Source organism: Pseudomonas sp. R5(2019) (assembly GCF_009905435.1).
Lineage (GTDB): Bacteria > Pseudomonadota > Gammaproteobacteria > Pseudomonadales > Pseudomonadaceae > Aquipseudomonas.
In genome coordinates this window covers 1-48880 of record NZ_JAAAMT010000045.1, presented here as the reverse complement: position 1 = coordinate 48880, position 48880 = coordinate 1, and the positions used below count along the sequence as shown (strand labels likewise).

The window sequence follows — 48880 nt, the reverse complement described above, 5'->3', positions numbered from 1 at the left end:
ATTTATCCGCGAATGAAGGCACCGCGGTTTTTCATGCATTGCGCGTCGTCTTCATTCGCGGATAAATCCGCTCCCACATGGATCTCGCCTTAACTGACTGGAATTGGGGCTTGCCCGCGAATGAGGACACCGCGTTTTTCAGGCATTGCTCGTCATCGTTCATTCGCGGATAAATCCGCTCCCACATGTACTGCGCCTTAACTGACTGGCATTGGGGAAAGTCAGACTAGAAACTTATTTCGGAGACAGGACACTAGCGTGGATGGTAGGTTGATTCCGTATGATAACGAGCGACTCTCCACTCATCACCCCATCCTCTGACCATATACTGATATGTATAAGTCTGTGCAACCGGACGTTTATCCCACCCGGGAAAATTATCAGGCCGATCAGGATTTAGAATCATTGCTCTTTTTTTTGCTTGTTCGAGGTGACTGGTATACGAGTCAAGATACTTAGCTTGCAGCCTTGAATACTTAGGATCTCCTTCTAAGTATTCGCGCCTAGGATACAGATCTGCGATTTTATCCCGCCAAAATTTAACATCTGGATTATTCCCATCCACAATAAATTTATCCTGTGCCCTCGTTTCAAGCGTTCGATTATCGCCATCCTTCACCTCGACCGTATGTATCGTTTTGCGCACTCGATCTTCCATTGTTTTTTCCGACCGCGCTTCGCCCCCCCATTTTTTCGTCCCCTTCCTGTTAGAGGTCAACCTCATGAAGAGTCGGCGAAAGATATTTTTATGTCCCGAAGGATCCACCCTATTGACAGGATCACCACCGCAATATGCATAGCAATTAATCCCCCCCTTCCCAAACGGGCTCCAACTATCGGGACCTCCAAACCTCATCAACACCGGATTAAACGCCCGATACCCATTCCCCAACAAATAACTACCCGTATGGATTTCAAGCCACTCACCCGTAAATGCCAAACCACCCGACGATGATTGAAAACCATAAGGAGTATAGCCTCCCCTCCTACGCAACACCGACCGCTCCTGATCAGTCGCCAGCAACATCACCGCACTGCTTTTACCCTGTCTTGAATCCATTGAGATGACTCCCGATCCACGTTGACGGAACGGCTCAAGAATCCTCCAGAACAACCCGCTTGCCTACCTAGCAGAACTGCTAGGTAGGCCCTCAAATTCTTGTAAATAGCGCTCAAAAGCTTCTAAGTTCCATGCCCAGCTTCCGTGCCTTGCGCAGCAAGGCGCGGAGTTGACGCTCTTGGCTTCTGGCTTCAAAAGCTTCCATGCCCTGTTCAACATAAGCCTGGCCTTTGGTCAGCATCGCGTAGATCAGGCGGGCCAGTTGATGGGCGGTGGCTTTGATCGCGCAACTGGTATCCATCCGTGACAACCGTGCCCGATGGCTGGCGCCGACGAAGCCTTTTTCATTGCGCGCATTTGAAGCGGCCTGTTTCAGTGCCTGGGCTGCGCGGTTGATGATTTTGGGGCCCCTCCTACAGGTTCCGGACCTTAACTGACTAGCGTAAGGATTCCCGCGATGGTACCGACGCGGTTCCAGCATCTACTGTCAAAAACTGCGTCTACCTCGGGCAGATTTCGGGGGCCTGCTCTGACGCCATCGCGACGGCCCAGCGTCCCAATAGCCTCTGCTCTACTGGACAAGCGATATTCCTACAAACATCAGCACCTTTTCCACCCAGTTACTGACATCAATCTCTAGCAACAACCAAGATCCAGGAAATACCCTACACACCCTGTCGGCACCCGCGAACTTGTCCCCTGGAAGTCATGCCCTTACGCTTTTTCGGTCGCTGAATGTTCAGTGATCGGGTTTGGTAGCCCGAAGATTTTCCAGGCGCGCAAGCGGTCATTTCCCATCGGCAGGCAGTCATTTTGTGCCCTTTGATGAGCGTCATGGCAGCTGTACGCAGGGCGCCCTCGGGTGCGCTGGGTTCCTGGAGTCCCGGTCTACCAACCTGCGTATAGCCGCCACCCTTTTCGTTTGGTAGCGATAGGTGGCCGCTTCATCACTTCGGGAGTTTCATCATGATGAAGATTGTTCCAGACCCGCCACCGCTTCGCCCCAGCACCATCATTCAAACCGCCCTAACCCCCTTTTGTTCCTGTAACGATGCTCATGAAGCTCTCTTCAATGTGTCAGCCGGGATACCCGCCGAAGATGCATTACGACATGTCGCTCAACATTTGCAATCCGCCTATCAAGCATCTCATCACATCTATGTGAACATCACCTGCGGTGATAACGGCCTGCATTGGGCGACCTTGTGGGCACTGGATGCGGCGAAAGTGCTCGTTGAAGCGCTGCGCGATGGCATAGACGATGCCGTGGTCAAGCCAACACCAGAAGGCGATGTGTTCGTACCCGGCACTGTGCGCAAAACGGCCAGCGCCCCTTTCTGTTTACTTGGCAGTGGTGACAAGCATCTCTTTAGCGTCCGAAGCCATGTACCGGCGGAAGATGTCTTGGTACATGTTTCGTTGTATCTGCAATCCGCCCATGCGACCGCCAACGAACTATGCCGACAGACGCCCAAGTCTGAAAAAGGCATGCACTGGGCTGCACTGCATGCCATTGAAGTCGCTCAGGCCTTGGTCGAAGCACTTTTGGATGGGTCGGATTCAGTGTAGAAACCAGCGGCCAGGCTGGCCTCAAAAGCTTCGCGGGCAAGCCCGTTCCCACAGAAGCCCTTACTTATCTTGAGAGTGGGCTTTTAATTGGAAACGGGCTTGCCCGCGAAAAATCTCATGGCCCCGTACAATCTCGACATCTTCCCGCTTCGAGGTGACCACGGTGGATGTACAAAAGGGCTTCGTCCTGACCCGCCACTGGCACAACACTCCCGAGGGTTCATATGACGGAGCCTTTTTCAACAGATTGCGAACAGCATAACGGCAACTGCGCTGTTCTAAATCGCAATAGAATCTTGCTACGCTGCAAACACCTTCTCTTTCAGGTTCGAGCCCAGACATGCGCCTGCGTATTCTTTCCGACCTCCACCACGAGCATTACAACGGTCGGCGGCCGCTGCCCAAGGTCGACACCGACGTGGTGGTGTTGGCGGGTGATATCCATACCCAACTTGAAGGCCTGCACTGGGCCCGCGACGAGTTTGCCGACACACCCATCATTTATGTGGCGGGCAACCATGAGTTCTACGACGGCGATCTGCCGGAGTTGACCCAGGCGATGCGCGAGACTGCGCAAGCGCTGGGGATTCACTTTTTGGAAAACGATGCGCTGGTGCTTGGCGAGGTACGTTTTCTGGGCGCCACCTTGTGGACTGACTTCGGCCTTTATGGCGAGGAAGGCATCGAGCCGGCACTCTCCAAGGCCTTGCGCCTTATGCCGGATTTTCACTGTGTGACTTATGGCGATGAGCCCTATAGCCCAGCGCTCAGCCAGCAGTTGTTCAAAGCTTCCAAAGAATGGCTCGCACGGCAACTGACCGCCCCCTTTACAGGGCCAACGGTGGTCATCACCCACCACGCACCCAGTACCCGGTCGATACCTGAGCAGTTTGAGGGCGATGCCCTGTCGCCGGCCTTTGCATCGAACCTGGAAGCGCTGGTGGCGCAGGCGGATTTATGGATTCATGGGCATGTGCATGAGCGCATGGACTACCGGATCGGCAGGTGCCGGGTGGTGGCTAATCCTGGGGCTTATCCCGGAGAGGACAGCGGGTTTGATGCAAGTTGGGTCATCGACGTGTAAGGCTTGAGGGCCCTATCCGCGGGCTTGCCCGCGAAATATCTCAAGGCCCTGTACAATCCTCGACATCTTCCCGCTTCGAGGCCACCACGGTGGATGTACAACAGGGCTTCGTCCTGACCCGCCACTGGCACGATACTCCCGAGGGTACGCACGTCAGCTTCTGGCTCGCGACCGACGACGGCCCGCGGCATGTGCGTGTGCCCCTGCAACCTTCCGTTGCCTTCATTCCCGCCGAACAGCGCCCGCAGGGCGAGGCCGTGCTGCGTGGCGAGCGCGGTGCAGAGCTGCGCCCGCTGGGCCTGCGCGATTTTCAGCGACGGCCGGTGCTGGGGCTGTATTGCCAGCAGCACCGCCAGTTGATGAACCTGGAAAAGCGCCTGAAGGCCGCCGGCGTCGAGGTCTACGAAGCCGATATCCGCCCGCCCGAACGCTACCTGATGGAGCGTTTTATCACTGCACCGGTCTGCTTTGGCGGCACGCCCCAGGCCGATGGCAGCCTGACGAATGCCCAGCTCAAGCCTGCAGAAGGTTATCGCCCGCCGCTCAAGCTGGTGTCGCTGGACATCGAAACCACCGCCCAGGGCGATTTGTATTCCATCGCTCTGGAGGGCTGTGGCCAGCGCCAGGTGTACATGCTCGGTCCGGCCAACGGCGATGCCAGCGGCGTCGACTTTGACCTCGAATACTGCGACACCCGTGGGCAACTGCTCGAACGCCTGAACCAATGGCTGGCCCGTCATGACCCGGACGCGATCATCGGCTGGAACCTGGTGCAGTTCGACCTGCGCATCCTCCACGAACATGCCCAACGTCTTAACGTGCCACTGGTGCTGGGCCGGGGTGGCGATGTGATGGGCTGGCGCGAACATGGCAGCCGCACCCACTACTTCGCCGCAGCGGCCGGACGATTGATCATTGACGGGATCGAAGGGCTGCGCTCGGCGACCTGGAACTTCCCCTCCTTCAGCCTGGAAAATGTCGCGCAGACGCTGCTGGGCGAAGGCAAGTCGATCGACACGCCCTACCAGCGCATGGACGAAATCAACCGCATGTTCGCCGAGGACAAGCCGGCGCTCGCGCGCTACAACCTCAAGGACTGCGAGCTGGTCACGCGGATTTTCGCCAAGACCCAGCTACTGACCTTCCTGCTCGAACGCGCCAGTGTCACTGGCCTGCCGGCGGACCGCAGCGGCGGTTCGGTGGCCGCCTTCTGCCATTTGTACATGCCGCTGATGCACCGCCAGGGTTTTGTGGCACCGAATCTCGGCACCTTGCAACCCGAGGCGAGCCCCGGCGGGTTCGTGATGGATTCTCGACCCGGCCTGTATGAGTCGGTGCTGGTGCTGGATTACAAGAGCCTCTATCCGTCGATCATCCGTACCTTCCTGATCGACCCGCTGGGGTTGGTGGAAGGTTTGCAGCACCCCTCGGCCGAAGAGTCGGTGCCGGGCTTTCGCGGTGCACGTTTTTCGCGCAGCAAGCATTGCCTGCCGGCGATTGTCGAGCGGGTCTGGCAGGGCCGCGAGACGGCCAAGCGCGAGCACAATCAGCCGTTGTCCCAGGCGCTGAAGATCATCATGAACGCCTTCTACGGGGTGCTCGGCTCCAGCGGCTGCCGCTTCTTCGACCCGCGCCTGGCCTCCTCCATCACCCTGCGCGGCCACGAGATCATGCGCAAGACTCGTGAGCTGATCGAAGCCCAGGGCTACTCGGTGATCTATGGCGACACTGACTCCACCTTCGTCTGGCTCAAAGGCCCGCACACCGAAACCGAAGCCGACGCGATCGGCCGGTCGCTGGTGCAACACGTCAACCAGTGGTGGCGCGAGCACCTGCGCGAAACGCTGGACCTGGACTGCGCCCTGGAACTGCAGTACGAAACCCATTACAGCCGCTTTCTGATGCCAACCATTCGCGGCGCCGAAGAGGGCAGCAAGAAGCGCTATGCAGGCCTGGTCACCCGCGCCGATGGCCAGCAGGAAATGGTCTTCAAGGGCCTTGAAACTGTGCGCACCGACTGGTCGCCGCTGGCCCGCGAGTTTCAGCAGGAACTCTATCAGCGCATCTTCCTGCGCCAGCCCTACCAGGACTATATCCGCGACTACGTGCGCCGCACCCTGGCCGGCGAACTGGACGAGGCCCTGATCTACCGCAAACGCCTGCGCCGGCGGCTCGACGATTACCAGCGCAACGTACCCCCGCATGTACGCGCCGCGCGCATGGCCGACGATTTCAACGACCGCCAGGGCCGCCCGCGGCAGTATCAGAACGGCGGCTGGATCAGCTACGTGATCACCGTGGCCGGCCCCGAACCGCTGGAGACCCGGCACTCGGCGATTGATTATGAACATTATCTGACCCGGCAACTGCAGCCGGTGGCGGATGCGATTCTGCCGTTTGTGGGGGATGATTTTGGTCGGTTGATTGATCGGCAGATGGGGTTGTTCTAGACCGGCACGGCCTCGGCGACCGCGCCAGTATTTTGAGAACTTTCAGGACAACAATATGGAGGGGGAAAGCGTTGTCCAGACAGTTAAGAATGAACCGACCGCTTGGTTCTGGAGTTCAAGCGAACGGCTGGACATTCTAGCAATGCATTACCATTGACGATGTCCCGGTGAATCATAAGGGGCTCAATTTATAACATTCGGCTCCCTGACTTTACTAACATCCGGCACCCATGTATCCCTACCACCAAGTGCGTACTGTTCAGGGGTTGGTGGCACCCACCGACCCGGACCTTGAGCAGATCGCCTAACGGGTATAGACATCATCGAGTTAGTAAACTCAGCTGAGGTACCCGTATAATTTTTCTTCATCAGTCGTGCGGCCTTGACCGCTGCTGGGTCCCTTAAATACGGCGCCTCCAATACAGAAGTTTTAATTGGTAGTAAACGCGGCGCCTCATCAGGAACGAGGGAAGACCGGACAGGTTTCGGAAATACAGTCCTGAAAATACGCGCCAAAGCACTAAAAAAAGAATGCCCCGAAGGGTCGATATTATTTATAGGATCTCCTCCACAATAGGCATAGCAACTCAATCCTCCATTCCCAAACGGGCTCCAACTGTCCGGACTATTAAACCTCATCAACACCGGATTAAACGTCCGATAACCGTTACCCAACAGATAACTCTCGGTCCTCGCTTCAGGTAAATGACCGTTAAACCCCAGCCCACTCCCCGACGCACGAAACCCATACGCCGTATAAACCGTGCGCGGGCGCCCTTGTGCCTGCAACACCGACCGCTGCTGATCGGTCGCCAGCAACGTCACCGCACTGCTTTTACTCTGCCTTGCATCCATTGAGATCACTCCCGATCCACGTTGACGGAACGGCTCAAGAATCCCCCAGAACAACCCGCTTGCCTACCTAGCAGAACTGCTAGGTAGGCGCTCAAAAGCTTCGCGGGCAAGCCCGGCTCCTACCGAGTTTGCGCGAATCCTAGATGTGGGAGCGAGGCTTGCCCGCGATTGGGGTCACACCAAACGCTGGGCCAGCGCCTTGGCCTGTAGCGCCACATCGGTCACGGCCGTGCTTTCCCACCACTGGCCGCGCAACGGCGGGCCAAGGCTGAACAGATAATCCGAGCGCTCACCGTCAGCGCCCAGCACCGCGCCATCGGGCGCGGCCGCGATGCCCAGTGCCAACGGCCCGGCTTGTACCAGCCCGCGTTCGAACAGCTTTTGCGGCAAGGATTTGTCCACTTTGCGCCAGTCGTACTGAATCCCGGTCGAGTTGATCAGCGCCGCCGCCTCCAGCCGCGTCGAATGCGCCTGCCCGCGAAAGCGCACGCGAATGCTCACCATGCCCTCGCCCACGGCCTCAAGCCCTTGCAGCGTGGCGGCACGAATGCGCAGACGGCCTTCGTCCAGCAAACGCTCGATCAACACCGCGCCCTGGGGTGGCGAGCGGTGATGATGGCTTTCCCACCAGGGCCGAAGATGGCGCACAAACTGGCGGCGTTGGACCTCGCTGGCCTGGCTCCAGAGCCTGCCGATATGCACCCGGACGGTGTCCAGCGGCGCCTGCCAGTCGATGCCCCGCTCGGCGGCCTTGCGGCATTCGGCGCGCAAGGCCCGCGACAGTTGCAGGGGGCTGCGCAGGCCAGTATCGGCCGCCAGAAAATCCGGCCAGCCCGGGGGTTGGCGGCGCACGTGAGGCAGCAGGCCATGGCGTGAGAGCACGTCGATTGGCCCCCGGTGCCCGGCCAGTTGCAACGACACCAGCGCATCGACCATGGTCAGGCCGGCGCCGATGATCAGCACCCGGCCGTGCGGGTCGAGCGCGCGCATCGCCGTCACATCCCAGGGGTCGACGGCCGCGGCATTCAGCTCGCCCGTCTCGCGCTGGGCGGTGCGCGACGCCGCGTACACACCGGTGGCCAGCACCACGAACCGGCCGCTGAGCAGGCGCCCGTCGCTGAGCAGCACCTGGGCGCCGGCATCGCCTGGCTGTACATCCACGGCCTCAGCTTGCACATGGGTCACGCTTGAGCCCGGGTTCAACGCCTGGGCTTCGGCCAGCCGCTGCTGCACATACAGGCCGAAGATGCCACGCGGGGGGAACAGTTCGGCCACCGGCAGATGCAGGCGGTCGGCCTCGGGCCAGCCACCAGCGGCCAGATAGGCCTGCAGCCACAGGGTCAGATCATCGGGGTTGTCGGGGTCGACGCTCATGCGCGCCGCGTTGGCATTGAGGGTGTGCTTGCGCTCGGTGGCGCTGTAGGCCTCGCCGCGGCCAAGCTCGCTGCGCGGCTCGATCACCAGCACGCGCCGCTTTCCCGGCAGCCGCAGCAGCTGCATGGCCAACAGCGTGCCGCTCAGGCCGCCACCGATGATAAGGATGTCTGCGTCGGGCATGGAAGGCTCTCGTGTCGGGAACGGAAGTGATGATAGACGCAAGCCGGTCACCCGATTAACTGACCGACACTAAAGTAGGAGTGCTCAAATCATCAGGTTGCGCACAAAGCGTGTCGCCACATCGCCGTCGTTTCGGTAGCCGTGCGCGCAGTTGCTGGCGTACATGTAAAACTCCCCCGGCCCCAGGCGATGCTGCTGATCGGTGATCAGCAAGGTCAGGCAGCCTTCGATGACGTAGACCTGTTCGCTCCAGCCATCGGCATCGGCTTCCGATTGGTAGACCTCGCCCGGTTCCAGGCGCCACTCCCACAGTTCCACTTCGCGGGTCGCCGTGGCGCTGGCCAACAAGATGCCCTTGCTGCCAGGGTGTTCGCCCGTCCATACCAGTTCGTTGATACGGCCAGAGCCACGGCTGTCGGGGGCGCGGATCAGATCGCTGAAGGCCACGCCCAGCGCTTCGGCCACCCGGTCCAGGGTGGTCAGGCTGACGTTCTTTTCACCGGCTTCGATGGCCACCAGCATGCGCCGGCTGACGCTGGATTTTTCCGACAGTGCGCTCTGGCTCAATTCGGCGGCCTGGCGGAGGCGACGGACATTCTGGCTGACGTGTTGCAGCACCGAAGCTCTTGGATTGGAATCTTTGTGCACTATATTGCTCACATAATGGGTTTGCGCAGTATACTGCCCACTTTGTCGCATTGTGCGTCGCCCCTCTTCCGTGTGCAAGGTCATGATTTCCGAGAACTCCCGGCGCCTGTCGCCCTCCTTCCGCTTGAGCAAAGCCGAGCTGGTATTGGTGCTGATCACCATCCTCTGGGGCGGCACCTTTCTGCTGGTGCATAACGTCATGACCGTCAGCGGCCCGATGTTTTTCGTCGGCCTGCGTTTCGGCGCCGCGGCCTTGTTTGTCGGCCTGGTCTTCATGCGCTCATTGCCGGGGCTGACCCTGACCGAACTCAAGGCGGGCGTTTTGATCGGCGCTTCGATCATGCTCGGCTACGGCTTGCAGACCATGGGCCTGCAGACCATCAGCAGCAGCCAGTCGGCCTTTATCACCGCCCTTTACGTGCCCTTTGTGCCGCTGTTGCAGTGGCTGGTGCTGGGTCGTCGGCCGGGGTTGATGCCGAGCCTCGGCATTGCGCTGGCCTTTGCCGGCTTGATGCTGCTGGCCGGCCCTGAAGGGACTTCCATTCACCTGAGTTCCGGTGAAATCGCCACCGTCGTCAGTGCCGTGGCGATCGCCGCCGAGATCATTCTGATCAGCCGGTATGCCGGCCAGGTCGATGTGCGCCGCGTCACCGTGGTGCAACTGGCCACCGCCTCGGTGCTGGCGTTCATGATGGTGGTGCCGACCCAGGAGGCGCTGCCAGACTTTTCCTGGCTGCTGGTGTCCAGTGCCATTGGCCTGGGCGCCATGAGCGCGGTGATTCAGGTGGCGATGAATTGGGCGCAGAAATCGGTCTCGCCGACCCGTGCCACCTTGATCTATGCCGGTGAACCCGTTTGGGCCGGTATCTTCGGGCGCATGGCCGGCGAGCGGCTACCGGGGATTGCGCTGTTGGGTGGCGCGTTGATCGTGGCGGCGGTGATTGTCAGCGAGCTTAAACTCAAGGCAAAACCTGGCGCCATCGAGGCGAACGACGACACGTTGCGCGAGCAGGAACCCAGCGCGTAAGCCATGGCCGGAACTGTGGGGGCCTTTGACAGTCGCAGTAGTAGGTACCGCGTCTTCAAGGAACGACCGTGTCTTTCGACCCGCTGGACGAAGCTGTCAAACCGCCCCCCTTCACCGCTCAACCCGCCGTGCAGCGCCTGCGAGTGCTGACCGTCAATACTCACAAAGGCTTCACCGCCTTCAACCGGCGCTTCATCTTGCCGGAGCTGCGCGAGGCGGTGCGCAGTACCCGCGCCGACCTGGTGTTTCTGCAGGAGGTGCTGGGCGATCATGAACGCCACGCCTCAAAATTCAGCAACTGGCCGCCCACCTCGCAGTACGAATTTCTCGCCGACAGCATGTGGAGCGACTTCGCGTACGGACGCAACGCCGTATACCCCAAAGGGCATCATGGCAATGCGTTGCTCTCCAAATACCCCATCGTGCGCCATCGCAACCTCGATGTGTCCATTACCGGCCCCGAACGCCGTGGCCTGCTGCACTGTGTACTGCAGGTGCCCGGGCACCACGAGGTGCATGCGATCTGCGTGCACCTGTCGCTGCTTGAAAGCCACCGTCAGTTGCAGTTGGGTTTGTTGCGGCGCTTGCTGGAGTCTCTGCCGGACACCGCGCCGGTAATCATCGCCGGTGACTTCAACGATTGGCAGCTGCGCGGCAATGCGCAAATGGCCAAGTGTTCAGACCTTCATGAAGCCTTTGAACATCACCACGGCCTTCTGGCCAAAACTTACCCGGCCCGCTTCCCATTGCTGCGCCTGGATCGCATTTACCTGCGCAATGCCCGCAGCCACGAGCCGCAAATCCTCGGCAGCAAACCCTGGACGCACCTCTCCGATCATCTGCCGTTGGCGGTAGAAGTGCATCTTTAGCAATGATTCGGCATAGCTAGCAGGGTTTAAATTCTGATGGGGGCTATCTCGCGTTTTTTATTCAAGATATTCAACGGTTTGTGACCCATGAATAGCCAGCTAACGGCAGGATTCATATTCTTGACGCAACCCCCGGCGTCTCCTTAGCTACAAGGTGCACAACCACTCGAAAGAGAACTTGCCAGGCCTCTAGCTCGCGCTTCTTGCGCGGGCCTGGGTTTGGCTTGCTGGCTTCGGCCGCCCCCTGTTTTTTTCAGATTGCAGCCGGCGTGACTCTTGGCCAGACCTTTGGTAGTCAAGAGAGGAGATCCGCCATGAGAAAACCATCGAACCCAATGGGCCTGGATTATGTTTTCTTAGCGATTTCCACGTCGGTGCTGCTCGCGACCCCTGTGGAATCCCGCGCATTCAGTCTTGAGGACGACGACTCGTACTTTGCCAGCACGCAGGCCATGCCCTTGCTCACCTTGCAGCCGCCCACCGCGGCCGGCCTGGCAGTCAATACCCTGGGTTCGTTGCAGGAACGGTTGGCCGATCGAAATCTGGAGCGTCATAACGATGATATCGCCAGCACCTGGAGCCAGTACTTCCCCGGAATCGGCCAGGCCCGGACCGCCACACCCTTGGAAACACGCTTCACCAACACCAACGCCAACGTGCAGATCAGCCCTGACCTGATCGTGCGTGAAAGCACCGATGGCAACACCCACCGCGCCGGCTTCTTCGTCGGTCATAACCGCATGCAGAGCGGCCTGGATGGCATGAGCCCACGGGGCAACGACAACAAGGGCGCGGTGAGCCTTGAAGGCCAGAGCCTTGGGGTGTATTGGACCATGGCCCATACCCAGGGCTGGCACCTGGATGCGGTGGCCATGGGTACCCGTTTTGACAGCATTGGCCGCGCCGACGACGGCAGCCGCCTCGACGGCAATGGCCATGCCCTGACCTTGTCGTTGGAGGGCGGCTATCCGATCACGCTGTCGAAAAACTGGGTGATTGAACCGCAAGCGCAAGTGATCAACCAGCAGTTCTTCCCCGGTGCCCAGGACCAGGCCGCGACCCTGCAGGCCTACGATTCGATGCCGACCTGGACTGGCCGGATCGGTGCACGCCTGTCCGGGCGCTATAGGGTCAGCGGCATGCCGTTGGAACCCTATGTACGGACCAACGTCTGGCACGACTTTTCCGGTGGCGACACCCTGAGCCTGGGCCAGGTCGACAAAATCAGCAGCGGCCGCAACGCCACCACCGTGGAGTTGGGTTTGGGGTTGGTGGCGCGGGTGAATCAGAAGGTGAGCGTGTTCGTCAGTGCCGATTACAGCAGTAACATCGATGACGATGACTTGAATGGGATGATCGGCAATATCGGGATGCGGGTCAGGTGGTAGGTGCTTCGCGGCTGACAATCCCAAATCTACCTGCTGGATTCGACTGTAGGGGCAAGGCTTGCCTGCGATGCAGGCGCCGCGTTGTGTCAGGAACACAGTGGCGCCTGCATCGCAGGCAAGCCTTGCTCCTACAGGGGGTTTGTCATCAATCTTAGGCCTGCACAGCAGGCCCGTTACTGCGGCTTGAGAATCAACACCCCCAATGGCGGCAGGCGCAACGACAGCGACAGCGGCTGCCCATGGCTCGGAATCGCTTCAGTCTCCACGCTGCCCAGGTTGCCGAAGTTACTGCCGGCATACACCTGCGCATCGCTGTTGAGCACCTCGCTCCAACGCTCGGCGAATGGCACGCCAATGCGGTAGGCCTCGCGCGGCACCGGGGTGAAGTTGGCCACCACCAGCAGCGGCTCGCCGCTCGAACTCCAGCGCAGCCAGGCGAAGACGCTGTTGTGGGCATCGTCGCCGATCAGCCACTGGAAGCCCTGGGGCACGCAGTCCTGCTCATGCAGGGCCGGCAGGTCGCGGTAGACGCGGTTCAGGTCGCCAACCAGCTTTTGCACCCCAAGGTGTTCAGGGTATTGCAGCAGGTACCAGTCCAGCTCGCTGTCGTGGTTCCACTCTCGCCATTGGCCGAACTCGCAGCCCATGAACAACAACTTCTTGCCCGGGTGCGCCCACATAAAGGTCAGGTAGGCGCGCAGGTTGGCAAACTTCTGCCAGCGGTCACCGGGCATCTTGTCGATCAGCGAATGCTTGCCGTGCACCACTTCATCGTGGGAAATCGGCAGGATGAAATGCTCGGAATAGGCGTAGATCAGCCCGAAGCTCATCTCGTTGTGATGGTGGGCACGGTGGATCGGGTCGTGCTGGATGTAATGCAGGGTGTCGTGCATCCAGCCCATGTTCCATTTGTACGAGAAGCCCAGGCCGCCCTGCTGAGTCGGCTGGCTGACGCCGGGCCAGGCGGTCGACTCCTCGGCAATCACCATCGCACCCGGCGCTTCGAGCGCTACCACATCGTTCAAGTGGCGCAGAAAATCGATGGCCTCAAGGTTCTCGCGGCCGCCATGGCGGTTCGGTACCCACTCGCCGGCCTTGCGCGAGTAGTCGCGATAGAGCATCGAGGCAACCGCGTCGACACGCAGCCCGTCGACATGGAAATGCTTGAGCCAGTGCAGCCCCGAGGCCAGCATGAAACCGTGCACTTCAGTGCGGCCCAGGTTGTAAATCAGGGTGTCCCAGTCCTGGTGGAAGCCTTCCTGCGGGTTGCCGTATTCGTAGAGCGAGGTACCGTCGAACTGGGCCAGGCCATGGGTGTCGCTGGGGAAGTGAGCCGGTACCCAGTCCAGGATCACGCCGATGCCGCCCAAGTGGCAGGCATTGACGAAGAAGGCAAAATCCTCGGCCGAACCGTAACGCGCGCTGGGGGCGAACTGCGACAACGGCTGATAGCCCCAGGAGCCACCAAACGGGTGCTCCATGATCGGCATCAATTCGACGTGGGTGAAGCCCAGCTGCTGCACATAGGGGACCAGGCGTTCGGCCAGTTCACGCCAGTTGAACGAGCGCACCACCTCGCCCACATCGTCAGTCTCGCAGTGCCATGAGCCCACATGCAGCTCGTAAATCGACAGCGGCGCATTGCCCCGGTGACGATCGCCACGGGTTTGCAGCCAGTCCTGATCCTGCCAGTCGAACTGCAAGGGCTTGGCCACCACCGACGCGGTTTCCGGCGGCATCTGCGTGGCCAGGGCGATCGGGTCGGCCTTGAGCGGCAGGATCTCATGGCTGCCCAGGATTTCGTATTTGTAGGCCTCGCCGGGCGCAAGCCGTGGGATGAAGATTTCCCACACACCCGAGGCGTGACGCAAGCGCATGGGGTGGCGGCGTCCGTCCCAGGCGTTGAAGTCGCCGACCACCGACACCCGCCGGGCATTCGGCGCCCAGACCGCAAAGCGCACGCCGTCGACGCCGTCCACCTGCATCACCTGGGCGCCAAAGGCTGCGCTCAGGTCACGGTGATTGCCTTCGGAAAACAGGTAAAGGTCCATGTCGCCCAACAACTTGCCAAAGCTGTAAGGGTCTTCGCTGATCTGCTCGCCACCGGCCCACTGGGTCTTCAACAAATACGGCTGGGCGTGGTCGAATTGGCCAATGAACAAGCCAGGCACTTCGCCCTGTTCCAGGGCGCCAAGCGGCTGGCCATCGCGGGCAAGCACCTGCACACTCAGGGCATTGGGCAAGAATGCCCGGATATATTGCCCATCGGCCCCATCACTGTGCGGGCCGAGTATTGAAAACGGGTCATGATGTTCCGCTCGCACCAGCGCGTCGATATCACGCTGATGAGGTACTGCCCAGCTACGACTCATGCCTTGTTCCTTGTGCGCGTTCATCTACTGCTCTCCCCACGTACTCAACAACCCATAAAGGCCATGCAAAGGCACGGCCAGCCAGCTCGGCCGATTCTCGGCTTCGTAAATTATTTCGTAGGCAGCCTTTTCCAGGCTGAACAATTCAAGGGCGGCACTCTCGCCATCGACATCGGCCCAGGCGTGCCCGAGGCTCGCCGTGGCCAGCCCGTAGGCCTCGATAAAGGCATGCCGCGAAACATGCAGGTAACGCCGGGTAATGCGTTGGCGCGCCTGCCTGGCTTCGACGGTCGGGTCGACGCTCTGGGCGTTGCGCAGCGCCATCGCGGCGGCGTAATCGAACGAGCGCAGCACCCCGCTGACGTCTTTGTACGGGCTGTATTTGCCGCGCCGCTCCTCGAGCGGGCGGGCCGGCTCGCCCTCGAAATCGATCAGGTAAGCATCGCCCTGGACCACCAGAACCTGGCCCAGGTGCAGGTCGCCATGGACCCGCATGATCAAGCCACCCATCGAGCGCCGGCACAGGTCTTCGATATGGCTGAGCAGCTCATCGCGCTGACGCAGCAGGTCATCGACCAGCCCTTGTTCGTCCTCTTCCAGTGCATTGCGGTGCGCGGCGAGCAATTGCAGTGCTCGCTCGACTTGCGCATTGATGCTCGCGCTCCATTGTTGTGCATCCTCGGCCGTGCTGTGCCGCGGGCTGAAATCCGGGTTGTCACTGCCGACCGCCAGCAGCAGGTGCATTTCGCCCAGGCGCTGGCCCAGCAGACCGGCGAAACTGGCCAGTTCCGCCAGGGCGTTGGAGTGTTGCTCCTGGGCCGAGTGCGCCGGTTCCAATTCGTCACGGGTGGCGCGTTCAAGGCTGTTCTGGGTCCAGTCCCAGGCATCGCCCTGATTGCTCAAGTAGCCTTGGGCGATCATCAGCAAGTGCGGCTGGCCCTGTGGGTCGACCCGGCTGACGAACCCCAGCAGCGGTGAAATATTGGCAAAGCCGGCAGCGGTCAGGTACGCCCCCATTTCGAGCTCGGGGTGAATGCCGCCACTGACGCGCCGGATCATCTTCAGCACCAGATTTTTACCGACCACCACCGAACTGTTGGATTGCTCGGCCGACAGATAACGCACCTCGGCGTCGTCTCCAAGACCCAGGCGCGCCAGCCATTCACTGCCTTCAAAGCGCAGCTCGCCCTCGCCATCGAGCGGCAGGCGGATGCCTTGGTTGAGGCCTGCCAACACAGCGCGAATAAAGGTTTCCAGGGTAAACGCATCGGTGATCAGGCCAACCTGCCCGCCGCGTCGCACTCGCGAAAGCGCCAGCTGCTGGGGCAGCGCGCTGTTGATCTGGTCTTCGGCCAGCAGCCCGAACGGCAATTGATAGCGGCTGGTCTGGCTGCCGCTATCCACTTCGATTTCGCTGAACAGTACGGGGGCCGCCTGTGTGCCAAAACGCACGCCATAGGCCAGCCGAACCGCTTCGATCCCGGCGTCCTTGCCCCCGAACCAGCGGCGTTTGGGCAGGTACTGCGGCAAGACCTGGGTTTCCAGCACATCGCGGGCAGGCGACTCGAGCAGCTCTTCCATGCGTTTTTTCACCACCAGGGTGGTGAACTCCGGCAGGCTTTGCGCGGGCACCACATGCCAACTGGGCATCTGCGTGGCCGAGGCCAGCAGGAACCAATAAAAGCCGTAAGGTGGCAGGGTCAGCAGGAACGGTAAATGGCCGATCGGCGGAAACGCACTGCCGCCCAGCATCTCCACCGGCACTCGGCCGGCGTATTGCGACAGGTCCAGCTCGGCCGCCTGGGCGGCGCGCGAGACGTTGGCCACGCAGAGCACGGTCTCCACCGAGCCGTCGGCCGCCGCGTGTTCGCGCAGGTAGGCCAGGATTCGCCGGTTGGCCGGCGAGAGCATCTTCAGGCTACCGCGCCCGAATGCCTGTTGCTGTTTGCGCACCGCCAGCAAGCGGCGGGTCCAGTTGAGCAACGAGTGGGGGTCGCTGGCCTGGGTTTCGACATTGACCGATTGATAGCCGTATTGCGGGTCCATGATCGGCGGCAACACCAGGCTCGCCGGGTCTGCCCGGGAGAACCCGCCATTGCGGTCAATGGACCACTGCATGGGCGTGCGCACCCCGTCGCGATCGCCCAGGTAGATGTTGTCACCCATGCCGATTTCATCGCCGTAATACAGGGTCGGCGTACCGGGCATCGATAACAGCAGGCTGTTGAGCAACTCGATGCGCCGCCGGTCGCGCTCCAGCAGCGGCGCCAGGCGACGACGGATGCCCAGGTTGATGCGTGCCCGCCGGTCCGCCGCGTAGTGATTCCACAGGTAGTCGCGCTCGCGGTCGGTGACCATTTCCAGCGTCAGCTCATCGTGGTTGCGCAAAAAAATCGCCCATTGGCAGTTGGGCGGGATCTCTGGGGTCTGGCGCAGAATATCGGTGATCGGAAAGCGGTCTTCCTGGGCCAGCGCCATGTACATGCGCGGCATCAGCGGGAAGTGAAAGGCCATGTGGCACTCATCACCGGCCAAGCCGTTGCCATCGCCAAAATACAGCTGGGTGTCCTCCGGCCATTGGTTGGCCTCGGCCAGCAACATGCGGTCGGGGTAGTTCGCGTCGATCTCGGCGCGAATCTGCTTGAGCACCTGGTGGGTCTGGGGGAGGTTTTCATTGTGGGTGCCATCGCGCTCGATCAGGTACGGGATGGCATCCAGGCGCAAGCCGTCGATGCCCATGTCGAGCCAATAGCGCATGACGCCGATCACCGCCTTCATGACTTGCGGGTTGTCGAAGTTCAGGTCCGGTTGATGGGAGTAAAACCGGTGCCAGAAATACTGACCGGCCACCGGGTCCCAGGTCCAATTGGACTTTTCGGTATCCAGGAAGATGATCCGGGTGCCGCTGTATTTCTGGTCGTCATCGGACCAGACATAAAAGTCCCGGGCCCTGGAGCCCGGCTTGGCGTGTCGGGCGCGCTGGAACCAGGAGTGTTGATCTGAGGTGTGGTTAATCACCAGCTCCGTGATGACCCGTAACCCGCGCTGGTGCGCCTCGTTAATAAAGCGCTTTACATCGGCCAGGGTGCCGTAATCCGGGCTGACGGCCTTGTATTCAGCGATGTCATAGCCGTCATCGCGCCGTGGCGAGGGGTAGAACGGCAGTAGCCAGACGGTGTTCACACCCAGGTCGGCGATGTAGTCGAGCTTGGCGATCAGGCCGGGAAAGTCGCCGATACCATCGTTGTTGGAATCAAAAAACGACTTCACATGCACCTGGTAAATGATTGCGTCCTTGTACCAGAGTGGGTCATCGATAAACGCCGCCGGACGGTTTTTCCTGGCCATGTCCATTCCCTCCTGAAGGCTTCCTAGAGGGCTTTCTCGATGCGCCAGATACCGAACGGCAGGAGCCAGGGTTCGAGGCGCATCCATTGAGTCTTGCCATGCCAGGTCCAGCGGTGGCCGGTCATCAGGTCTTCCCCAGTGGTGTCGGCGTCGTCGTCCAGCCCCAGCTCCCAGAGCGGCAGTTCGAAATGCGCCTCCTGGGCGTTGTGCGGGTCGAGGCTGACCGCCACCAGAATGAAATTGCCGCGATCTGCGGTGCGTTTGCCGAAATACAGGATGTTGTCGTTCCAGCAGTGATAGAACGCCAGCCCCAGATGGGTTTGCAGCGCCGGGTTGAGGCGGCGGATGCGGTTGAGCTGGGCGATCTCGGCGATGATGTTGCCCGATTGCGTGAAGTCCCGCGGGCGGATCTCGTATTTTTCCGAGTCCAGGTACTCCTCTTTGCCCGGCACCGCCGCCGATTCACACAACTCAAAGCCCGAATACATGCCCCACAACCCCGAGCCCATGGTCGCCAGTGCCGCACGGATCAAAAAGCCCGGCCTTCCGGATTCATGCAGGAAGAACGGGTTGATGTCCGGGGTGTTGACGAAAAAGTTCGGCCGGTAACAGTGCGACCACGGCGGCTGGTTCAACTCTGTGAAATAGCTTTGCAGCTCGGCCTTGGTGTTGCGCCAGGTGAAATAGGTGTAGCTCTGGGAATAGCCGACCTTGCCCAGCCGCGCCATCATCGCCGGCTTGGTAAAGGCTTCGGCGAGGAAGATGACATCGGGGTACTGGTTGCGAATGTCTTCGATCAGCCATTGCCAGAACGGCAGCGGCTTGGTGTGCGGGTTATCGACGCGAAAGGTCTTCACGCCCTCCTCGACCCAGCCACGGACGATGTCGCGCAGCGCCAGCCAGAGGCTGGGAACCGCGTCGGCGGCGTAGAAGTCGACGCTGACGATGTCCTGGTATTTTTTCGGTGGATTTTCCGCATAGCGAATGGTGCCGTCAGGGCGCCAGGAGAACCAACCCGGATGCTCTTTCAGCCAAGGGTGGTCCTGGGAGCACTGGATGGCGAAATCCAGGGCGATTTCCAGCCCGTGTTCGGCGGCCGCGGCCACCAGCCGGCGAAAGTCCTCGAGGCTGCCCAGCTGCGGGTGGATGGCGTCGTGGCCACCTTCGGCACCGCCAATGGCGTACGGGCTGCCGGGGTCGTCGGGACCGGCCTGCAAGGCATTGTTCGGCCCTTTACGGTACGCCAGGCCGATGGGGTGGATAGGGGTGAAATACAGTACGTCAAAGCCCATGTCACGGATCATCGCCAGGCGGCTATGGACGTTGTCGAAGGTGCCATGGACGGACGCGTCATCGGTGATCGAGCGCGGGAACAGCTCATACCAACTGGCGAACTGGGCGCGCTCGCGTTCCACTTCCAGCGGGAATTCGTGGCTGCGGCTTAAATAGGCGCGGTGGTCGGCCAACCCCATCAGCTGCGCTGTGTCGGGACTGAGCAATAGACCAACCTGATCGTCCTGCTCCAGGGTCAACAGTTCGTCGTGCAGGTGCTGCAGTTGCCGCTGAAGACCGGCGTTGCTGCGCTTGGCACTTTGCAACAGATGACGACGCCCCTCCTCGAGTTCGAGACCGACCGGCACGCCGGCCATATGCTTTTTTTCGAGCTCATAACGGTAGGTCGCATACGGGTCGATCCAGGCTTCAATGCAGAACACATAGCGGCCCACGGTCGGGGCGCAAAACTGTGCCTGCCAACTGTCGTTGCCCAGATCGACCATCGGCACGCTTTGCCAGTGCTCGCTGTGCACCGGGCGCCAGCGCAGGATCGCGGCCAGTTTGTCGTGGCCATCGGCAAAAATCTTGCTGTCCACCGTGATCGGTTGACCGATGATCGCCTTGGCGGCAAACAGCCCGCCTTCAAGCACCGGCATGGTGTTTTCGATCACCAGGCGCGGCATCAACAAGGCCTGGGAGATACCCAGCACCTGGGTTGCGCTGTCGTTGGCGTGGGCCGTCTGGCCCGCTTCGAAAGGCTCATCTACCGTCATCGAGCATCGCTCCTTACGCCCCGTGGACGCTGGTTTGGCTGGATTTGGCCAGGTTCGATCAGCACCGTTAAAGCCGGCGCCCCTGCTTAAGTTCCGAGCCAGTGGCAGCGGCAAAAGTTCAGATGGATTTAGCCCCAACACAGGTCCCTGGAAAAAAAGCGGAGTCATTCGATCCGCCCAGCGACGATCCCCCGGTAAAGACGCGAATGGAACAAATGAGCATAGAAGGTATATCGAAAAAGTGTGACGGGGTGCTCACACTTTTATGCAGCCGGGCGGCTAAGGGATGATCCGCCGAAATCCATGTAGGAGCGGACCTGGCCGCGATGGGCCGCGCAGCGGCCCCTGAGGCCATTGGCATCTGCGATTCAGCCAGCGAGTGCAGGTGATTTCAGAATCGCCGGGGCCGCTTCGCAGCCCATCGCGGCCAGGCCGGGACGCCGGACCGCCGCTCCTACATAAGCTGCGGAGTTCAGTTCCTTAAGCGACTGGCATTAGGGCGAGCCCGGCTCCTACAGAAGCCATTTAGCGATTCTCGAACTTGGCCTCGCGCTTGGCGATAAACGCCGCCATGCCTTCCTTCTGGTCTTGCATGGCAAACGCGGCATGGAACACCCGACGTTCAAAACGCACACCTTCCGACAGGCTGACTTCAAATGCGCGATTGACGCTTTCCTTGACCATCATGGCCACCGGCAGGGATTTGCTGGCGATTTTGTCGGCTACCTTCAGCGCCTCTTCCAGCAGATCGGCCTGCGGCACGATGCGGGCCACCACGCCAGCGCGTTCGGCTTCTTCGGCGTCCATCAACCGGCCGGTCAGGCACAGTTCCATGGCCTTGGCCTTGCCCACCGCGCGGGTCAGGCGCTGGGTGCCGCCCATGCCTGGCAGCACGCCCAGGTTGATTTCAGGCTGGCCGAACCTGGCGTTGTCGGCCGCCAGGATGAAGTCGCACATCAGTGCCAGCTCGCAGCCGCCACCCAAGGCAAAACCGGACACTGCCGCGATGATCGGCTTGCGACGGTTGGCGACCCGGTCGCTGTCGGTAAACAGGTCGTCCAGGTAGATTTGCGGGTAGGTCAGTTCGGCCATTTCCTTGATATCGGCACCGGCGGCAAACGCCTTGGCGGAACCGGTCAGGACGATGCAGCCAATAGTGCTGTCGGCTTCCAGAGTATCGAGGGCCTGGTTCAGCTCGCTAATGATCTGCGCGTTGAGGGCGTTGAGCGCCTGCGGCCGGTTGAGGGTGATCAGCCCCACGCGGCCACGAACCTCAAGCAAAATCGTTTCATACGACATCGAAGCTTTCTCCCTTCAAAGATTGCGCGCAATGACCATGCGCTGAATATCGCTGGTGCCCTCGTAAATCTGGCAAACCCGGACGTCGCGGTAGATCCGCTCCAGCGGAAAGTCGTTGAGATAGCCATATCCGCCCAGCGTCTGCAAGGCCTGGGAACAGACTTTCTCCGCCATTTCCGAGGCGAACAGCTTGGCCATCGAGGCTTCCACCAGTGCCGGGCGGCCGGCATCCCGCAGGCTGGCCGCATAGTGCACCATTTGTCGGGCTACCGCGATCTGGGTGGCCATGTCGGCCAGCCTGAAGGCGACAGCCTGGTGATCGACCAGTGCCTTGCCGAAGCTTTCGCGCTCGCGCGCATAGTCGCGGGCGGCTTCGAACGCAGCGCGGGCCATGCCCACCGATTGCGCGGCGATGCCGATGCGCCCGCCTTCGAGGTTGGCCAGGGCGATCTTGTAACCCTCGCCCTCCTCACCCAGCCGGTTGGCGACCGGAATGCGCAGCTCCTCAAAGAGTATCTGGCAGGTGTCGGAGGCATGTTGGCCGAGCTTGTCTTCGATGCGCGCAACCTTGTAGCCGGGGCTCTCGGTGGGCACCAGAAAGGCTGAAATACCGCGTTTTCCGGCGGCCGGGTCAGTGACCGCAAAGACGATCACCAGGCCCGCGTTCTGACCGGAGGTGATGAACTGCTTGCAGCCGTTCAGCACGTAGTGGTCACCGTCGCGCCGGGCCCGGGTTTTCAGGCTGCTGGCATCGGAACCGGCCTGGGGCTCGGTCAGGGCGAAAGCGCCGAGCATGCTGCCGCTGGCCAGCGGTTCGAGAAACTGGCGTTTCTGTTCATCGTTGCCGAACTTCAGAATCGGCACGCAGCCGACCGAGTTGTGCACGCTCATGATGGTCGAGCAGGCACCGTCGCCCGCGGCGATTTCTTCCAGGGCCATGGCGTAAGCCAGATAACCGGTGTCGCAACCGCCCCACTGCTCCGGCACCAGCATGCCGAAAAAGCCCAGTTCGGCCATCTCGGTGATCGCCTCGCGGGGGAAGCGGTGCTCCCGATCCCACTCGGCGGCAAACGGGCGCAAGCGCTCCTGGCTGAATTGGCGCGCCGCGTCGGCGATCTGTTGTTGCTCATCGTTGACTAACATGGCTCACCTCACTCCAGGCATTCGATGGCCATCGCCGTGGCTTCGCCGCCGCCGATGCAGATCGCTGCCACGCCGCGCTTGAGGCCTTTCTGGCGCAAGGCCGAGAGCAGCGTGACCAGAATCCGCGCGCCCGAGGCACCGATCGGGTGGCCCAGGGCGCAGGCGCCACCGTGGATATTGACCTTCTGGTGTGGCAGTTCCAGCTTGGCCATGGTCACCAGCGTCACCACCGCAAAAGCCTCGTTGATTTCGAACAGGTCGACTTCATCCAGTCGCCAGCCGGTGCGCTTCATGAGTTTTTCGATGGCGCCCACCGGTGCCACCGGGAACAGGCCCGGCGTGTCGGCAAAGGCCGCATGGCCATGAATCACCGCCAGTGGCTTGAGCCCGCGCTTCTGCGCTTCGGAGCGGCGCATCAGCACCAGTGCCGCGGCGCCGTCGGAGATCGAGCTTGAGTTGGCCGCCGTCACCGTGCCGCCATCGCGAAACGCTGGCTTGAGCTGGGTGATCTTGTCCAGGCGGGCCTTCGGCGGTTGTTCGTCGTCGCTGATCAGGCGCAGTTCCTTGCCAACGGTCACCGGCACCGGAACGATTTCGGCCTTGAAGCTGCCGTCCTTGATCGCTTGCTGGGCACGGGTCAGCGATTCGATGGCAAAAGCGTCCTGCACTTCGCGGGAAAAGCCGTGGTCCTGGGCGCAATCTTCGGCGAAGGTGCCCATCAGACGACCCTTGTCATAGGCGTCTTCCAGGCCGTCGAAGAACATATGGTCGGTGATCTTGCCGTGGCCCATGCGATAGCCACTGCGGGCCCGCTCCAGCAGGTACGGGGCGTTGGACATGCTTTCCATGCCGCCGGCCACCACCACCTCGGCACTGCCGGCCAGCAGCAGGTCATGGCCCATGATCGCCGCCTGCATGCCGGAGCCGCACATCTTGTTCAAGGTGGTGCAGGTGGTGGCCTTGTCCAGGCCGGCGCCGAGCGCGGCCTGGCGGGCGGGAGCCTGGCCGATGCCGGCCGACAGCACGCAGCCGAACAGCACCTGGTCGACGCTGCCCGCCGCCACACCGGCGCGCTCGACGGCCGCCTTGATGGCCGCGGCGCCCAGTTGCGGCGCGCTGAGGCTTTTGAAGTCGCCCTGCAAACCGCCCATGGGCGTACGCACGGCGCTGACGATTACGATCGGATCATTGGCGAGTGTCATGACGTGACTCCTTGATTATTTGGCAGCCATGCGCAAGGCGCCGTCGAGACGGATCACCTCGCCGTTGAGCATGCTGTTTTCAATGATGTGACGGGCCAGCGCGGCAAATTCAGTGGGCGAGCCCAGGCGCGGCGGGAACGGCACGCCGGCGGCCAGCGAGTCGCGGACTTCCTGGGTCATGCCGGCCATCATCGGTGTTTCGAAAATGCCGGGGGCGATGGTCATCACCCGAATACCGAAGCGCGCCAGTTCCCGTGCGGCGGGCAGGGTCAGGCTGGCAATCGCGCCCTTGGAGGCGGCGTAAGCGGCCTGGCCGATCTGGCCGTCATACGCAGCGATCGAGGCGGTGTTGATGATTACCCCGCGCTCGCCGCCCTCGCCCGCCGGGCCCTCGGCAATCGCTGCCGAAGCCAGGCGCAGCATATTGAAACTGCCGATCAGGTTGATGTTAATGACCCGACTGAAGCTGTCCAGCGCGTGCGGGCCGTTCTTGCCAAGAATCTTCTCGGCGCCCACAACGCCCGCGCAGTTGACCAGCCCATGCAGGCCGCCGAACGCCTCGACAGTGGCAGCCACGGCGGCCTGGGCGGCCGCTTCCTGGCTGATGTCGGCGACCGCATGACGAGCGTTGGCACCCAGGGCCACGGCCTTGTCGGCGACCGCCTGGGCATTGAGGTCGACCAGCATCACCCGGGCGCCGGCCTCGATCAGCATCTGCGCCGTGGCAGCGCCCAGGCCCGAGGCCGCGCCGGTGACGATAAAGACCTTATTGGCTATGTGCATTGCAGTTTTCCTTGGGTTCAGGCGCTGGCGGTGGGTGTGCCTGCAGCCTGTAGTTTGGCGATTTCCTGGTTGCGCAAAATGAACCGTTGCAGCTTGCCGCTCGGGGTCTTGGGCAACTCGGTGACAAATTCGATTTCTCGAGGATAAGCATGCGCCGCCAGGCGCTGGCGCACATGCAGGCGCAGGGTTTCGGCCAGCTGCGGGCTGGCGTCAAAGCCCTGGGCGAGGACCACGAAGGCCTTCACCAGCTCGGTGCGCTCGGGGTCGGGCTTGCCGATCACCGCCGCCTCGACCACGGCCGGGTGCTCGATCAGCGCGCTCTCTACGTCAAACGGCCCGACCCGGTAGCCGGAGGTGGTGATCACGTCATCGGAGCGGCCGACAAAACTGATGCTGCCATCGGCGTTCAGCTCCACGGTGTCGCCGCTCAAGTAGTACTTGCCGACGAAGGCCTTGGTGGCAAAGCCGTGGTAGCCCTTGAACCAGCACATCGGCGATTGCTCGCGGTCGACCGCCAGAATGCCGGGTTGCCCGGCGGGCAACTCGTTGTTGTGTTCATCGAGCACCACGATCCGGTGCCCCGGCGAGGCAAAGCCGGCGGCGCCCAGGTGCACCGGATGCGCCAGGCCATGGTGATTGCACAGCAGCATGCCGGTTTCGGTCTGGCCGTAGTGGTCGTGGATGGTCACGTCCAGCTCGCGGGCGAACCAGCGGATCACTTCAGGGTTGAGCGGCTCACCCGCGCTGCTGACGGCCCTCAGTTGCCCCTTGAGGCCAGCGCTGAAGGCATCGCCGGCAGCAATCAGCATCCGATAGGCCGTGGGAGAACCGGCAAGATTGGTGATGGCGTACTTCTGGATGATCCGCCGGGTGCTGTCGACGCTGAACGGGCCGTCGAAAAACGTGGTGGCGTGGCCGAGCGCCAGCGGCCCGGTGACCGCGTAGTACAGGCCGTAGGCCCAGCCCGGGTCGGCGAGGTTCCAAAAGTTGTCTTCAGGGCGCAGGTCGATGGCATCGCGCATATAGCCTTCAAAGGCGGCGATGGCGCGCAACGGCACTTCCAGCGGCTTGGCCGGGCCCGTGGTGCCAGAGGTAAACATCAGCAGGAACGGTGATTCGCCCTCGAGCAGGACCGGGTCGCAGTCAGGGCTGCACTGTTGAAGGGTTTTCCAGAAGTCGGCATCGGTCGACGCAGGGTCGGCAGCGACAGTGAGGATGGCCGGGCAGCCTTGAACCTCGTCGAGCTTGGGTCGGTTCGCGCTATCGGTGACCACCAGTCTGGCCCCCGAGGCACCGACTCGGTGCTCGATGGCCTTGGGCCCGAAGGCCGTGAACAGGGGCTGATAGACCGCCCCGACGCGCCAGGTGCCGAGCACGGCAATCAGCAATTCGACCGTGCGCGGCAGCAAGCCGGCCACCCGGTCCCCCGGGCCGATGCCACGCGCCTTGAGCAGGTTGCCAAAACGTGCGGCCTCGGTTTGCAATTGGCTGAAACTGTAGCGCGCACTGCTGCCATCGCGGCCCTCCCAGTACAGCGCCGTGCGGTCACTGCCGGCGTGCCGGTCGCAACACTCGACACAGGCATTGAGGGCAGAAAGCGTACCGCTGAGCGTGGCCTGGAGGGTTTTCGCGTAGTCGTACTCAGCCATCACCGTCGCGTAATCGCGCATCGTCAGAATCCTCGTTTTGTTATTGTCTGGAGGCAACGAAAGTTCTGAAGATAGTCGCGCTAGAGGGGCGCGTGGGCAATGGTCAAAGCTGTCAATGTGAGTGACTGGTTTGGCCATGGGGATCGGCGTCGTGCCGATGCGATTGAGTGTGGGGCCAGTGTGGCAACTGCGGTGCCTTCATCGCGAGCAAGCTCGGCTCCTACAAAAGCCCCCGCTCAATATCGGTGTGAATGGAGATGGGTGTGGAGCAAGGCTTGCCCGCGATCAAGGCGACTCGGTTGGTCTGGAATACCGCGGTGCCTTCATCGCGAGCAAGCTCGGCTCCTACAAAAGCCCCGCTCAATATCGGTGTGAATGGAGATGGGTGTGGGAGCAAGGCTTGCCCGCGATCAAGGCGACTCGGTCGGTCTGGAATACCGCGGTGCCTTCATCGCGAGCAAGCTCGGCTCCTACTGGGGGATTGATCTGAAGCCAAGGCCGGGCGCTCGCCGGCTCAGCCAACAGCCGCGCTCAAGGCCTTGTGCGTCAAGCGCAGGATCAGCGCCTCGCGCGCTGCGCGCCGATGATCGGCGATGGCATTCATTTGGGCCTGGTAGTCGCTATCGGCCAATGTCGTCTGATTTTCCATCAGCATCGCTGCTTGATCGTGAAACGGCGCATCGGTGGCCTCGAAGGTCTCCCGATGGCGGGCCTGCAGGTAGTCGACCCAGAAATCTCGCTGGCTGATGGATGTCATCAGTTGGTCGGTGCGCTCAGCCGCGATGACTTGCCGTCGGGCATTGCTCAGTTGCTCTGCAGACACCCCGGCAATCTCGTTGAAGAGCATGCTGAGCGGCTGACCAGGCAAATCCAGCGGCTCGCGAAGCCCGATTCGATAGGCCAGGCTGACCTCGATCTCATCGGGAGAAAGGCCCACCTCCTGTCGCGCCAACACATCCGCCGCCGCTATGCGTTCGACCTCATCCAGACGAAACAAGCGCCTGGCCAGCTGCAACAGCGCCACCCCTTGCCCGCCCTGCTCGGCTGACGCCTGCGCCAGCCAGACCTGGCGCCGGACCTCCAGGCCGCTGAAGATCAACGCCACACTGTCGTGGCAGGTGCGCGGCGCCGCCGCTTGTTCGAACATTTCGCTGCGCAGGCCGGCATTCAGCCGCATCGCTTCGAGCAAGCCGAAGACACGCCGGGTCAGGTCAGTACGGTGACGCGTGAAATCCGCAGCGCCCTGCAACTCGATCAACAGGGAGAAAAACGCAGTCGACCCGCTTTCAGCCTGGAGCAGGTCCCAAGTCAGCTTACGCTCGGCCAACTCTTGCGAATCGCTGCGCGCCAGCCAACCAAGGCGGGCGTTGGAGAGTTCGGTGGAGCTTTGCGCAATCACCATGGAAATAAGCGGCTCCTCCATCAGATCATTCATACGCTGCTCGATGGTGGCCTCCAGCGGATTGTTGTCCAGCACGATTGCGCGGCGAACCCATCGGGGGGCAAGAAAGTAACGCTCGGGTAACTGCGTGATCTGGTTATCACGCAGATCCGCCAGTACCAGCAATGGCTGCTCAAGCAGCCCTGTGGGCAGTCGGTCGATCAGGGTGCGGCGCAGGTACAGGTCGTTCAGCCGTGTCAGGGGGCGCAGGTCAAGGGAAGGACCAATGGGATTACCCGACAGATCCAGCGTCTCCAGGGAGGTCAATCGGCCGAGCATTGCACTTTGCTGCAAATCGAGAGTGATGAAGTTGTCATGCAGATCCAGCGTGGTCAGCGCAGAGCAACGGTCAAGGTGAGCAGGCAGTCGACGCAATCGATTTCCGGGGAGTTCCAGCATGCGCAGTTGGGTGAAGCTGCGGATAAAGCTGTCAGGTATTTCCGCCAGCCCCATATTGGATATCAGCAGCTCACAGATGTGCGTAAAGGTGATGGACATCGGCAGTGACGGCAAGCCGCCTGGCTCAACGTTTGAAATGTTCAGGCGGTAACCCAGCAATCCCCCCGTTACATCGAATACCCGCGTGCTCCGGCGGCGCCATGCATCTTCGATGGTGCGGGCTACCTGCCGTCGCAGTTGTCGTTGCAACACCTGAGATCCAGACACTTCAAGAACCCACCCGTGCAATGCGCCATCCAGCAGCCGAAAGTGTTCGCGCAAGGTCGCAAGCCTCGCGTCCAGGCCCTCCTCATCCAGGGACTGTGAAACCCACACATCAACCTCATCGTCACTCAGGCCGGGGTAGATCTCCCGGACGCGGTTGGCCAAGGAGCGCGGCATGCCTTCACCTCGACCGCTGAGCGGGTAGCCCCACCTGCCACTGGGCAAGCGCGTTGGCCACCTGACCCGCAGTTCGGTGTTGGGTAACCCCAGTAATGCCGGCACTTGATCGCGATCGATGGCACTGGCGGCGGGAAGCATGCCGGTAAAGCGGGTGTGCAGATAACGCCCTTCCAGCGCTCGGGTGATCCTGGTTTCACGAATGTGAGCGCGGGCCAATTCTGCCATCCGCAGCGGGATCCGCCCCTGCGCTGACATCTGTGCAGACTCCGCAGCATGGGCAGCAATAAGCTCTCGGCAAGCGGCCAGCGTCAGCGAGGCGAAATCCCGGCGTAACAACAGGACGCGTGCATCGTCGCTGACCTGGGTTTGCTGGTAACCGGTCTCGAACAAGGCAGGGCGTTGCGCGCGGATGGCCTGGGCAAGCTCCTGGGCGGACGCGTCCGGCAGCGCATCCATCAGTGGCTCGAACAGTTCGTCGCTGCCACGGGCCGGAAGATCTCCCGCTTCCAGGCGCCGCACAAAACGCTCGATGCGGGCATCGAGCGCGAAGCGCGTGCAGGTATCTTGCAGATTGGCATCGGCGGGCACGCTTTCTACATGCCATTGACGCAGCCGCGCCGTGTCGATACCGGTCACTTCCAGGATTCGGTCGATACTGAGCCCGTCGAAGTGCGCATAGGCTTCACCCAGTCGGCGGAACAGGTAGTGGGGATTGCTCCATTGCAACGGATCCTCGGCCAGAATTCGCCAGGCACCCGCGCCGTTATGGGCCAACATGGGCGCCAAGCCATTGGCCGGCGGCAGTTGCCAGCGGTCGGAGCCCAGGATTGCCCGCACCGGGTAGAAACCACCGTCGATGTTCACCCAACGCAGCGCCCCGACCCGGTACATGCCCGTGGCGTCCGCCATCAGAGGGCCTGGCAGCGCCTGCTGCCAAGGTGTCAGATCCAGGTTCCAGAGTTTGGTCCGGCCATCTTCCATGTCCGCGGGCAACAGACTGTCGACATAGGTCGAACGCGCGAACGCCGTCCGAATGGCGACCACTCCCGCCACCGTGGCACCCATCAGCGCGACGTTGGCCGCCACGTTGAACAAATGCCCCAGAGCCTCATCGATATCGCCGTCGTGCCAATCCTTGACGCCGTGGTACACCTCCCCCATCAGCTGAAAAACGGCGACGCCGAGCATGACCTCACCCAGCCCCGGCACAAACAAGCCCGCCAGATTGAGCAGGGTCAAGCCTTCTGCCTTCATGCACCGGGCGTGCTCAAGGGCGGCCTTGCGGTCGAGGGTGGCGGTGGGCACCGCCACCACGGCTGCATCCTCAAGAATCCGGTTGATTCGCTCGCGGGCCAAGCTGTCGAACAGAGGGCTGTCCAGGGTCAGCAAGCGCTCATCCAGGCCAACGTTGGCCAATGCCGTGGTCGTGTCAAAACGCCCCCGCAGGGTGCCAAAAAACCGGGAATACCCCGTACGGGGGACGTATCGGCTGAAAAACCCTTGGTATTGCGGATCGCGAAGGCGGTGCTCCAGGGCATTGGCAAACCCGCGCAGCGAAGCGAAGGCTTGCACCGCCCTGCCAGGATTTCCCGGCAAACAGGCAATAACGCGGCCATCGGCCAGATCAAACACGACGATATCGCTCATCTGGACCCCAAGCAGCTTCAATCGATGTGCCTGGACCGCGGTACCTGACGGTTCTTTCAGGGGTTTAAACGTGCAGGCCTGCTCCACTACATGAAAATCGTGACCGCTCAGGTCACCCTTCAGGAGCGCGAGCTGTGCATCGACGTACATCGCCTCGCACGCACTCGAGGCAAAGGTCGATATCACGCGCTGTGCCGCTCGGCCATCTGTATCGCCGATTTCATCGGCAGGCTTGAGCACCGACTTCAGATGAACCTGGTAGGCGCCCCCCAGATCCGTGGCCCGGCAGCAGGCAATAAAATCGAGGGCTGTCGGCGGATCGACGCGGGAGGTCATGAGCCGCGTGCCTGCGATCAAGCCTTCGGAAGTGGTTTGATCCGGGCTGAAGTTGTGCAATGCGGCTTCGAACAGACTCATCCGCGTTTCGACGATATCCGTCACTGGCACGCCGATCGGGACCGAGGTCAGCACCGGCTCTTTGCGGGTAGCGATGAACCTGTCCGTATCGCTGTCCAGTCCATCACCCAGACGGGTAAACAAGGCCTCCTGGAGCAACGGCGCACAAAACGAGTCCATCGGTTTGAGGTTTGCCAACAGCGTGCGAAGCGCTCGCTGGGCGTTGAGGCTGGCCTGCATGCTCTGGCGCAAGGTGTCGACCTGCGCGGGCGTGGCTTTGCTCAGCCAGGCCGGCAGGGCCTGTTCGATCATGCGGTCGTGGAAGCGTTCGTGTGCGGTCTGCGTGGGTTTTGTGTTGTCCTGTCTCATTGCGGGCACTCATCCTTGGAGAAAACCCGAGGATGAAGTGCCCCTGCAACGCCTGGCCCTTACAAGGTTATGACCCGTCCTGGGACAGAATCAGGCTGCGGTAATGGCCAGGATTGGTGCCCGTCCACTTGCGAAACGCCTTATAGAACGAACTGGTGTCGGCAAAGCCCAGGCGCGTGGCGATCTCGGCAAAACTGATGTGCGCCTCGGCCAGCCAATGCACGGCCAACTCCTTGCGCACGGCATCCTTGAGGCCCTGATAGGTCTGGCCCTCATCGGCCAGGCGCCGACGCAGGGTGGACGCCGAAATGCACAGATCGCGAGCCAGGGCTTCGGTTTCCGGCCACTCGCTGGCAGGCAGTTGCCGCAGGTCGTTCCTGATCCGCCAGGCGAGGCTGTCCTGATCGCGGTACTTGACCAGGATATTGGCGGGCGCCTGGGCCAGAAAGCGCTGCAACTCCTGCTCGCTGCGACGAATGGGCAAGTCCAGACAGTCCGCGGCGAAGATCATCCGGGTACGGGCACGGCCAAAGCGCAGGTTTTCGGAAAACATCACCCGGTAATCGTCGCAGAAGGCCGGTTCGGCGCAACGCAGCTCGATGGCCAGAATCGGTATACGCCGACCGGCCAGCCAGCAGGTAACGCCATGCACCAGCATCCAGTAAGTGAAATAGCAGAACGCCCGCCGGGGCGGCCGCTCCTGCTCGCGCAGCACCACTTCGGCCAGGCTTTGCTGGCGCCCGAGGTCAGCCTGCAGGTGCTCGAACATCAACGACAGAAACTCCAGCACCATGGCCAACCCCGCGGCCAGGCTGGGCTGGGCCATCGCCGCGCGGCAGAGGAAGGCCAGGCTGCCGGACTTCAGGCGGCGCGGGTCCATGCCGAAAAACTCATCATCGAGCTGGCGCGCCAGCAACCGCCACAGCCGCGCATAGGCCAGCGCCGGCACCCGCGCCTGGGGCTGCTCGAGCAGCGCCGGGTCGATGCCCACTTGCACCAGCGCTTCGGTGGTCGCCGCGCCCGGTGGGCAACTTTGCAGCAAGGCTTCGCGAACCAGTTGAATGGAAATCGTGTCTTTTTCCGCCATGGCGTGGCATGCATCCTGTTCGGTGTTTCGTGTCGGCCATCTTAGGTTGCTGTCGATAAAACGCCAGCCCCATGCCCGAGCACGACATCCCGCGCCGGGGGGCGTATCGGCGCCCGCTGATCCTGTCCTATGCTCAGAGCGTCATCCGGACCTGGAGCCAGCATGATTGTCGGCATCGACCTCGGTACCACTCACAGCCTGATTGCCGCTTGGCGCGAGGGTGCCCCGCAGCTGGTCGCCAATGCCTTGGGTGACTTCCTGACGCCCAGCGTGGTGGGGCTGGACGATGAAGGCCGAGTGATGGTCGGGCGGGCTGCCCGCGAGCGCCTGCAAACCCATCCTCAGCTGACCGCGGCGCTGTTCAAGCGCGCCATGGGCAGCGCTCGCGCGATACGCCTGGGCGAGCAGGCATGGCGCGCCGAGGAGCTGTCGGCGCTGGTGTTGCGCAGCTTGCGCGAGGACGCCGAGCGCCAGTTCGGCGAGCCGGTCAGTGCCGCAGTCATCAGCGTACCGGCCTATTTCAGCGATGCCCAGCGCAAGGCTACGCGGATCGCAGGCGAGCTGGCGGGGCTCAAGGTGCTGCGGCTGGTCAACGAGCCGACCGCCGCCGCCCTCGCCCATGGCCTGCAACCGCAAGCGGGCGACGCCTGCTTTCTGGTGTTTGACCTCGGTGGCGGCACCTTTGATGTGTCGGTGCTTGAGCTGTTCGACGGGGTGATGGAAGTGCGCGCCAGCGCCGGTGACAACTTTCTCGGCGGCGAGGATTTCGACACGCTGCTGGTCCAGGCTTTTATCGCCGCTCAGAACGCCGACCCACCGCTGCCGGATTTGGCCGAACCGCGGGTGGCAGCCCGCCTGCGCCGCGAGGCTGAACGGGTACGTCACGCCCTGGGGCAGCAGGTGTGCGTGACCTTCAGCCTCTGTCATGACGATCAGCAGTGGCGCAGGGATTTCCATCAGGAGGAATTGCCAGCCCTCTATGCCCCCCTGCTCGCGCGCCTGCGCACCCCTATCGAGACGGCGCTTGCGGATGCGCGCATTCGCCCGGCCGAACTCGACGATGTGTTGCTGGTCGGCGGCGCGACGCGCATGCCACAAGTGCGCAAACTGGTGGCCGGGCTGTTCAGTCGCCTCCCCTCGCTGCGCCTCGACCCGGATCACGCCGTGGCCCTCGGCGCCGCCGTGCAAGCGGCGCTGGCCAGCCATGACGCTGCGCTGGACGAAGTGGTGATGACCGATGTCTGCCCGTACTCCCTGGGCATTGAAACCTCGATCAACCTCGGCACCCGGGTCGAGCCCGGGCATTTTCTGCCGATCATCGAGCGCAACAGTGTCGTGCCGGTCAGCAGGGTCCGGCGGGTGATGACCCTGCACGATCAACAGACCGAGGTTTTACTCAAGGTCTATCAGGGCGAAAGCCGCTGGGTGTGCGAGAACATTTACCTGGGCGAAGTGTGCATCGAGGTCCCCCCGCGCCCGGCCGGAGAAATCAGCCTGCAAGTGCGCTTCAGCTACGACCACAACGGTTTGCTGGAGGCCGAAGTCGACTGCCCGCTGTTGGGCGAAAAGCGTCGCCTGGTGATCCAGAACAACCCCGGCGTACTCACCGCTGACGAAGTTGAACAACGCCTTGAAGCCCTCGCCGCGCTGAAAATCCACCCGCGCGAGCAACAGGCCAACACCCTACTGATCGCCCGCCTGGAGCACCTTTACCAGGCAAGCCTTGGCACACTGCGCGAACGCATTGATTTGATGACCTCGCACTTCGAGCAGGTGCTCGACAGCCAGGATGAACAGCAGATCAAGGACCTGCGTCAGCAACTCAATGCCCGCCTGGAAGCGCTGGAGCAAGGGGGCTGGCCTTGAGTAATCCGCCATGAGTTGCTGGACGCTGCTGGGCTTGCCGACCGATGCCGACCCGCGCACGATCAAGCGTCGCTACGCCAGCCTGCTCAAAGGCTGCCGCCCGGACACCGACCCGCAGGGTTTCCAGTCGTTGCGCCAGGCCTATGAAGAGGCCTTGGCGCTGAGCGACCGGCGCACACCGCTCGACCCGTCACTGCCCGCCACCAGCGATCCGGCCCCTGAACAGCCCTCCCCGGCCCAGCTGCTGGCCGCCCGTCTGCTGGAAGACGCCACCGCCGAGGACCTCGACCAACGCTTGAGCCAGGCACAGGCTCGCTACTGCGAAGCTGAATTCGAAGCGGCGTTGCTGCGCACCTGCCTGGCCCCTACCCACCACGCCCATCGCCTGGCCGAATGGGGCTTGATTCGTTTCAGTTGGCTGACCCCGTGGCAGCGCACTGACCTGCCAGTGCCGGACCTTGAGCGCTTGCTCAGCCACCTTCAAGCACACAGCGAACGCGCACTGGAAAACGCCTTGTGCCACAACCAGCCCCAGGCTTTTCTGCAGGTCTACCACCAACTGGATCAAGCACTCTGGCTGCAATCGCGAAGCCGCCGCGAGTGGTTCGATGCCAGCCTGGCAAAGGTGCTGCTGCACAGCGAATTCTGGTCTCGGGAGCTGTTCGACGCCATCAGCCGCCTGCAAGGCTGGAACGACCCTCAAAGCCGCCCGCCGCCACACTGGAACGGCTTGCTGGAACGCAGCCAGAGCCAGGCCTTTCTTGACGAGCAACGACGCCTGGGCCGACTGGCGGCCGACACCCCGGCCGGGCGCGCAGCGCGCTTGCTGTTCGAGCCGATGAACGATGAACAGCGCGCGCTGCTGACCCGCTACTTCGGCAGTGAAGACTGGGCCGCCTGCCACCAACTCGCTGACCGCCTGCAATTTCGCTACCCGCTGCTGCACAAGGAAGTGGTCGAAGGTGATCCGTACTACTGGTGCGTCCTGCAGCGCCGGCCGCCGCGCTGGCAGCAGCCAGTGGCACTGCTGGCTGCGAGTGCGGGGGCTTATGCGATTGGGGGGTTGTCGGGGGTGGGGGTGTTTCTGTTGACGCTGCTAGGCTTGCGCGCCCTGTCGCGCTGGCGCTGATGTGGGAGATTCTATGGCTGACTGCAATTTTTTTATGTAGGAGCCGAGCTTGCTCGCGATAAGGACGCCGCGGTTTTACAGGTATTGCGCGTCATCGTTCATCGCGAGCAAGCTCGGCTCCTACATCTAGATCAAAAGTACCACGCGCAATTTCGGCAGGACTGGAGATGGGCGTGGGAGCAGAGCTTGCTAGCGATGAGGCCCGCACAAGCGACAAAAAACTTGCTGGAGTTCTCACTCTGGTCACGCTGCCAGCGCGTGAAATTGACACTGCTTCATCGCGCGCTAGGCTCGTCTGGCGAGCTGCTGAACGGATCCGGCAGCTGCCACTCAGGACGAGGAGCGAAGTACCAGAAGCAACACTGATGACGTAGGGATGCACCGTTCTGGAAGGCATTGTGGATCCTGTGTTCAGGACCTCGAAACCACCGACCAAACTGATAAAAAGGACGTTGAATCATGTCACGAGTCATTGATGTGTCTGTCTGCATGGATACCGAAACCATCCTGCAAAAATACCCGAACCCCAGCAAGAACCCCGACGCACCGACCCTGATTGACTGGAAGCACGTTTACATGATCACCAATCAGGACAACGTCGTGTCCGGTCAGGCAGGCGGCGAGTTGGACCTCAAGGCCCAGGTGGGGGATTTGATTCGCTGGCGGGAAACCAGCCTGTCCTTTGGCTTCGAGAAGTCCGTCATTTTCTACCGATTCATCGGCAATGTGGGCAATGAACTGATCTCCACCCCCACCCCACGCAAGGCCACGGCCTCCTACGCCCTTCCCAACCCCAGTAACCCTTCGGTGCCTACCTGCCAGAAAGTCGATAACTACTATTGGTCGTCGGAAACACTGTCCGTCGGCCGAGTCACCTACCACTTCAATTTCATGATCGTGGATCGCGATTGCAAGCCTTGCGGTTTCTTCTCATGGGACCCGTTCATTTCGATCCACAACTAAGGCATCACTGTTGAACAAGCGCCCCTTGAAACAAGGGGCGTTTTAAACTGCTGACAAACCTCTTGCAGGAGCGGCTTCAGTCGCGAAGGCCTGCACAGCAGGCCCAAAGCAAGGAGACCCATCGTGTCCGCAAAAGCCCTCGACAGACACATCCTTTTCATCATCGATGCCGAACGCATCATCAGTGATCACACAAACCCTAGCCTCTCGGAAGAGGCCCCGACCTCGCTCGATGCTGACTATCTGTTCCTGCAGGCGACCCGCCCGGAACAGTGGCAGGGCCCCGCCCAACAGCCCTTCGCGCTGGCGGCCCAGCCAGGTGACCAGATCTACCTACGCGCGGCGCCGGTAGCATTGCGCGGTGAACACATCGTTTGCCTGAACGCCATCCATTTCGACGACCCAGAGGTCGTGAGCGCGCCTCGACCCACGCTACGCAGCGGGGTCAAGCTTGCCACACCCTCTTTTGAGGACCTGCTGAAGCTGCAGATTCAGGTCGTCGATGACCACTGCTGGAGCAGTGAGGTGCAGGCGCCAGGTACCACAGGGTGCGAAATCCACTTCCTGCTGCTGAACCAGGACTGCACGCCACAGGGGCATTACCTTCTGCACCTGACGTTGCAATTCATGTCTTGATTCCGCCAAACAAGAGCGGGTATTGCGCGGATGTAGATTAGCTCACCCATCAACTCGACCAGCGTTTGGGTGATCACCGCGGCGGCCGCAAGCCCTCGAACTTCTTCAGGCAAAGCCAGAGCCAGCGGGAGAACCACCAGAGAATTACGCGTTGATGAGCTGAACGTGACCGCCCTGGCAGTCGACGACGGCAGCTTGAAAGCTCTCGAAGCCAACGCCCCCATCAGCGGAGCCAAAAGCATGAAGCCGATGTACACAGGGATGACCGGAGCAAGCTTGTCGATGTCACGAACCACCGAGGAGATTTGAGAACCAACCACCGCGATCAGAACCGCTGCCATTGCCGGGACAGGCAGCCAGGCCCAGGCGGCATTCCAACCGCCGACGACGTTCGACTTTTTGGCCAGAGCTGCTGTCACCACGGCCAACAACAAAGGCGCGACAATCAGCACGAGAAAAGCTTCGACAAAAGGGCCTACCGAGATGACGACTTCGGACTGTCCACCCAGCATAAAGGCCAGGTACACGGGTAGCAGCACAAGCTGAAGCAGCAACAGAATCGGTGTTGCCGCAAGAATCCCGCGAGAATCGCCCCTGCCAATGTGCGTAAAGACCACGACGTAATCGATACACGGAGTCAGCAGTACCAGGAGAGCACCGACAAGGATTGCCGGGTGATCCGTGAGACCTCTGGTGAGCCCCCATACCAACAGTGGAATCAGTACGAAGTTGGCGATAAGCAGGGCTGACATGAAGCGTTTGTTGCTGAGGCCTTCGCGCAGGTCGAGAAAGGGAATTTGTAGGAACATCGCGTACATCAGCACGGCAATAGTCGGGGTCACCAGCGCATTCAGGCCCTGCGCGGCAGAAGGAACCATCAACCCACCGATTGCAGCGCCTATGACCGCGACGAAATAGATCGGTATCTGGTTCTGTTCAAGTGCATCCCTATCCACAGTACTCCCCTCGTGTATCTAAAAGGCCGTCAGCCCCGGAACCAACTCCTGGTGTTCTGCAACCAGCTGCGCACTCATGTGCTCAGTGGTCACCACGTTGCCAGCGGTGGGCGCACCCTCAGGCCGACACCCGCTCGGCCTGACGAATCCGCTCCATGAAACTCCCCGCCGGCAACGGATGCCCCAGCAAATACCCCTGCAAGGAATCACACCCAAGCTCGGTCAGGAAACATTGCTGCCGGTCCGTCTCGACCCCTTCGGCGACGATGCGCAAGCCCAGTGCCTGCCCCAGCGCGACAATGGCCGTCCACAAATGGACAGCGCGGCCGCCGGCGGTGGCGATGCGCCCACTGAGATCGAGGGCTGTGTACGAGGCCAGGATGGCCACGCACAAGGAGATGAAAACCAGGGAGGGAGAGTAGCTGCCAATGAGCATGTGACGTACCACGACGATTACATCGAACGGCATTCCATGCCCGAGTTAAAAACCGGTGATTGTACTCAAGCCTTCAGGAAACGCACGTAAATCTCATTTGGCGATTATGGGTGGTACGGCCCTCTCCTCACCGCCAATCACTCTTGTTGCGCAAACGCCGCCTCAGCGTCCCAACCGCCCCCCAGCGCCGCGATCAGCTGCACGCTGGCAATCAACCGCCCCTGCAGCAAATTCAACACAGTGCGCTCGTTCGACAGCGCTGTGGTCTGCACATTGACCACGTCCAGGTAGGCAATCAATCCGGCCTTGTACTGGTTGTTGGTCAGGCGCAGGGATTCACGGGCCGAGTCCAGGGCTTCCTGGCGCACACCGGCTTCTTGCTCATAGACCTTGAGCTGCACCAGGTAGTCCTCGACTTCACGGAACCCATCCAGGACGGTCTGGCGGTACTGGGCGACGGTCTGGTCATAGGCCGCCTCGGTGCGCTCGACCTCGGCCGAGCGCTGGCCGCCGTCGAACAGGGTCATTGCCAGTTGGGGGCCGACCGACCAGAAGCGGTTCGGCAGGCTGATCAGGTTCTGGAAGGTGCTGCTGCTGTAGCCACCGCTCAGGCTCAGGCTCAGGTCCGGGAAGTAGGCCGTCCTGGCCACGCCGATGTCGGCGTTGGCCGCCATCACCGAACGCTCGGCGGCGGCAATGTCCGGTCGCCGCTCCAGCAAGTGCGAAGGCAGCGACAGCGGGATCTGCGGCAAGACCGGGATGTCGTCGCGCACCGCCAGGCTGAAGTCGGCGGGGGCCTTGCCGAGCAACACCGCGATGGCGTTTTCCAGTTGCGCCCTCTGCCAGACCAGATCAATCAGGTCGCCCTGGGTGCTCTTGAGTTGGGTTTGCGCCTGGGCGACCGCGTCCTTGCCGGAAACACCGGCGCGGTACTGGTTCTGGGTCATGGTCAGGGAGCGCTGGTAGGCCTCGACGGTGGCTTCGAGCAGGCGCTTCTGCTCGTCGATCACCCGCAGTTGCAGGTAGTTCTGCACCAGTTCCGACTGCAGGCTCAAGCGCACCGCGGCCAGGTCAGCGAGGCTGGCCTGGGCACTGGCCTTGTCGGCCTCGAGTCCACGGCGCAGCTTGCCCCATATATCGGCTTCCCAGCTGACGCCCAACTGGGTGCTGTAGGTGTTGCGGATGCCGCTGCTGGAGCTGGTCAGGCTTGAACTGCTGCTGCCGGTGCCTTGGCTGGAGCGGGTTTTACCGGCGCTCAGGTCCACGGTCGGCCAGAACGCCGCACGAGCGCTGCGCACCAGCGCCTGGGCCTGGCGGTACTGCGCTTCGGATTGGGCGACGGTCTGGTTGGACCGGTTGAGTTGCTCGACCAGGTCATTGAGCTGTGCATCACCGTACAACTCCCACCAGGCGCCACGGGCCAGGGCATCGGCGGGCTGTGCCTGGCGCCAGCCATCGGCCTGCTTGAACTGAGCCGGCGTCGAGACTTCGGGCCGCTGATAATCCGGGCCGATGGCGCAGGCGCTGAGCATCAACAGGCTGAGGCTCAGGCTCAACAGGCGCGAGCCTGGGGCGCAGATCAGGCGCTGCAGGGGCTGGCTGGCAACAGAAGGCAGACGTTCGGTCATAGCGGGGTATCCAGGGAAGCATCGGTACGCACGCCGCGCCAGTGGTTGAAGCGATGGCGCAGGCGGTCGAGGTAGAGGTACACAACGGGGGTGGTGTAAAGGGTCAGGACCTGGCTGAAGACCAGCCCGCCGATAATGGTCAGGCCCAGCGGCTTGCGCATCTCGGCCCCTTCGGCGCTGCTGAGCAACAGCGGCAAGGCACCCAGGATTGCCGCCAGCGTGGTCATCAGGATCGGCCGCAGGCGCAGCAGGCACGCCTGGCGGATCGATTCCAGCGGCGTCAGGCCATTATGGCGTTCCAGTTGCAGCGCCAGGTCGATCATCAGAATCGCGTTCTTCTTGACCACCCCGATCAGCAGGAACAGGCCCAGCAACGAAATCAGGCTGAACTCGCCGCCCAGCGCATAAATGGTCAGCAAGGCGCCAACGCCTGCGGACGGCAAGGTCGACAGGATAGTCAGCGGGTGAATATAGCTTTCATAGAGAATGCCCAGCACCAGGTACACCACCAGCAATGCACCGAGAATCATGAACGGCTGACTCTTCTGGCTGGCGGCGAAGGCATCGCTGGTGCCGGCGACCTTGGCAATCACCTCCTCCGGCAAGCCGACCTGGGCGACGGCCCGCTCCACCGCGACCATGGCCTTGTCCAGGCTGGCGCCTTCGGCCAGGTCGAAGAAGATACTTTCCGAGGCGAACTGGCCTTCGTGGCTGACGCGGTCGTTGGCCAGGCTGTTCTCGTAGTGGGCAAAGCTGGACAACGGCACCCGTGCGCCATCGGCGGTGATCACCTGCACTTGCTCCAGGGTTTGCGGGTCCCTGGCGTATTTGGGGTTGATCTCCATGACCACCCGGTACTGGTTGAGGCTGTCATAGATGGTCGAGATCTGCCGCTGGCTGTAGGCATTGTTGAGCACGGTAGTGACCATGTTCATGTCGATGCCCAGGCGCTTGGCCTGATCGCGGTCCACCACCAGGGTCACTTGCTGGGTGCCGCCGCCTTCACGGGCATCGATGGCCGTCAGTTCGGGCAGGGCCTTGAGCGCGGCGACCACTTTCGGGTACCAGAGCCTGAGCGCGGACAAGTCGCCGCTTTGCAGGATGTACTGGAACTGCGCGGTGCTCTGCTCACGCCCGCCGCCGAACTGCAGGTCCTGGTCGGCCATCAGGAACAGGCGCCCGCCCGGCACCTTGGGCATCGACTTGCGCAGGCGCTCGATCACCTTCTGCGCCGAGTCCTTGCGCTCCTTGATGGGCTTGAGGCGCACCAGGATCAGCGCGTTGTTGATGCCGCTGTTGCCACCAATGAATCCGGCCACGCTTTCGACCGCCGGATCCTCGAGGATCGCGCGGCGGTAGATTTCCATTTTCGGTTGCATCACCGAGAACGACAGGCCGTCGTCCCCCCGGGCAAAGCCCATCAACTGGCCGGTGTCCTGCTGCGGCAGGAAGGTCTTGGGCACCACCACATACAGGGCAATGTTGACCGCGATGGTGATCAACAGGCTGGCCAGGGTCAGGCGCGGGTGCTTCAAGACCCAACCGAGGCTGCGGTCATACACCGCCATCATTCGCTCGTTGAGGCCACGGCTCCAGCGTTGCAGACGATTCTCGGTGCCGGGCACATGGGGCTTGAGCCAGCGCGCGCAGAGCATCGGGGTCAACGTCAGGGACACCACCAGCGAGACGATGATCGCCACCGTCAGGGTGATGGAGAACTCGCGAAACAGGATTTCGACGATGCCGCCCATGAACAGGATCGAAATAAACACCGCCACCAGCGAGACGTTCATCGACAGCAGCGTGAAGCCGACTTCCCTGGCCCCCAGGTAGGCAGCTCGCATCGGCTCGACGCCCTCGTCGATATGCCGGGTGATATTCTCCAGCACCACGATGGCATCGTCGACCACAAGGCCCGTGGCCAGGATCAGGGCCATCAGCGACAGGTTGTTCAGGGAAAACCCGCACAGGTACATCACTGCGAAGGTGCCGACCAGCGACACCGGAACCGCCAGGGTCGGAATCAACGAAGCGCGGAAGTTACCCAGAAACAGAAACACGACGAGAATCACCAGCGCCACGGCAATCAGCAGGGTCTGTTCGGCCTCGTGCAGCGTGGCCTTGATCACCGGCGAGCGATCCATGGCCACGTCCAGCTTGACGCTGGCCGGCAGCACCGCCTCAAGGGCCGGCAGCTGCGCCTTGATTTGCGCCACCGTCTCGATGATGTTGGCGCCGGTCTGGCGGTTGACCACCAGCAACACCGCTTCCTGATCATTGAAGAATCCGGCGTTGTAGCGGTCTTCCACGGCGTCGGTGACCTTGGCCACATGGCTCAGGCGCAACACCGAACCGTCTGTGTAGCGAATCACCAGCGGTTCGTAGTCCTTGGCCTTTTCCAGCTGGTCGTTGGCCTGCACCTGCCAGCTGCGCCCGGCGTCTTCGACAAAGCCTTTGGGCCGGCGCACGTTGGCATTGGCGATGGTCGTGCGCACTTCATCGAGCGACACGCCGTACTGGTTCAACAGCTGGGGTTCCAGTTCGATGCGCACCGCCGGCAGCGAACTGCCGCCGATCTGCACTTCGCCGACACCCGGCACCTGCGACAGGCTCTGGGACAGGATGGTCGACGCCAGGTCATAGAGCTGGCCCTTCTGCAACACATCGGAGGTCAGCGACAGCACCATGATCGGTGCCTGGGACGGGTTGATCCTTTTGTAGGTGGGCATGCTGCGCATACCGCTGGGCAGCAGATTGCGCGAGGCGTTGATGGCGGCCTGGACCTCGCGGGCGGCGCCATTGATGTCCCGGTCCAGGTCGAACTGCAGGATCACCCGCGTCGAGCCCTGGCTGGAGCGGCTGCTCATGGTGTTGATCCCGGCAATGCTGCCGAACGAGCGCTCCAGCGGCGTGGCCACGCTGGAGGCCATGACCTCGGGGCTGGCGCCGGGCAGGTTGGCCGAGACCACGATCACCGGGAAGTCCATCTGCGGCAGAGGCGCCACCGGCAGCAGGTTGAAGCTCATCCCGCCCAGCAACAGAATCGCCAGGCTCAGCAGCATGGTCGCCACCGGGCGACGGATAAACGGGCCGGAGAGGTTCATGCCGACGCCTGTTCGTTGCTCTGGGGACCACGCCGCCAGCGCCGCCCGAGCCGGTCAAAGTACAGGTAGATGACTGGCGTGGTGAACAGCGTCAGCACCTGGCTGAGCAGCAGCCCGCCGACCATCACCAGGCCCAGAGGCTGACGCAGTTCGGCGCCGGAGCCGGTGGCGAGCATCAATGGCACGGCCCCGAACAACGCCGCCAGGGTGGTCATCAGGATCGGCCGGAAGCGCAGCAGCGCCGCTTCATAGATGGCGGTTTGCGGGTCCAGCCCACGGTTGCGCTCCGCCTCCAGGGCAAAGTCGATCATCATGATGGCGTTTTTCTTGACGATACCGATCAGCAGGATGATGCCGATGATCGCGATCATGCCCAGGTCGTTGCCACTGATCAGCAAGGCCAGCAAGGCGCCGACGGCAGCCGAAGGCAAGGTCGAGAGAATGGTGATCGGGTGGATATAGCTCTCGTAGAGCACGCCCAGCACGATGTACATGGTCACCACCGCCGCCAGGATCAGCAGCAAGGTGCTCGACAGCGAGGCCTGGAAGGCTTCGGCGGCGCCCTGGAAGCGGGTCTGTACGCCGACCGGCATGCCGATGTCCTGCTGGACCTGCTCGATGACCTCGACCGCCTGCCCCAGCGCAACGCCGGGCGCCAGGTTGAAGGACATCATCACCGCCGGGAACTGGCCGATATGGGCGATCGCCAATTGCGCCTGGCGTTGCTCGATGCGTGCCAGGCTCGACAACCGCACCTGCGCGCCGTCGGTGGTCTTGACGTGGATCTGCTCCAGCGCCTGCGGGCCGATATCGGCTGCCGCCGCGGCCTGCAGCACCACGCGGTACTGGCTGGCCTGGGTGTAGATGGTGGAAATCTGCCGCTGGCCGAAGGCGTCATACAAGGCGTTGGTAATGTCCGCCACGTTGACGCCCAGCCGGCTGGCGGCGTCGCGGTCAATCGCCAGGTACACCTGCAGGCCCTTGTCCTGCAGGTCGCTGGCAACGTCGGTGAGTTCCGGGCGCTGGGCCAGGGCATCGGCCAGCTTGCCGCTCCATTGGGCGAGCAGGTCGGCGTCCGGCGAAGACAGGCTGAACTGGTACTGGGTGCGGCTGACCCGGTCTTCGATGGTCAGGTCCTGCACCGGTTGCATGAACAGCCGCACACCGACCAGCGTGTCGACCTGCGGCTGCAGGCGGGCAATCACCTGGGCGGCCGTCAGGTCACGCTCGGCATGGGGCTTGAGGTTGATCAACAGGCGCCCGCTGTTCAGCGTGGCGTTGTCGCCGTCCACACCGATATAGGACGACAGGCTGACCACAGCCGGGTCCTGGAGAATGACCCTGGCCAGTTCCTGTTGGCGCTCGCTCATGGCCGCGAACGACACCGATTGCGGCGCCTCGGAGATGCCCTGGATCACCCCGGTGTCCTGCACCGGGAAGAAACCCTTGGGCACCGCCATATAAAGGAAGACGGTCAGCCCCAGGGTCGCAACCGCCACCAGCAGGGTCAACGGCTGGTGCTTGAGCACCCACTGCAACTTGCGCCCGTAGGCCTCGATCATCCAGTCGATCCAGGCGCCGCTGGCCCGGTAGAAACGGCCCTGCTCGTGTACCTTGGGTTCGCGCTTGAGCAGGCGCGCGCACATCATTGGCGTCAGGGTCAGCGAGACCACCAGGGAAATCAGGATCGCCACCGCCAGGGTAATGGCGAATTCGCGGAACAGCCGGCCGACCACGTCAGCCATGAACAGCAGCGGGATCAACACCGCGATCAGCGAGAAGGTCAGCGAGATCAGGGTGAAGCCGATCTGCCGGGCGCCCTTGAGGGCCGCCTGCATCGGCGTTTCGCCCTCTTCGATATGGCGGGAAATGTTCTCCAGCATCACGATGGCATCATCGACCACGAAGCCGGTGGCAATGGTCAGCGCCATCAATGTCAGGTTGTTGAGCGAGAAGCCGGCCAGGTACATCACCCCGAAGGTGCCGATCAACGACAGCGGCACGGCAATGGACGGGATGAGGGTTGCACTGACCCGGCGCAAGAACAGGAAGGTGACCATCACCACCAGGGCGATGGCGATCAGCAGCTCGTGCTGCACGTCCTTGATCGAGGCGCGAATGGTCTGGGTGCGGTCAGTCAGGACCATCACATCCAGCCCGGCAGGCAGGTTGTCGGTGATCGACGGCAGCAGCGCCTGGATGCGGTCGACCACTTCGATGACGTTGGCCCCGGGCTGACGCTGAATATTGAGCAGCACCGCCTGATTCTGGTTGGCCCAGGCCGCCAGACGCTCGTTTTCCGCGCCATCGACGATTTCGGCGACGTCCTTGAGGCGCAGCGGCGCGCCATTGTTGTAGGCCAGGATCAGGTTGGCGTATTCCTCGGGGGAACGCAGCTGGTCGTTGGCATCGAGCATCGAGACCCGGGTCGGGCCGTCGAAGTTACCCTTGGGCTGATTGACGTTGGACGCGCCGATCAGCGTGCGCACATCGGCCAGATTGAGGCCATTGGCCGCCAGCGCGTCAGGGTTGACCTTGATCCGCACGGCCTGGCGTTGGCCGCCGGCAATGCTGACCATGCCGACGCCGCTGATCTGGGCGATCTTCTGCGCCATGCGCGTGTCGACCAGATCGTTGAGCTTGGGCAGCGGCATGGTTTTGGAGCTGATGGCAACAGTGAGCACCGGGGTATCGGCCGGGTTGACCTTGTTGTACACCGGAGGCGCCGGCAAATCGCTGGGCAACAGGTTGGTGGCGGCGTTGATGGCGGCCTGCACCTGCTGCTCGGCCACGTCCATATTGATGTCGAGGTTGAAGCGCAGGGTCAGCACCGAGGCGCCACCGGAACTGGTGGACGCCATCTGGGTCAGGCCGGGCATCTGCCCGAACTGGCGCTCAAGCGGTGCCGTGACGGCGCTGGTCATCACTTCCGGGCTGGCGCCGGGATAAAGGGTCATGACCCGGATGGTCGGATAGTCGACCTGGGGCAAGGCCGATACCGGCAACAGGCGGTAGGCAATCAGGCCGGCCAGGACAATGGCCAGCATGCTGAGTGTGGTCGCTACCGGACGGAGGATGAACAGCCGCGAGAGATTCATGCGCCCGCCTTGTCCTTCTTGCTCACCGCTGCCGAATCACCCTGCCCCTGCAGGTGCTGGCCGGGGGTGGTGGGCACTTCGGAACTGTCTTTGACGACTTCCACTTCACTGCCGTCGCGTAACCGGTCAGTGCCCTCCAGCACCACCCGGTCCCCCGCAGCCAGGCCTTCGGTCACGACGGTGTTGGTGCCATTGCTGGCACCCACTTTCAGGGTGCGGATCTTGACCTTCTTGTCACCGTCCAAGACGTAAGCGAAGGTGCCATTGGTGCCAAACTGAATGGCCGCCGACGGTGCCAGCACCACACCCTTGAGGGTGTCGGCCAGCAGCTTGACGTTGACGAACTGGTTGGGGAACAGCGCTTCGTCCTTGTTCTCGAAGCGTGCCTTGAATTTCAGCGTACCGGTGGTGATATCGATCTGGTTGTCGATGCTGCGCAGTACGCCGCTGGCCTGCTGCTTCAGGTCGCTGCGATCCCAGGCCTCCACCGGCAGGCTCGCGCCGCTGCGAAAGCGCGCCAGCACCGGGGTCAGGCTGGCTTCAGGCAAGGTAAAGCTGACCGTAATCGGCTGGACCTGAGTGATCACCGCCAGTGCGGTAGCGTCGTTGGCGGCCACCAGGTTGCCGACGTCCAGTTGACGCAGGCCGACACGGCCGGTGATCGGTGCGCGGATCCTGGTGAACTCCAGGTTCAGCCTGGCATCCCCTACCGCGGCCTGGTTGGTCTTGATCGTGCCTTGATACTGGCTGACCAGGGCCGCCTGGGTGTCGAGGGTCTGCTTGGCGATGCTGTCTTCGGCGTACAGACCGCGATAGCGCTCCAGGTCCAGCTGGGCGTTTTTCAGCTGCGCCTGATTTTGCAGCAGCGTGCCTTCGGCCTGTTGCAGGGCGATCTGATAGCTGCGCGGGTCGATCTCGACCAGAAGGTCCCCAGCCTTGACCATCTGCCCTTCCTGGAAGGCGACCTTGACCAACTCCCCCGCTACCCGGCTGCGCACGTTCACGGTGTTGGTGGCCGTCACCGTGCCGAGCGCCTTGTAGTAGACCGGGAAATCCCCCAGGGTCGCCGGTGCTACGCGCACCGGAACAGCACCGGCAAAGGCGCCGAAGCCCGGGCGACCACCGCCGCCCGCGCCGCCTCTTCCTGGCCCGCTCAGCCCGCCTTGCCCGCTTTGCCCGTTTGGCCCGCCGGCCTTGTGCGCCGTGGACGCAGGCCACAGCCACCAGCACAGGGCGGCAACGATCAGCAGGATCAGCAGGCCGAACAGCCAGCGAGGAAATGTGCGGGAACCGGACGAATGCATGGAGTGGTCAACCATTGTGCGCGAGAGCTTCTACTGGGGGAGGCTGAAAGATAAGCAGTGGCCGAGGAATTAGCAAAGCGCCTTTACCGGCAATTTACCTATCGCTGACGCAAGCCAAGCGTCTGAACTACAAACGAAAACGGCCTGGACAAGGCCAGGCCGCCACAACTTGTATCACATCTCACTCAAGGATTGAGCGACACCGTTCTGGTAGGAGCAGGCGGTCCGGCGTTCCGGCTCGCCCGCGATGAACGATGACGCAATTCTCCTGAAAAACCGCGGCGCCTTCATCGCGGGCGAGCCCTGCTCCTACCGGCATTGGCCGCTGTCGACGCCTTATTTCAGGACAGCAAGGGCCGCGTCGTAGTTCGGCTCTTCAGCGATTTCCTTGACCAGTTCGCTGTGCAGGACTTTGTCGTTCTCGTCCAGAACCACAACGGCGCGAGCGGTCAGGCCGGCCAGTGGGCCATCGGCAATGGCAACGCCGTAGTTTTCGATGAACTCACGGCCACGCAGGGTGGACAGATTCTGGACGTTTTCCAGGCCTTCAGCGCCGCAGAAGCGCGCCTGGGCGAACGGCAGGTCAGCCGAGATGCACAGCACAACAGTGTTGTTCAGCTCGTTGGCCTGGGCGTTGAACTTGCGCACCGAAGTGGCGCAGGTCGGGGTGTCCACGCTTGGGAAGATGTTCAGCACTTTGCGCTTGCCGGCAAAACTCTTCAGCGTCACGTCAGCCAGGCCAGCGCCGACCAGCGAGAACGCAGGGGCCTGGGCGCCTGCCTGTGGCAGTTGACCATTGACCTGAACCGGATTGCCTTTAAGAGTCACTTGAGCCATGAACGAAATCCTTGTGAAAGGTTTTGTAAGGGAGCAGAAGTTAAACACAAATTATTCCGTCCCACCTACCGGGGCAGAATAATTTGTTGAACAAGTGGACAATATCTTGAGTGACGGGGGCACTCAGTGCGTAACGGCACGCAGGGGAGCACGCTGCGGATGTTCGAGGCGCACGCGCAATTCGGCAATCAAGTCGGAAATGTCGCGACTGCTGGCCAGGCGGTCGGTGGAAATCCCTTCTACCCGTAACTGGACGTGGTTGGTAACAGGGTCCGAGATCACGACGGTGAGGGTCTCATCCGGGGCGACCTCACAGGTGCAGTGACGCGGTAGAAATCCGCATTCGATGATATTGCGAAGTTCCAGCGAAGAAAGACCCAGGCACATCATGGTTCACTTCCTCAGGCAGAGACAGCGAAGGGAGGTTGTCCTCCTGTATATACCCCTCATTACGACGTCGCAAATGGACTGCCGATGATTCCTTCAATCAGGCAGAGGGATGTGATTGGCTCAGAACATGGTGGCGGGAATAAATCGATTCAGCGGGGTCACTTGAAGCGATTATCGAGGCTTGCAGAGAAAACCGCCTGTCGATTTGTTTAAAACTCCAGGGCCTCATCGCGGGCAAGCCCCAATGCCGGTCAGTTAAGAATTGAGCGACACAAACCCTGTGGGAGCGGATTTATCCGCGAATGAAAACACCGCGGTTTATCAGGCATTGCGCGGCGCCTACATTCGCGGATAAATCCGCTCCCACATGCTCTGCGCCTTAACTGACTGGCATTGGGG

Annotated in this window: 33 protein-coding genes and 1 pseudogene; 11 read left to right on the top strand and 23 right to left on the bottom strand. The window is 61.9% G+C overall.

What is annotated here, in order from left to right; all coding sequences use genetic code 11:
* Positions 1-253 precede the first annotated feature (253 nt).
* Both GUY40_RS28465 and GUY40_RS22765 read right to left on the bottom strand, forming a co-directional pair.
* Entirely contained in the window at positions 254-1060 is an 807-nt protein-coding gene (locus GUY40_RS28465; protein WP_256675830.1) for an RHS repeat-associated core domain-containing protein, read from the bottom strand.
* Between the two features lie 112 nt (positions 1061-1172).
* Positions 1173-1463, bottom strand: a pseudogene (locus GUY40_RS22765) (IS110 family transposase); the annotation flags it as partial.
* A 563-nt stretch (positions 1464-2026) separates the two neighbouring features.
* Between GUY40_RS22765 and GUY40_RS22760 the strand changes: the two are divergent.
* The 4 genes from GUY40_RS22760 to GUY40_RS22750 all read left to right on the top strand — a co-directional run bounded on the left by GUY40_RS22760 (position 2027) and on the right by GUY40_RS22750 (position 6163).
* Positions 2027-2629 (top strand): DUF3077 domain-containing protein, encoded by a 603-nt coding sequence (locus tag GUY40_RS22760; RefSeq protein ID WP_166571163.1) that lies wholly within the window; start codon positions 2027-2029, stop codon positions 2627-2629.
* Between the two features lie 154 nt (positions 2630-2783).
* Positions 2784-2891: a hypothetical protein gene (locus tag GUY40_RS28905; RefSeq protein ID WP_371924948.1), complete on the top strand. Its 108-nt coding sequence runs from the start codon at positions 2784-2786 to the stop codon at positions 2889-2891.
* A 78-nt stretch (positions 2892-2969) separates the two neighbouring features.
* Entirely contained in the window at positions 2970-3713 is a 744-nt protein-coding gene (locus tag GUY40_RS22755) for a metallophosphoesterase (RefSeq protein WP_166571162.1), read from the top strand.
* An 89-nt stretch (positions 3714-3802) separates the two neighbouring features.
* Positions 3803-6163 (top strand): DNA polymerase II, encoded by a 2361-nt coding sequence (locus GUY40_RS22750; RefSeq protein WP_166571161.1) that lies wholly within the window; start codon positions 3803-3805, stop codon positions 6161-6163.
* Between the two features lie 183 nt (positions 6164-6346).
* On the opposite strand, the gene GUY40_RS28900 is transcribed toward GUY40_RS22750, so the two are convergent.
* The 3 genes from GUY40_RS28900 to GUY40_RS22735 form a co-directional block, all read right to left on the bottom strand.
* Entirely contained in the window at positions 6347-7018 is a 672-nt protein-coding gene (locus GUY40_RS28900) for an RHS repeat-associated core domain-containing protein (RefSeq protein ID WP_166571160.1), read from the bottom strand.
* A gap of 174 nt (positions 7019-7192) precedes the next feature.
* Positions 7193-8575, bottom strand: coding sequence for an FAD/NAD(P)-binding protein (locus tag GUY40_RS22740; RefSeq protein WP_166571159.1), 1383 nt, complete (start codon positions 8573-8575; stop codon positions 7193-7195).
* An 84-nt stretch (positions 8576-8659) separates the two neighbouring features.
* A complete protein-coding gene (locus GUY40_RS22735) occupies positions 8660-9223 on the bottom strand; it encodes an XRE family transcriptional regulator (protein ID WP_166571158.1) in 564 nt (187 codons plus the stop codon).
* 82 nt (positions 9224-9305) lie between these two features.
* On the opposite strand from GUY40_RS22735, the gene GUY40_RS22730 reads away from it, so the two are divergent.
* The 3 genes from GUY40_RS22730 (at position 9306) to GUY40_RS22720 (ending at position 12507) form a co-directional block, all read left to right on the top strand.
* On the top strand, positions 9306-10250 hold the full coding sequence (locus GUY40_RS22730; protein ID WP_166571157.1) for a DMT family transporter: 945 nt from the start codon (positions 9306-9308) through the stop codon (positions 10248-10250).
* A gap of 68 nt (positions 10251-10318) precedes the next feature.
* Positions 10319-11119 (top strand): endonuclease/exonuclease/phosphatase family protein, encoded by an 801-nt coding sequence (locus GUY40_RS22725; RefSeq protein WP_166571156.1) that lies wholly within the window; start codon positions 10319-10321, stop codon positions 11117-11119.
* Positions 11120-11433: 314 nt separating this feature from the next.
* Positions 11434-12507 carry an autotransporter outer membrane beta-barrel domain-containing protein gene (locus GUY40_RS22720; protein ID WP_166571155.1) on the top strand — a complete coding sequence of 358 codons (1074 nt, stop codon included), beginning with the start codon at positions 11434-11436 and terminating at the stop codon, positions 12505-12507.
* Positions 12508-12680: 173 nt separating this feature from the next.
* Here the strand turns inward: GUY40_RS22720 and glgB are convergent, their stop codons facing one another.
* The 10 genes from glgB to GUY40_RS22670 all read right to left on the bottom strand — a co-directional run bounded on the left by glgB (position 12681) and on the right by GUY40_RS22670 (position 32134).
* Positions 12681-14903 (bottom strand): 1,4-alpha-glucan branching protein GlgB, encoded by a 2223-nt coding sequence (gene glgB, locus GUY40_RS22715; RefSeq protein WP_166571154.1) that lies wholly within the window; start codon positions 14901-14903, stop codon positions 12681-12683.
* Complete coding sequence (gene treS, locus GUY40_RS22710; protein ID WP_166571153.1) at positions 14904-18227, bottom strand: maltose alpha-D-glucosyltransferase; 3324 nt, start codon at positions 18225-18227, stop codon at positions 14904-14906.
* 23 nt (positions 18228-18250) lie between these two features.
* On the bottom strand, positions 18251-20275 hold the full coding sequence (locus GUY40_RS22705) for an alpha-1,4-glucan--maltose-1-phosphate maltosyltransferase (protein WP_166571152.1): 2025 nt from the start codon (positions 20273-20275) through the stop codon (positions 18251-18253).
* 525 nt (positions 20276-20800) lie between these two features.
* On the bottom strand, positions 20801-21574 hold the full coding sequence (locus GUY40_RS22700; protein ID WP_166571151.1) for an enoyl-CoA hydratase: 774 nt from the start codon (positions 21572-21574) through the stop codon (positions 20801-20803).
* A gap of 15 nt (positions 21575-21589) precedes the next feature.
* Positions 21590-22717 carry an acyl-CoA dehydrogenase gene (locus GUY40_RS22695; protein ID WP_166571150.1) on the bottom strand — a complete coding sequence of 376 codons (1128 nt, stop codon included), beginning with the start codon at positions 22715-22717 and terminating at the stop codon, positions 21590-21592.
* An 8-nt stretch (positions 22718-22725) separates the two neighbouring features.
* Positions 22726-23919: an acetyl-CoA C-acyltransferase gene (locus tag GUY40_RS22690; protein ID WP_166571149.1), complete on the bottom strand. Its 1194-nt coding sequence runs from the start codon at positions 23917-23919 to the stop codon at positions 22726-22728.
* Between the two features lie 15 nt (positions 23920-23934).
* A complete protein-coding gene (locus GUY40_RS22685; RefSeq protein WP_166571148.1) occupies positions 23935-24702 on the bottom strand; it encodes an SDR family NAD(P)-dependent oxidoreductase in 768 nt (255 codons plus the stop codon).
* Positions 24703-24719: 17 nt separating this feature from the next.
* Positions 24720-26372 (bottom strand): AMP-binding protein, encoded by a 1653-nt coding sequence (locus GUY40_RS22680; RefSeq protein WP_166571147.1) that lies wholly within the window; start codon positions 26370-26372, stop codon positions 24720-24722.
* Positions 26373-26865: 493 nt separating this feature from the next.
* Positions 26866-31047: an NEL-type E3 ubiquitin ligase domain-containing protein gene (locus GUY40_RS22675; RefSeq protein ID WP_166571146.1), complete on the bottom strand. Its 4182-nt coding sequence runs from the start codon at positions 31045-31047 to the stop codon at positions 26866-26868.
* 67 nt (positions 31048-31114) lie between these two features.
* Complete coding sequence (locus GUY40_RS22670) at positions 31115-32134, bottom strand: AraC family transcriptional regulator (protein WP_166571145.1); 1020 nt, start codon at positions 32132-32134, stop codon at positions 31115-31117.
* A gap of 162 nt (positions 32135-32296) precedes the next feature.
* Here GUY40_RS22670 and GUY40_RS22665 point away from each other — a divergent pair, with 162 nt between their 5' ends.
* The 4 genes from GUY40_RS22665 to GUY40_RS22650 all read left to right on the top strand — a co-directional run bounded on the left by GUY40_RS22665 (position 32297) and on the right by GUY40_RS22650 (position 36728).
* Positions 32297-34000: an Hsp70 family protein gene (locus GUY40_RS22665; protein ID WP_166571144.1), complete on the top strand. Its 1704-nt coding sequence runs from the start codon at positions 32297-32299 to the stop codon at positions 33998-34000.
* A gap of 10 nt (positions 34001-34010) precedes the next feature.
* Positions 34011-35129 carry a J domain-containing protein gene (locus GUY40_RS28595; RefSeq protein WP_166571143.1) on the top strand — a complete coding sequence of 373 codons (1119 nt, stop codon included), beginning with the start codon at positions 34011-34013 and terminating at the stop codon, positions 35127-35129.
* A gap of 459 nt (positions 35130-35588) precedes the next feature.
* The gene (locus GUY40_RS22655; RefSeq protein ID WP_166571142.1) at positions 35589-36092 is read left to right on the top strand and encodes an inclusion body family protein; all 504 of its coding nucleotides are present in this window, start codon (positions 35589-35591) and stop codon (positions 36090-36092) included.
* A gap of 123 nt (positions 36093-36215) precedes the next feature.
* The gene (locus tag GUY40_RS22650) at positions 36216-36728 is read left to right on the top strand and encodes an AidA/PixA family protein (protein WP_166571141.1); all 513 of its coding nucleotides are present in this window, start codon (positions 36216-36218) and stop codon (positions 36726-36728) included.
* Here GUY40_RS22650 and GUY40_RS22645 read toward each other — a convergent pair.
* The 8 genes from GUY40_RS22645 to GUY40_RS22610 form a co-directional block, all read right to left on the bottom strand.
* On the bottom strand, positions 36692-37684 hold the full coding sequence (locus GUY40_RS22645; protein WP_166571140.1) for an arsenic resistance protein: 993 nt from the start codon (positions 37682-37684) through the stop codon (positions 36692-36694). The genes GUY40_RS22650 and GUY40_RS22645 overlap by 37 nt on opposite strands.
* 118 nt (positions 37685-37802) lie before the next feature.
* The gene (locus GUY40_RS28450) at positions 37803-38120 is read right to left on the bottom strand and encodes an EAL domain-containing protein (RefSeq protein WP_166571164.1); all 318 of its coding nucleotides are present in this window, start codon (positions 38118-38120) and stop codon (positions 37803-37805) included.
* 137 nt (positions 38121-38257) lie between these two features.
* On the bottom strand, positions 38258-39748 hold the full coding sequence (locus GUY40_RS22635; RefSeq protein ID WP_166571139.1) for an efflux transporter outer membrane subunit: 1491 nt from the start codon (positions 39746-39748) through the stop codon (positions 38258-38260).
* Positions 39745-42852 carry an efflux RND transporter permease subunit gene (locus tag GUY40_RS22630; protein ID WP_166571138.1) on the bottom strand — a complete coding sequence of 1036 codons (3108 nt, stop codon included), beginning with the start codon at positions 42850-42852 and terminating at the stop codon, positions 39745-39747. The genes GUY40_RS22635 and GUY40_RS22630 overlap by 4 nt, the downstream gene beginning before the upstream one ends.
* Positions 42849-45950, bottom strand: coding sequence for an MdtB/MuxB family multidrug efflux RND transporter permease subunit (locus GUY40_RS22625; RefSeq protein ID WP_166571137.1), 3102 nt, complete (start codon positions 45948-45950; stop codon positions 42849-42851). Before GUY40_RS22625 ends, GUY40_RS22630 begins: the two co-directional genes overlap by 4 nt.
* Positions 45947-47269 carry an MdtA/MuxA family multidrug efflux RND transporter periplasmic adaptor subunit gene (locus GUY40_RS22620; protein ID WP_166571136.1) on the bottom strand — a complete coding sequence of 441 codons (1323 nt, stop codon included), beginning with the start codon at positions 47267-47269 and terminating at the stop codon, positions 45947-45949. The genes GUY40_RS22625 and GUY40_RS22620 overlap by 4 nt, the downstream gene beginning before the upstream one ends.
* Positions 47270-47590: 321 nt before the next feature.
* Positions 47591-48091: a thiol peroxidase gene (gene tpx, locus GUY40_RS22615; RefSeq protein WP_166571135.1), complete on the bottom strand. Its 501-nt coding sequence runs from the start codon at positions 48089-48091 to the stop codon at positions 47591-47593.
* Between the two features lie 123 nt (positions 48092-48214).
* Entirely contained in the window at positions 48215-48481 is a 267-nt protein-coding gene (locus GUY40_RS22610; RefSeq protein ID WP_166571134.1) for a DUF1652 domain-containing protein, read from the bottom strand.
* Positions 48482-48880 lie beyond the last annotated feature (399 nt).

Excerpts from the sequence above, each read along its gene's own strand:
- GUY40_RS28465 (WP_256675830.1), bottom strand. The coding sequence starts at position 1,060 with ATGGATTCAAGACAGGGTAAAAGCAGTGCGGTGATGTTGCTGGCGACT.
- GUY40_RS22760 (WP_166571163.1), top strand. The coding sequence starts at position 2,027 with ATGATGAAGATTGTTCCAGACCCGCCACCGCTTCGCCCCAGCACCATC.
- GUY40_RS22755 (WP_166571162.1), top strand. The coding sequence starts at position 2,970 with ATGCGCCTGCGTATTCTTTCCGACCTCCACCACGAGCATTACAACGGT.
- GUY40_RS28900 (WP_166571160.1), bottom strand. The coding sequence starts at position 7,018 with ATGGATGCAAGGCAGAGTAAAAGCAGTGCGGTGACGTTGCTGGCGACC.
- GUY40_RS22740 (WP_166571159.1), bottom strand. The coding sequence starts at position 8,575 with ATGCCCGACGCAGACATCCTTATCATCGGTGGCGGCCTGAGCGGCACG.
- GUY40_RS22730 (WP_166571157.1), top strand. The coding sequence starts at position 9,306 with ATGATTTCCGAGAACTCCCGGCGCCTGTCGCCCTCCTTCCGCTTGAGC.
- GUY40_RS22720 (WP_166571155.1), top strand. The coding sequence starts at position 11,434 with ATGAGAAAACCATCGAACCCAATGGGCCTGGATTATGTTTTCTTAGCG.
- glgB (WP_166571154.1), bottom strand. The coding sequence starts at position 14,903 with ATGAACGCGCACAAGGAACAAGGCATGAGTCGTAGCTGGGCAGTACCT.
- treS (WP_166571153.1), bottom strand. The coding sequence starts at position 18,227 with ATGGCCAGGAAAAACCGTCCGGCGGCGTTTATCGATGACCCACTCTGG.
- GUY40_RS22705 (WP_166571152.1), bottom strand. The coding sequence starts at position 20,275 with ATGACGGTAGATGAGCCTTTCGAAGCGGGCCAGACGGCCCACGCCAAC.
- GUY40_RS22700 (WP_166571151.1), bottom strand. The coding sequence starts at position 21,574 with ATGTCGTATGAAACGATTTTGCTTGAGGTTCGTGGCCGCGTGGGGCTG.
- GUY40_RS22695 (WP_166571150.1), bottom strand. The coding sequence starts at position 22,717 with ATGTTAGTCAACGATGAGCAACAACAGATCGCCGACGCGGCGCGCCAA.
- GUY40_RS22690 (WP_166571149.1), bottom strand. The coding sequence starts at position 23,919 with ATGACACTCGCCAATGATCCGATCGTAATCGTCAGCGCCGTGCGTACG.
- GUY40_RS22685 (WP_166571148.1), bottom strand. The coding sequence starts at position 24,702 with ATGCACATAGCCAATAAGGTCTTTATCGTCACCGGCGCGGCCTCGGGC.
- GUY40_RS22680 (WP_166571147.1), bottom strand. The coding sequence starts at position 26,372 with ATGCGCGATTACGCGACGGTGATGGCTGAGTACGACTACGCGAAAACC.
- GUY40_RS22675 (WP_166571146.1), bottom strand. The coding sequence starts at position 31,047 with ATGAGACAGGACAACACAAAACCCACGCAGACCGCACACGAACGCTTC.
- GUY40_RS22670 (WP_166571145.1), bottom strand. The coding sequence starts at position 32,134 with ATGGCGGAAAAAGACACGATTTCCATTCAACTGGTTCGCGAAGCCTTG.
- GUY40_RS22665 (WP_166571144.1), top strand. The coding sequence starts at position 32,297 with ATGATTGTCGGCATCGACCTCGGTACCACTCACAGCCTGATTGCCGCT.
- GUY40_RS28595 (WP_166571143.1), top strand. The coding sequence starts at position 34,011 with ATGAGTTGCTGGACGCTGCTGGGCTTGCCGACCGATGCCGACCCGCGC.
- GUY40_RS22655 (WP_166571142.1), top strand. The coding sequence starts at position 35,589 with ATGTCACGAGTCATTGATGTGTCTGTCTGCATGGATACCGAAACCATC.
- GUY40_RS28450 (WP_166571164.1), bottom strand. The coding sequence starts at position 38,120 with ATGCTCATTGGCAGCTACTCTCCCTCCCTGGTTTTCATCTCCTTGTGC.
- GUY40_RS22635 (WP_166571139.1), bottom strand. The coding sequence starts at position 39,748 with ATGACCGAACGTCTGCCTTCTGTTGCCAGCCAGCCCCTGCAGCGCCTG.
- GUY40_RS22630 (WP_166571138.1), bottom strand. The coding sequence starts at position 42,852 with ATGAACCTCTCCGGCCCGTTTATCCGTCGCCCGGTGGCGACCATGCTG.
- GUY40_RS22625 (WP_166571137.1), bottom strand. The coding sequence starts at position 45,950 with ATGAATCTCTCGCGGCTGTTCATCCTCCGTCCGGTAGCGACCACACTC.
- GUY40_RS22620 (WP_166571136.1), bottom strand. The coding sequence starts at position 47,269 with ATGGTTGACCACTCCATGCATTCGTCCGGTTCCCGCACATTTCCTCGC.
- tpx (WP_166571135.1), bottom strand. The coding sequence starts at position 48,091 with ATGGCTCAAGTGACTCTTAAAGGCAATCCGGTTCAGGTCAATGGTCAA.
- GUY40_RS22610 (WP_166571134.1), bottom strand. The coding sequence starts at position 48,481 with ATGATGTGCCTGGGTCTTTCTTCGCTGGAACTTCGCAATATCATCGAA.